General features: G+C 71.3%; 34 protein-coding genes. 12 read left to right on the top strand and 22 right to left on the bottom strand.

Annotation, left to right across the window (positions count from 1 at the left end; translation table 11 throughout):
• The coding region (locus ACFYTE_RS20765; RefSeq protein ID WP_388712190.1) for an SH3 domain-containing protein at positions 1–978 on the bottom strand (978 nt) is incomplete at its 3' end.
• 196 nt (positions 979–1174) lie between these two features.
• Positions 1175–1309 carry a hypothetical protein gene (locus ACFYTE_RS20760; protein ID WP_388712187.1) on the bottom strand — a complete coding sequence of 45 codons (135 nt, stop codon included), beginning with the start codon at positions 1307–1309 and terminating at the stop codon, positions 1175–1177.
• A gap of 250 nt (positions 1310–1559) precedes the next feature.
• On the opposite strand from ACFYTE_RS20760, the gene ACFYTE_RS20755 reads away from it, so the two are divergent.
• The 5 genes from ACFYTE_RS20755 (at position 1560) to ACFYTE_RS20735 (ending at position 8357) form a co-directional block, all read left to right on the top strand.
• Entirely contained in the window at positions 1560–3176 is a 1617-nt protein-coding gene (locus tag ACFYTE_RS20755) for an ABC transporter substrate-binding protein (RefSeq protein ID WP_388712295.1), read from the top strand.
• A gap of 4 nt (positions 3177–3180) precedes the next feature.
• Entirely contained in the window at positions 3181–4140 is a 960-nt protein-coding gene (locus ACFYTE_RS20750) for an ABC transporter permease (protein ID WP_388712184.1), read from the top strand.
• A complete protein-coding gene (locus ACFYTE_RS20745) occupies positions 4140–6116 on the top strand; it encodes a dipeptide/oligopeptide/nickel ABC transporter permease/ATP-binding protein (protein WP_388712181.1) in 1977 nt (658 codons plus the stop codon). The genes ACFYTE_RS20750 and ACFYTE_RS20745 overlap by 1 nt, the downstream gene beginning before the upstream one ends.
• Positions 6117–6390: 274 nt before the next feature.
• Positions 6391–7410 (top strand): oligopeptide/dipeptide ABC transporter ATP-binding protein, encoded by a 1020-nt coding sequence (locus tag ACFYTE_RS20740; protein ID WP_388712178.1) that lies wholly within the window; start codon positions 6391–6393, stop codon positions 7408–7410.
• Complete coding sequence (locus tag ACFYTE_RS20735; RefSeq protein WP_388712175.1) at positions 7407–8357, top strand: dihydrodipicolinate synthase family protein; 951 nt, start codon at positions 7407–7409, stop codon at positions 8355–8357. Before ACFYTE_RS20740 ends, ACFYTE_RS20735 begins: the two co-directional genes overlap by 4 nt.
• Positions 8358–8424: 67 nt before the next feature.
• On the opposite strand, the gene ACFYTE_RS20730 is transcribed toward ACFYTE_RS20735, so the two are convergent.
• The 3 genes from ACFYTE_RS20730 to leuA all read right to left on the bottom strand — a co-directional run bounded on the left by ACFYTE_RS20730 (position 8425) and on the right by leuA (position 12419).
• Entirely contained in the window at positions 8425–9603 is a 1179-nt protein-coding gene (locus ACFYTE_RS20730; protein ID WP_388712173.1) for an exo-alpha-sialidase, read from the bottom strand.
• A 180-nt stretch (positions 9604–9783) separates the two neighbouring features.
• Complete coding sequence (locus tag ACFYTE_RS20725; RefSeq protein ID WP_388712170.1) at positions 9784–10479, bottom strand: TerB family tellurite resistance protein; 696 nt, start codon at positions 10477–10479, stop codon at positions 9784–9786.
• A 218-nt stretch (positions 10480–10697) separates the two neighbouring features.
• On the bottom strand, positions 10698–12419 hold the full coding sequence (leuA, locus tag ACFYTE_RS20720) for a 2-isopropylmalate synthase (RefSeq protein ID WP_388712167.1): 1722 nt from the start codon (positions 12417–12419) through the stop codon (positions 10698–10700).
• Positions 12420–12756: 337 nt separating this feature from the next.
• On the opposite strand from leuA, the gene ACFYTE_RS20715 reads away from it, so the two are divergent.
• From ACFYTE_RS20715 to ACFYTE_RS20705, 3 genes are all read left to right on the top strand, one after another.
• Positions 12757–13827, top strand: a complete 1071-nt coding sequence (locus tag ACFYTE_RS20715) for a M4 family metallopeptidase (RefSeq protein WP_388712164.1) — start codon at positions 12757–12759, stop codon at positions 13825–13827.
• Positions 13828–13847: 20 nt separating this feature from the next.
• Positions 13848–14114: a protealysin inhibitor emfourin gene (locus ACFYTE_RS20710; RefSeq protein WP_388712161.1), complete on the top strand. Its 267-nt coding sequence runs from the start codon at positions 13848–13850 to the stop codon at positions 14112–14114.
• Positions 14115–14305: 191 nt separating this feature from the next.
• Positions 14306–15619, top strand: a complete 1314-nt coding sequence (locus ACFYTE_RS20705; RefSeq protein WP_388712157.1) for a GH1 family beta-glucosidase — start codon at positions 14306–14308, stop codon at positions 15617–15619.
• A gap of 19 nt (positions 15620–15638) precedes the next feature.
• On the opposite strand, the gene ACFYTE_RS20700 is transcribed toward ACFYTE_RS20705, so the two are convergent.
• Positions 15639–16313: a TetR/AcrR family transcriptional regulator gene (locus ACFYTE_RS20700; RefSeq protein WP_388712154.1), complete on the bottom strand. Its 675-nt coding sequence runs from the start codon at positions 16311–16313 to the stop codon at positions 15639–15641.
• 56 nt (positions 16314–16369) lie between these two features.
• On the opposite strand from ACFYTE_RS20700, the gene ACFYTE_RS20695 reads away from it, so the two are divergent.
• From ACFYTE_RS20695 to ACFYTE_RS20680, 4 genes are all read left to right on the top strand, one after another.
• Positions 16370–17092 (top strand): SGNH/GDSL hydrolase family protein, encoded by a 723-nt coding sequence (locus ACFYTE_RS20695; protein ID WP_388712151.1) that lies wholly within the window; start codon positions 16370–16372, stop codon positions 17090–17092.
• An 85-nt stretch (positions 17093–17177) separates the two neighbouring features.
• Positions 17178–21728 (top strand): DUF6531 domain-containing protein, encoded by a 4551-nt coding sequence (locus tag ACFYTE_RS20690; RefSeq protein WP_388712148.1) that lies wholly within the window; start codon positions 17178–17180, stop codon positions 21726–21728.
• A 2-nt stretch (positions 21729–21730) separates the two neighbouring features.
• Positions 21731–22285: a hypothetical protein gene (locus ACFYTE_RS20685; protein ID WP_388712145.1), complete on the top strand. Its 555-nt coding sequence runs from the start codon at positions 21731–21733 to the stop codon at positions 22283–22285.
• A gap of 38 nt (positions 22286–22323) precedes the next feature.
• Positions 22324–22656: a hypothetical protein gene (locus tag ACFYTE_RS20680; RefSeq protein WP_388712142.1), complete on the top strand. Its 333-nt coding sequence runs from the start codon at positions 22324–22326 to the stop codon at positions 22654–22656.
• Positions 22657–22683: 27 nt separating this feature from the next.
• Here ACFYTE_RS20680 and era read toward each other — a convergent pair whose 3' ends face one another.
• The 16 genes from era to ACFYTE_RS20600 form a co-directional block, all read right to left on the bottom strand.
• On the bottom strand, positions 22684–23637 hold the full coding sequence (gene era, locus ACFYTE_RS20675) for a GTPase Era (RefSeq protein ID WP_388712139.1): 954 nt from the start codon (positions 23635–23637) through the stop codon (positions 22684–22686).
• A gap of 90 nt (positions 23638–23727) precedes the next feature.
• The gene (locus ACFYTE_RS20670) at positions 23728–24738 is read right to left on the bottom strand and encodes a DUF916 domain-containing protein (protein WP_388712136.1); all 1011 of its coding nucleotides are present in this window, start codon (positions 24736–24738) and stop codon (positions 23728–23730) included.
• A gap of 90 nt (positions 24739–24828) precedes the next feature.
• On the bottom strand, positions 24829–26157 hold the full coding sequence (locus ACFYTE_RS20665; protein ID WP_388712133.1) for a beta-xylosidase: 1329 nt from the start codon (positions 26155–26157) through the stop codon (positions 24829–24831).
• Positions 26158–26311: 154 nt separating this feature from the next.
• A complete protein-coding gene (locus tag ACFYTE_RS20660; RefSeq protein ID WP_388712130.1) occupies positions 26312–26788 on the bottom strand; it encodes a hypothetical protein in 477 nt (158 codons plus the stop codon).
• Positions 26789–27202: 414 nt separating this feature from the next.
• Complete coding sequence (locus tag ACFYTE_RS20655) at positions 27203–27556, bottom strand: cytidine deaminase (protein WP_388712127.1); 354 nt, start codon at positions 27554–27556, stop codon at positions 27203–27205.
• Positions 27557–27610: 54 nt separating this feature from the next.
• A complete protein-coding gene (locus ACFYTE_RS20650) occupies positions 27611–27970 on the bottom strand; it encodes an MmcQ/YjbR family DNA-binding protein (RefSeq protein WP_388712124.1) in 360 nt (119 codons plus the stop codon).
• Positions 27967–29274: a hemolysin family protein gene (locus ACFYTE_RS20645; protein ID WP_388712121.1), complete on the bottom strand. Its 1308-nt coding sequence runs from the start codon at positions 29272–29274 to the stop codon at positions 27967–27969. Before ACFYTE_RS20645 ends, ACFYTE_RS20650 begins: the two co-directional genes overlap by 4 nt.
• A gap of 10 nt (positions 29275–29284) precedes the next feature.
• The gene (gene ybeY / locus ACFYTE_RS20640) at positions 29285–29782 is read right to left on the bottom strand and encodes an rRNA maturation RNase YbeY (RefSeq protein ID WP_388712118.1); all 498 of its coding nucleotides are present in this window, start codon (positions 29780–29782) and stop codon (positions 29285–29287) included.
• Positions 29783–29794: 12 nt separating this feature from the next.
• Positions 29795–31951: a PhoH family protein gene (locus ACFYTE_RS20635; protein ID WP_388712115.1), complete on the bottom strand. Its 2157-nt coding sequence runs from the start codon at positions 31949–31951 to the stop codon at positions 29795–29797.
• A 312-nt stretch (positions 31952–32263) separates the two neighbouring features.
• Complete coding sequence (locus ACFYTE_RS20630) at positions 32264–33388, bottom strand: carbohydrate kinase family protein (protein WP_388712292.1); 1125 nt, start codon at positions 33386–33388, stop codon at positions 32264–32266.
• Positions 33389–33998: 610 nt separating this feature from the next.
• Complete coding sequence (locus tag ACFYTE_RS20625) at positions 33999–35294, bottom strand: glucarate dehydratase family protein (RefSeq protein WP_388712112.1); 1296 nt, start codon at positions 35292–35294, stop codon at positions 33999–34001.
• Positions 35295–35511: 217 nt separating this feature from the next.
• Entirely contained in the window at positions 35512–36504 is a 993-nt protein-coding gene (locus tag ACFYTE_RS20620) for an adenosine deaminase (RefSeq protein WP_388712109.1), read from the bottom strand.
• Positions 36505–36524: 20 nt separating this feature from the next.
• The gene (locus tag ACFYTE_RS20615; RefSeq protein WP_388712106.1) at positions 36525–37430 is read right to left on the bottom strand and encodes a ribonuclease Z; all 906 of its coding nucleotides are present in this window, start codon (positions 37428–37430) and stop codon (positions 36525–36527) included.
• Between the two features lie 6 nt (positions 37431–37436).
• Positions 37437–37805 (bottom strand): histidine triad nucleotide-binding protein, encoded by a 369-nt coding sequence (locus tag ACFYTE_RS20610; protein ID WP_388712103.1) that lies wholly within the window; start codon positions 37803–37805, stop codon positions 37437–37439.
• A 224-nt stretch (positions 37806–38029) separates the two neighbouring features.
• Positions 38030–41200, bottom strand: coding sequence for a S41 family peptidase (locus tag ACFYTE_RS20605; RefSeq protein ID WP_388712289.1), 3171 nt, complete (start codon positions 41198–41200; stop codon positions 38030–38032).
• A 144-nt stretch (positions 41201–41344) separates the two neighbouring features.
• Positions 41345–41908 carry a hypothetical protein gene (locus ACFYTE_RS20600; RefSeq protein ID WP_388712101.1) on the bottom strand — a complete coding sequence of 188 codons (564 nt, stop codon included), beginning with the start codon at positions 41906–41908 and terminating at the stop codon, positions 41345–41347.
• Positions 41909–42213 lie beyond the last annotated feature (305 nt).

Below are 42213 nucleotides of genomic sequence, written 5' to 3'. Positions count from 1 at the left end.
CGGACCGGTCGGGCCCGTAGCGCCGTCCAGACCATTGGCACCCGTCGGACCCGTGGAACCGGTCGCACCCGTCGCACCGTTCAGACCGGCGGCACCCGTCGGACCGGTCGGGCCCGTAGCGCCGTCCAGACCATTGGCACCCGTCGGACCCGTGGAACCGGTCGCACCCGTCGCACCGTTCAGACCGGCGGCACCGGTGGCTCCGGTGGCACCGTTCAGACCAGCCGCCCCGGTGGGACCGGTGGCACCGTTCAGACCAGCGGCACCAGTGGGCCCCGTCACGCCATTCAAACCGGCGGCGCCTGTGGCACCAGTTGCACCGGTGGCACCATTCAAACCGGCGGCCCCGGTTGCACCGGTGGCACCATTTAGACCAGCGGCACCAGTGGGCCCCGTCGCACCGTTCAGACCAGCCGCCCCGGTGGGCCCCGTCGCACCGTTCAGACCAGCCGCCCCGGTTGCACCCGTCGCACCGTTCAGACCAGCGGCCCCCGTCGGACCCGTCACGCCGTTCAAACCGGCCGCACCGGTCGGACCGGTCGCGCCGTTCATGCCGTTCGCGCCGGTCGCGCCCGTGGGGCCGGTCGGACCGGTCTGGCCGTCGCAGTACGGGACGCCGGTCGCGGCGACCCAGCGGGCGGTCACCCAGCCGGGGCTGTCCGCCAGTCGGTACCAGACGGTGTTCCCGTCCACCGGAGTGCCCACGTCCCAGCACAGGATGCTGACGCTCGCCCCGAACGGGAACGAGCCCAGGACCGCCGAGTCGGTCGAGGGCTGCTGCCGGACGTTCACGCCCGTGTTCGCGGTCACCGTCCCCGTGACCGCGGCACGAAGACGCTGCTGATGTCTCTTCACCCCCGCTCCCTTGGCGAACCGCGCCGCCTGCGAGGCGGCGGCCTGGGCGTTCGCCCGGCCTTCCGCCGACTGCGCCTGTGCGGCGACGGGGCCGCACAGGCCCCAGGTAAGGCCGAGGCTCACGGCCCCGAGTGCCAGCGACGAGACGCCTCTGGCCTTGACAGCCCCATGCACCAAAACCCACCGTGCCTTTCCTGACGAAGTGTGAGGGATGAGGTGCGGACAGCAAACGTCACATTTCGTCAGAAACATAAGAAAACTTGGCCATAGTGACTCAAAAGCGGCATATCGATCGCCCGGGAAGCTCGCAAATAGTCAGCTAATAAGCCCACACGGAACCGCTCGCGCCGAGGAGCCGCGGCACGAGGGCGCTGCCGAGCGGGACGTACAGCAACTGGTGGAACCGGCGGCCCAGTTCGGGGCAGGGACGGCCGGCCGGGACCGCCGTCTCCATCCGGACATCCCCCCTCCCATCTCCCGGTGCCCCCAGCGTCAACTCCCGCCATTCGCTGCATCATTGGTGCTGCCTCCGGCGGCTACGCCATTCGTGTGCGATCCCTTGACCGACCCCACGGGCCCTCCTATGGTCACGCTGACCGGCCGGACGTAGGACGTCATATCTCCTCAGCCGTATCCCTCCACCCTCTTGCCACCTTCTTGGCGAACACCGTTCCGGACTCCTGGAGGAAACCGTGCGCGACGACATGCCCCACGAGGGGCCGGCACCGCACCGCCGGTCGTTCCTGAAGTACGGCGGCGCGCTGGGTGCGGCCGCCGCGCTGTTCCCGTCGCTCGCGGCCTGCTCGTCCGGGCCCGAGTCGACGAACGACACCGGCGGGGGCGGCCAGGACCGCACGCTGACCGCGGTGATCGGCTACGGCAACGACGGCAGCTGGGACCCGACGCAGACGGCGTCCGCGTTCTGCATGGCCGCCAACAACCACATCTACGAGGGCCTGCTGGACACCGACCCGATCTCCCGGGACCCGTACCCCGCGCTGGCCACCCGGGTGCCTGCCGATCCGAACGCCACCACGTGGCGGTTCACGCTGCGGCCGGGCGCCCGGTTCCACGACGGGAAGCCGGTGACGGCCGACGACGTGGTGTTCGTCTTCGACCGGATCCTGGACCCGGGCACCCAGACCCTCGCCAAGGGCTTCTTCGAGAGCTGGCTGGAGGAGGTCCGCGAGGTCGACGCGCGGAACGTCGAGCTGGTCCTCAAGTTCCCTTTCCCGGACGGGCTCTCCCGGCTCACCCTCGCCAAGATCATGCCGAGGCACGTCTTCTCGCGGCCCGGGGCGTGGGACGACGCGATCAGGGGGAAGGCGATCGGCTCGGGGCCGTACCGGCAGACCGCGCACCACCCGAAGTCGAACACCACCTTCGAGGCGTACGCCGGCTACAACGGTCCGCGCAGGCCCGCGTTCCGGAAGATGAACTGGCTGACCATCGTCGACGCCGCCCCGCGCGTGGCGAAGATCTCCGGAGTCGACGCCGGGGCGCAGATCGCCGACAACATCCCGTACGCCACCCTCTCCCGGCTGGAGCGGGGCGGGCTGAGCGTCGCGGGCGGGGCCGGGATGAACAACCTGTTCCTGATGTTCAACACCGCGCACAAGCCGTTCGACGACGTACGGGTCCGGCAGGCGCTGCACTACGCCATCGACACCCGGAAGATGGTCGAGGTCGCGCTGAAGGGGCACGGGAAGCCGTCGTCGTCCTTCCTCAACGAGGGCAACCCCTCCTACCGGCGGGCGAAGACGGTGTACGACCACGACCCGGCCAAGGCGAAGGCGCTGCTGACGGCGGCCGGGGTGCAGAACCTGAAGATCGACATCCTCGCGGTGAACGTCAGCTGGATCGTGGACTGTCTGCCGACCATCAAGGCGTCCTGGGACGCGATCGGCGTGGAGACGACGCTGTCCCCGCAGGAGACCACGGCCGTGTTCACCAAGCTGGACCAGAAGCAGGACTACCAGGTCGTCGCCGCCGCCTCGAACCCGAACCAGTTCGGCCTCGACGCCGACCTGATCATGCACTACAACTACGGGCCGGCCAACCTGTGGATGCGGTACGCCCGGTGGGCCGACGACCCGGTGGCCGGGCAGCTGTTCAAGGACATGGACCGGGCGACCCGGGAGCCGGACCCGGACCGGAAGACGGCGATGGTCCAGGACTACATCGATGTCGTCGCCGAGCAGGCCGTGCTCTATCCGGTCGTGCACAACGAGCTGATGACCGCCTGGGACCCGAAGCGGCTCACCGGCATAAGGGCACAGCCGTATCCCGGCATCAACCTCCTCCAGGCCAAGTGGGTCTGACGGCATGACGGCCGTCGTCCGCATCCTGCTGCACCGCATCGCGCTGCTGGTGCCGCTGCTGCTCGGCATCGTGCTCTTCGTGTTCCTGGTGATGCGGTTCTCCGACGTCGACCCGGCGTCCGCGTTCTTCCAGGGGGCCAACCCGACACCCGGGCAGCTGCACGACTTCCGGGAACGCAACGGACTGCTGGACCCGCTCCCGGTGCGCTACGTCCACTTCGTCGGCGACCTGCTCCACGGCGACCTGGGCACCAGCGCGCTGACCCGGACGCCGGTCGTCGACCAGGTCACCACCGCACTGCCGCTCACCCTCCAGCTGACCTTCCTCGGCCTCGGCCTCGCGGTGGTGCTGGCGCTGGCCGGCGGGGTCACGGCCGCGATCCACCGGGACCGGCTGCCCGACCAGATCATCCGGGTCCTCTCGCTGACCGGGGTCGCGGCGCCCGGGTTCTGGCTCGCGCTGCTGATGATCCAGTACCTGGCGGTGGACCGGGGCTGGTTCCCGACCGGCGGCTACGTCAACCCGGCGGACTCCCTCACCGGCTGGCTGCGCACGATGACGCTGCCCGCGGTCGCGCTGTCGCTGCCAGTGGCCGCGCAGCTCACCCGGATCGTGCGGACGGCCGTGGTGGAGGAACTGGACAAGGACTATGTGCGGACGGCGATCGGCAGCGGGCTGCCGCCCCGGGTGGTGGTCGGCCGGAACGTGCTGCGCAACGCCCTGGTCAACCCGCTGACCGTGCTCGGGCTGCGGGTCGGCTATCTGCTGGGCGGCGCGGTGGTCATCGAGACGATCTTCTCGCTGCCCGGCATGGGCAAGCTGATGATCGACGCGGTGCAGAACGGCGACCCGGCGGTGGTCCAGGGGGTGGTGCTGACGACGGCCGCCGGGTTCGTGGTGGTCAACCTGGTCATCGACGTCCTCTACCTGCTCGTCAACCCGCGACTGAGGGATGCGGCCTGATGCTCACGCGCAAGAGGCTCACCGAGCGGCTCGCCCGGCCCGGCGTCCGGCTGCGTGGCCCGCGCCGGCTGCCGGCCCTGTCGAAGGCGGCCGTCTGCTTCCTGGCCGTCGTCGTCCTCGCGGCCCTGCTGGCGCCGCTCCTCGCCCCCGACGACCCACTGGACCAGCGGGCACCGGTCGGCGGCACCGGGCATCCCTCCGCCGGGCACTGGATGGGCCAGGACAGCCTCGGCCGGGACATCCTGAGCCGGCTGATGTACGGCGCGCGCTGGTCCCTCGCCATCGGACTCGGCGCCACCGCGCTCGCCCTCGTCGTGGGCGCGCTGCTCGGGGCGCTCGCGGCCACCTCCCGCAAGGCGGTGGACGAGACGCTGATGCGCTGCCTCGACGTGGTGATGGCCTTTCCCGGCATCGCGCTGGCCGCGGTGCTCGTCGCCGTGTTCGGCGGTGGCATCCTGGTACTGATCTGCGCGATCGCGTTCCTGTTCACCCCGCCGGTGGCCCGGGTGGTGCGGGCGAACGTCCTCGATCAGTACGGCGAGGACTATGTGACGGCGGAACGGGTCATCGGTGCCCGCACGCCGCACATCGTCCTGCGGCACGTCGCCGTCAACTGCGCCGCCCCGGTGCTGGTGTTCTGCACCGTCCAGGTCGCCGAGGCGATCGTCTTCGAGGCGTCGCTGTCGTTCATCGGCGCGGGCGTGCGGCCGCCGGACCCGTCGTGGGGCAGCGTCATCGCGGACGGCAAGAACATGGTGCTGACCGGCGGCTGGTGGGCGACCGTCTTCCCCGGGCTGCTGATGCTGGTCACCGTGCTGTCCCTGAACGTCCTCGCCGAGGGCGTCTCGGACGCCTGGGCGGCTCCCCCGGCCCGGGAGGTGGACCTGCGGGGGCACGACGACCGGCTGGAGGCACCGGAGCCCGGCGGCGAGGTGCTGCCGCTGCCCGGACTGGCCGATGCCGCCCGGCGGTTGCGGGCCCGGGCGCGTCCGCTGCCCGACCCGGGCGGGCAGCCGGTGCTCGCGGTGGAGAACCTGGCCATCGGGTTCCCGGACCGGCACGGGGGTGTCGACGTGGTCAACGGGATCAGCTTCGACGTGCGGCCCGGCGAGATCCTGGGACTGGTCGGCGAGTCGGGCTGCGGCAAGTCGCTCACCGCGCTCGCGATCATGGGGTTGCCGCCCAGGGGTGCCCGGGTCGCCGGCCGGATCCGGTTCGACCGGCGGGAGCTGCTCGCCGAGCCGACGCGCGTCCGGCGCAGGCTGCTCGGCCACGAGATGGCGATGGTCTACCAGGACGCGCTGTCCTCGCTGAACCCGGCGATGACTATCCGCGCCCAGCTGAAGCAGCTGGTGCGGCGCGGCGGGCGGCACGGCGCCGCCGAGCTGCTGACCCTGGTCGGCCTCGACCCGGAGCGCACCCTGCGCAGCTACCCGCACGAACTCTCCGGCGGTCAGCGCCAGCGCGTCCTGATCGCCATGGCGCTGTCCCGTGATCCGAAGCTGATCGTCGCCGACGAGCCGACGACCGCGCTGGATGTGACCGTGCAGGCGCAGATCATGGAGCTGCTGCTGCGGCTGCGGGCGGAGCTGGGTTTCGCGCTGATCCTGGTCTCGCACGACCTGGCGCTGGTCGCGGACGTCACCGACCGGGTGGTGGTGATGTACGGCGGGCAGATCGTGGAGACCGGCGTGACCGCGGACCTGGTGGCGGCGCCGGCCCACCCCTACACGCGCGGGCTGCTGGGCAGCGTGCTGTCGCTGGAGTCGGCGGCCGAGCGGCTGACCCAGATCAGCGGGGTCGTCCCGGCACCGGCCGACTTCCCGGCGGGCTGCCGGTTCACGGACCGCTGCCCGCGGGCGAGCGGGCGGTGCCGGACGACGGCACCGGATCCGCGGGGCACGCCCACGCACACCGCCGCCTGCCACCACCCCGCCATCGACCTCGTCACGACCGAAAGCGAGGCGGTCACGTGAACGCGGCAAGCGCTCCGCTGGATGTGCCGCGCTCTGCCGTCGGTTGCCTGCGGCGCCGTCGTGGCTGGTCGCGGAGTTCCCCGCGCCCCTTCGGGGGACCTCGCCCGGCAGCGACCCCGCAACGCCGAACCACCACACCGAACCCCACCAAGCGCTCTGCCGTCGGTTGCCTGCGGCGCCGTCGTGGCTGGTCGCGCAGTTCCCCGCGCCCCTTCGGGGCACCTCGCCCGGCAGCGACCCGGCAACGCCGAACCACCGAAAGCGAAACGGTCACGTGAACCCACTCGTCGCACTGCACAACACCCACGTCATCCACCGAGCCCGCGCCGGCGGCCTCCTCACCCGCGACCGCGTCCACGCACTCACCGCAGCCGACCTCACCGTCGCCCCCGGCGAAACCGTCGGTGTGGTCGGCGAATCGGGCTGCGGCAAGTCGACGCTGGCGAAGGTCCTCGTGGGGGTGGCGCGGCCGACCTCGGGCACCGTGTCCTTCAAGGGCCGTGACCTGTGGTCCATGCCGGCCGCCGAACGCCGGGCCACGGTGGGCGCGAGCACCGGAATGGTGTTCCAGGACCCGTCGACCGCCCTGAACCGGCGGCTGCCGGTGCGGCGCATCCTGCGGGATCCGCTGGACGTGCACGCCCGCGGCTCCAGGGCCGGACGCGAGGAGCGGGTGCGCGAGCTGATGGCCCTGGTGGGTCTCCCCCGGGCCCTCGGCGACGCCCTGCCCGGCCAGCTCTCCGGCGGCCAGCGGCAGCGAGTCGCCATCGCCCGCGCGCTGGCCCTCGACCCGGACCTGGTGGTCGCCGACGAGCCGACGAGCGCGCTGGACGTGTCCGTACGCGCGCAGATCCTCAATCTGCTGCTGGACCTGCGGGAGCGGCTGGGTCTCGCGCTGGTCTTCGTCTCCCACGACATCCAGACGGTGCGGCGGATGAGCGACCGGGTGATCACCATGTACCTCGGCCGGATCGTCGAGGAGTGCCCGGCGGACCGGGTCACCGACCGGGCCCGGCACCCGTACACGCGGGCCCTGTTCTCCGCGACGCCCGGTCTGCTCGACCCGATCGACCCGATTCCGCTGGCCGGCCCGGTGCCGTCGGCGACCCGGCCGCCGAACGGCTGCCCGTTCCGTACCCGCTGCTGGCGGGCGGACGACCGCTGCGCGGCGGTCATGCCGGACTTTTCGGCCGCGTCGCACACGGCACATCGCTACCGTTGTCATCATCCTGTGGAGGAGGACCAGTCGACCCAAGACCTCGTGCGCCAGAGTCTTCCCAGGGAGCCGCCATGACCTTCCCCGCCCCGAACGGCCCGACCGGGGTGTCCGGTGTCGTACCGCCCGTGTGCACTCCCCTGACACCGCAGGGCGAGGTCGACGTCCCCTCGCTCCTCCGGCTCGTCGACCATCTGGTGGAGGCGGGCGTGCACGGCCTGTTCGTGCTCGGTTCGACCTCGGAGGCCGCGTACCTCACCGACCGGCAGCGGCGGCAGGTGGTGCAGGAGGTCACGGGGCATGTGGCGGGCCGGCTGCCCGTGCTGGCCGGGGCGATCGACATGACGACGCCCCGGGTGCTCGACCATGTCGCGGCGGTGACGGCGGCGGGCGCCGACGCGGTCGTCGTCACCGCACCGTTCTACGCCCGCACCCACCCCGCGGAGATCGCCCGCCACTTCCGGCTGGTCGCACAGCGCAGCACCGTTCCGGTCATCGCCTACGACATCCCGGTCGCCGTGCACTCCAAGCTGCCCGCAGGACTGGTGCTGGAGCTGGCCCGGGACGGGGTGCTGGCCGGGCTGAAGGACTCCAGCGGTGACCTGGGCGGCTTCCGCGAGGTCGTGACGGGCGCGCGGGGCCTGGCCGGCCGTGCGGGGTTCGCCGTGCTCACCGGTTCCGAGGTGGTCGTGGACGCGGCGCTCGCGCTGGGCGCCGACGGGGCCGTGCCCGGCCTGGCCAACGTCGACCCGCATGGCTACGTCCGCCTGTACCGGCTGTGCCGGGCCGGCGACTGGGCGGGCGCCCGAACCGAACAAGAGCGGCTGTGCGCCCTGTTCGGCATGGTCGGCGTCGGCGATCCGGCACGGATGGGCGGCGGTTCGTCGGCGATCGGCGCATTCAAGGCGGCCCTGCACCTGCGCGGAATCATCACGACGCCGACAACGGCGACCCCCCAGACCCCCCTGTCCCCATCAGAAACAGAACAGGTAGGCAAATACCTGGCAGCAGCAGGCCTGCTCTGAGAACACCCCGAACTCGGAGCGCGCCCCGGCCCCAACGCACCCGCAGCCGAAGAAACCCCGCCCACGCCTAGCGCAAGCGCACAGCACGGAACTCGATCCGGTCGTAAGCGGAAGCGGTCCCCGTCTCGTAGAGGACACCCACCGTGCCGGCGTCAAGCTGGACAAGGTCGGAGTACCCGGCCTTGTCCCGGGAAAGCGTCCGCGCCTTGGTGAAGGTCACCCCGAGATCCGTACTGCGCCACACGCCCATCACCGCGCGAGCGGTAGGCACGGACGGCGCGGAGAACAGCAGCGGGGCGTGCCGGCCGCGCAGTTGCAGGACGGATCCCTCGACAACGGGGACGTCGTTCAGGGTGCGCTGGACGGCGTAGGGCCGGTCGAGGCTCCCGCCGCCGTCGCTTGAGTAGCTGTCGAGGCGGTTGCCTGGGCTGCTGCCCTTCTGGTCACGGGAGCTGAAGTAGAGCCGCCCGTCGGGGAGTTGCGCGGCCGTCGACTCGTTCGAGTTGGTCCGGCCGTCGTAGGAGTCGTCGACGAAGCCCAGCCGCCAGGTGTGTCCGCCGTCGTCGCTGTAGAACGCGTGGCCGCCGTAGTACTTGGCCTCCTGGCCGGTGTCGGTGGATCCGGGCGGCGGGGCCGCGGAGTGGTTGGCGGGGACGACCAGCCGGCCCGCGTGCGGGCCGCGCGTCAGGGCCACGGCGTGGCCGGGCCCGGTGGCGTACCAGCGCCAGCCGGCCGGCTTCACATCGGCGGTGATCTCCTGAGGCGGCGAGAAGTGCCGGCCGTCGTCGTGGCTGCGCTGCACGAAGATGCGGCGGCCCTGCTCCGGGGTCACCTCGCCCCGTATGATCTGCGCCTCGGTGACGGCGCCGCTGTTGTACGAGGTGACCAGCACGATCGCGCCGGTGTCCGGGTCGACCACCGGGGCCGGGTTGCCCCGGGTGTCGCCGTGCCCCGCGGCGACCTCGGAGAGCGGTCCCCAGGTGCAGCCGCCGTCGGTGGAGCGGCGCACGACGACGTCGATGGCGCCGCTGTCGCCCACCCCGTCGTGCCGGCCCTCGGCGAATGCGAGCACGGTACCCGCGCGGGTCCTGACGGCGGCCGGGATGCGGTAGGTGTCGTAGCCGCCGCGGCCCGACACGTACGGCACGGAGGAGGCGCAGCCGGGGCCGGGTCTGGCGAGGGCGGGCGGGGTGGCCGCGGCGGCGAGCACCGCGGCGGCGAGGAGGATACGGCTCAGGAGAGTCATCGCCCTCATTATGGGATTCCGGCACTCCCTGCGGAGCCGATGTCCGGATGCGGTCCCCGGGCTTCCGGCGCGGCGGGCGGGGCGCGCCGCGCGGAAGGGCGGGTCCGGGGGTACTACGCCGGGTGACGGCGGGGCCGGGTTACGTCCCGGGGAGTAACCCGGGAAGGTGCTCCGAAGCCGTCACGAGGGCATGCGGGCCGCTGCCAGCAGGCGGGTCACATCGTCGGAGCAGATCGTCAGGGCCGCGCCGACGGTGGCGAGGACGTCGCGCTCGGCAGGGGTGTAGGGGCCGTCCGCGAGGGCGATGCGGGCCGCCTGGAGCAGGATGGTCTCCCGGCCGCCGGGGGCGAGGTGCGGGGCGAGCGGGTCCAGGGCCTCGTGCAGCTCTATCGCCAGGCCCGCGCCGGCCGGCTGCTCGAAGACCCGGCCGGTGTCCGCGGCCAGCGCCTCGACCAGCGCGCCGAGCTGGTCCTCGGTGCAGTCGGCGAACCCGGCGGCACGGACCGTGCTGGCGGCGGCGGCCAGGGATGTCCGGGCGCAGGAGCCGCCCGCGGCCAGCACCGCGAGGGCGACGGTGTGCACGGCGTCGCGGAGCATCGCGGAGAAACGCGAGGTGGTCGGGTGGTCCAGCACGTCGGTGCCGTAGTGGTGGCGGCAGGCCGCGCACTCGACGACGGGTCCCGTGGTGCCGCGTGGCAGGACGGGCACGCCGAGGAGGGTGAAGCGGCGGCGGCCGGTGAGCCGCTGGTAGTTGCGGTCGCCCCCGCACCCGGGGCAGAAGAACTCGCCGTCCCCGACGGGTGTCCATGCGGTGCGGGTGCCCATGATGCGGGCAAGCCTGGTGGCACGGCCGAATCGTCCCCGTACTGGCAGCACGTCGCACCTCCGTAACTCCCCCACTGCCTCAAGGGCGTGGGCGGTGCCCCCACGCGGCCCCATCGCCGCGTGTGCGTGATGTTAGCCACATCGGCGATGCGGAGTCAGTACCCCGTACGAGACCCTTCCGTTATCTGCGCGTCAAAGTGGCCGGTAAACGACGTGCGCCCGGCCGTTGCATACAACGGCCGGGCGCAGGAAATCGCCGGTCAGCGGCGTCAGCGGGCCGCTCGGTTCACGGCGGAGACGACGGCCTTCAGCGACGCACGCGTCGTGTTCGCGTCGATTCCGATTCCCCACAGGACCTTGTCGTCGATCGCGCACTCGATGTACGAGGCGGCCTGCGCGGAGGCGCCCTCGCTCATCGTGTGCTCCTGGTAGTCGAGCAGGCGTACGTCGACGCCGATGGAGTGCAGCGCGTCGAAGAAGGCCGAGATCGGACCGTTGCCGGAGCCGGTCAGCACGGTGTCCTCGCCGTCGACCGTGGCCTCCACGGTGAGCGTGTCCACGCCGTCCGTGTCGGTGGTGGACTGGCCGGTCCTGACCTGGATACGGCCCCAGGGGTTCTCCGGGTTGGGCAGGTACTCGTCGCGGAAGGTGGCCCAGATCTCACCCGGGGTGACCTCGCCGCCCTCGGCGTCCGTCTTCGCCTGGATGATCTTCGAGAACTCGATCTGCATCCGGCGCGGCAGGTCCAGCTTGTGGTCGTTCTTCAGGACGTAGGCGATGCCGCCCTTGCCGGACTGCGAGTTGACGCGGATGACCGCCTCGTAGGAGCGGCCGACGTCCTTGGGGTCGATGGGCAGGTACGGCACGGCCCACTCGATGTCGTCGACGGTGACGCCCTTGGCCTTCGCATCGGCCGCCATGGCGTCGAAGCCCTTCTTGATGGCGTCCTGGTGGGAGCCGGAGAAGGACGTGTAGACCAGGTCGCCCACGTACGGGTGGCGCGGGTGGACCTCCATCTGGTTGCAGTACTCCCACGTGCGACGGATCTCGTCGATGTCGGAGAAGTCGATCTGCGGGTCGACGCCCTGCGAGAACAGGTTCATGCCCAGGGTGACCAGGTCGACGTTGCCGGTGCGCTCCCCCTGCCCGAACAGGCAGCCCTCGATGCGGTCGGCGCCGGCCATCAGCGCCAGCTCGGCGGCGGCGACGGCGGTGCCGCGGTCGTTGTGCGGGTGGACGGACAGGCAGACGTGCTCGCGGCGGGACAGGTTGCGGTGCATCCACTCGAAGCGGTCCGCGTGCGTCGACGGGGTCGAACGCTCCACCGTGGCGGGCAGGTTGAGGATGATCTCGCGGCCGGGGCCGGGCTGCCAGACGTCCATGACCGCCTCGCAGACCTCCAGCGCGAAGTCCAGCTCGGTGTCGGTGAAGATCTCCGGGCTGTACTGGTAGCCGAACTCCGTCTCGGGGCCGAGCAGCTTCTCGGCGTACTCCACCACCAGGCGGGTGCCGTCGACGGCGATCTGCTTGATGTCGTCCTTGGAGCCGCGGAAGACGACCCGGCGGAAGACCGGGGCGGTGGCGTTGTAGAGGTGGACGGTGGCGCGCCTCGCGCCCTTCAGGGACTCCACGGTCCGCTCGATCAGGTCCTCGCGGGCCTGGGTCAGCACGGAGATCGTGACGTCGTCCGGGATCGCGCCCTCTTCCTCGATGATCGAACGCACGAAGTCGAAGTCGGTCTGGCCGGAGGCGGGGAAACCGACCTCGATCTCCTTGTAGCCCATCTTGACCAGCTGGTCGAACATGCGGCGCTTGCGCTCGGGCGACATCGGGTCGATCAGTGCCTGGTTGCCGTCCCGCAGGTCGGTGGAGAGCCAGCGCGGGGCGACGGTGATCCGCTGGTCGGGCCAGGTCCGTTCGGGGATGTCTACCTGCTCGTACCGGCCGTACTTGTGGATCGGCATGGAACTGGGCTGCTGGCGGTTGGCCATGATGGCGTGGGCTCCTCGAAGATGTCCGGTTGTGTCCGGTGTCCGGAAGGACGGCCGACGACGCAACGCCAAGCTCCGCGGGGAGGGAGTCGGCCTCGACTACAGGCCCTCGCCGCGGCAGCTAAGGAGAAGCAGCCCGAAACGCATGATGCTCCGCAGCCTAGCCGAGCCGCGCCGGATGCGCGGGCCCGTATCAGTATGCGGGACCCGGCGAATAAACGGGACAAAACGTTCGCCATACCACTGTGCGTGAGCAACCCGGACCTCTTGTCACGGTATTTCCCTCATCACGGTTGCCGGTAGTGACATTTTGGTCACTCAGTGCAATGGTGCGGTCATGACGACGAACGGGGGCTTCGAGCCCGTCTTCTGCACCATCGTCCCGCCGCACGTCCTCGACCGGCTGGCGCAGCACGAGGACTCCACGCTGTCCGGCCCGGCCCGCCGGACCCTGGAGCGCGACGCCTACGAGCGCACCCACCGCCGGCTGACCACGGTCATCGGGGCACCGGCCGTCGCCCCGCCCGCGGGCGCCGCAGCCGACCGTCCGCAGCGCACCGTCTACGACGCCGAGCACCGGCAGGACCTGCCCGGCACGAAGGTCCGCGAGGAGGGCTCCGAACCCGGCGCCGACGCCACCGTCAACCGCGCCTACGCGGGCCTTGGCGCCACCTTCGAGCTGTATCTCAAGGCGTACGGCCGCGACTCGATCGACGGCTCCGGCCTGCCCCTGGACGCCACCGTGCACTTCGACGAGGGCTACGACAACGCCTTCTGGAACGGCGAGCAGATGGTGTTCGGCGACGGGGACGGCGAGGTCTTCCTCGACTTCACCATCCCGGTGGACGTCATCGGCCACGAGTTGACCCACGGCGTCACCCAGCACACCGCGAACCTCACCTACTTCGGCCAGCCCGGCGCGCTCAACGAGTCCCTCTCCGACGTGTTCGGCTCGCTGATCAAGCAGTACACGCTGGGACAGACCGCCGCCGAGGCGGACTGGCTGATCGGCGCCGGGCTGCTCGCGCCGCGGGTCACCGGCACTGCGCTGCGCTCGATGAAGGCCCCGGGCACGGCGTACGACGACGACGTCCTCGGCAAGGACCCGCAGCCCGCGACCATGGCCGGCTATGTGAAGACCGGCCGCGACAACGGCGGCGTGCACATCAACTCCGGCATCCCCAACCATGCGTTCTACCTGCTGGCCACCGCGCTCGGCGGGCCCGCCTGGGAACGGGCCGGACAGATCTGGTACGACGTGCTGACCGGCGGCGAACTGCCCTCCCAGGCCGGCTTCGAGGACTTCGCGAAGCTGACGGTCGCGGCGGCCCGGGCCCGCTATCGCGAGGGCGAGGAACACCAGGCCGTGACGAAGGCGTGGCAGCAGGTCGGGGTGCGGACGGCCTAGGTCCGTACTACACAGGGACCATGCGGATTCAGGTGAGGCGCACGGGCGGGTTCGCGGGCATCGAGCGGCGCGCCGAGGTGAACACCTCGGGGCGGCCCGACGCGCCCGAGTGGCGGTCCCTGGCCGAGCGGGCGGTCGCCGCCGGCCGGGACGTGCCGCCGGCCGGCGTGCCGGACGGCTTCCACTACGAGATCACGGTGGACGGGAGGACGGTCTATGCCACGGATCCGTATCTGACGGAGGAGCAGCGGGTGTTGATCTCGCGGGTTCTCAAAGAAGGAGCGTGAGCGCTCCGCTGGGTCAGCCGGAGGTCGGGCCGTCGTTGTCTGCGGGTGCGTTGGGGGCGGGGGTGCGGGGTGGCTCGGGTCGGTGGTTGTCTGCGGGTGCGTTGTGGTTGGTCGCGCAGTTCCCCGCGCCCCTAACGGGGCTTCTGATGGGGCGTTGACTTTTGTTACTGGGGGTAAGGATGATCCCGCTCATGGTGAGTGATGTGAGCGATCCGATGCCTCGGTTTCCGGGTGGGTTTTTGTGGGGGGTGGCTACCTCGGCGCATCAGGTCGAGGGGGCCGTGGATGCGCGGGAGCGCTCCGTGTGGGATGTGTTCACGGACGAGCCGGGGAGGGTGAAGGACGGCTCCACGGCGGCGGTGGCCTGCGACCACTTCCACCGCTACCGCGAGGACGTGGCGCTGCTGTCCGGCCTGGGCGTGGACGCGTACCGCTTCTCGGTCTCCTGGCCGCGGGTCGACTCCCCCGGCGGCCTGGACTTCTACGACCGCCTCGTGGACGAGCTGTGCGCGGCCGGCGTACGCCCCGTCCCGACCCTCTTCCACTGGGACCTGCCCGCCCGTCTTGACTGGCTGGACCGGGACACCGCGCACCGCTTCGCCGCGTACGTGTCGACGGTAGCCGCCCGGCTCGGCGACCGCGTCACCAAATGGATCACTCTCAACGAGCCCGCCGAACACACCTTGCTGGGCCACGCGTTGGGCACCCACGCCCCCGGCAGACGCCTCCTCTTCGACGCCCTGCCGGTCGCCCACCACCAACTCCTCGCGCACGGCCTCGCGGTACGGGCGCTGCGCGCGGCCGGCGCCGCCGACATCGGCATCGCCAACTCCCACGGCCCGACCTGGCCGGCCTCCGCCGCGCCGGAGGACACCGCGGCGGCCGAGTTCTACGACGTCCTGCTGAACCGCCTGTTCGCCGATCCCCTGCTTCTCGGCCAATACCCGGAGGGCATCGCGGAGTTGATGCCGGGCGACGTCGAGACCGATCTCCAGGTCATCGCCGAGCCGCTCGACTGGTACGGCGTCAACTACTACGCCCCGACCCGGGTGGGCGCCCCGCAGCAGACGGAGTCCGAGTTCGGCGGGGTGTCGATCCCGGCCGAACTCCCCTTCTCTCTCAGGGAGATCGAGGGACACCCGGTGACGGACTTCGGCTGGCCGGTCGTCCCGGAGGGCCTGACCGAGCTGCTGACCGCCTTCCAAGGCCGGTACGGCGACCGGCTCCCGCCGGTGGTGATCACCGAGAACGGCTGCTCGTACGAGGGCATCGACGACCACGAGCGGATCGCCTACCTGGACGGCCACATCAGGGCGCTGCACCGGGCGATCGAAGCGGGCGTGGACGTGTGCGGCTACTTCGTCTGGTCGCTGCTGGACAACTTCGAGTGGGCCGAGGGCTACGCCCGCCGCTTCGGTCTGGTCCACGTCGACCATGCGACGCAGCGCCGGACCCCGAAGGCGTCGTACGACTGGTTCCGGGACGTGCTGCGGGCCCAGAGATGACCCGGCGCGGCGCCGGCGGTCACCCGGCGAGCCCCGACCGTACGGACGCCGCGGCCCGCGCGGGCTCGTCCCCGGCGGCGACGGCGAAGTCCCGCAGCAGGCCGGCGAGGACGTCGTCCGGACCGTAGCGGCCCAGGATGTAACCGGCGCGGGTGAGGTGGGCGAGCCCGTGCATCTGCGCGAACAGCTGGCGTACGAGGAGATCGGCGTCCGCGTCGGTGTGGAACCGGCCGGCGCCGGCGCACCGGCGGATGGCGTCGCGCGGGAAACGCAGCAGGGCGACGCCCATGGACCGGTCCGCCTCGCTGAGTTCGAAGCCGGCGAGCGCCGAGCCGCCGAACAGCACGGCGTACACGTGGGGTTCGGCGCGGGCGAAGTCCTGGTAGGCGCGGCAGAGTCCGGCCAGTTCACGGACGGGGTCGGCGTCGGGTGCGACGGCGGGCGGTACCTCGCGCACCCGGGCGAGGAACCGGTCGACGCCCTCCTTCATGACCTCGCGCACCAGTTCCGGCATGGACCCGAAGTGGGTGTACACGGCCATGGTGGAGGCGCCGACGGCCCGGACGAGCCGCCGTGCGCTGAGCGCGCCGGGTCCTTCCTCGGCGAGGACGCGGGCGGCCTCGTCGAGCAGGCGGCGGCGGAGGGTGGGGCCGCCGCGGTCGGGTTCCGCCGGATCCGGGTTCTGGGTTGACACGAGCCGAGCATAACGCTGTTATAGACATAACAGCGTTATGGACGGGGGTTCGGCGCATGCGCAGGACGGGCACGCGAACGCGACCGGTACGGCTGCCGGAGGCGGCGGGGGACGAGACGGGGACCACGGAGGGCGCGGAGCCCGCGCTGCGGCTCGCGGTGCTCGGGGACTCGGTGGCGGCGGGCGTGGGCGCGCCGAACCACCGGGACGCGCTCACCGGCCAGACGGCACAGGCCCTGACGGCGATGACCGGCCGGGCGGTGTCCTGGCGGGTGACGGCGAAGGCGGGCGCGACGCTCTCGGGGGTGCGGCGCGGTCTGCTGTCGGGTCTGACCGACCCGACGACCCGTTGGCGCCCGCATCTGGTCCTGGTGGTGGCCGGCACCAACGACGCGCTGCGGCTGCGCCGGCCGGGCGCGTTCCGCCGGGACGCCGAGTCCCTGATCCGCGACGTGCGCCTGCGGCTCGGCGAGGACGTCCCGCTGGTCTTCGCGGGCCTCCCGAGGATCGACGGCCTGGCCGCCCTGCCGCGCCGGCGGCGCCTGCCGATGTCGCTCTACGTCCGTGCGCTGGACCACAAACTGAAGACGGCGGCCACGAGGGGAGTCGCCGTCTTCTATCTTCCCTCCGGGGGCCCGCCGGACCTCCCCGGCGACTGGCTGGCCGCCGACCGGTTCCACCCGTCCCCGGCGGGCTACCGCGCCTGGGGCCGGGTCCTCGCCTCCCGCCTGGCCACGCTCACGGAGACGGCCTGCCCGCCGCCCACGGCAGACGCCTGAACGGCGCCGTCCGCGGGCCGGGCATCAAGTACCTTGGCCACGGCATCAGCGCGACAAGTGCTGCTCACGTGACGGGGGTTGCGGGATGGTGGGGCATCGGCCCGCGGACTGGCATCCGCTGGACCTTGACAAGGACCCGACACCGGGGGACCCGCAGCGGGTGCGTTCCCTGGCCAGACAGCTGCACGACTTCGCCGACGATGTGTCCGACGCGCTGCGTCTGGTCAAGGGCATGGCCGGCGAGGACACCCTGCTGGAGTGGGCGGGCAAGTCGGCCGAAGCCTTCAAGGAGCAGTTCGGGGACGTCCCGAAGGACCTGAAGAAGCTGACGACGTCGTACGCGATGTGCGGCGACGCCCTCGCCGGCTTCTGGCCGAAGCTGGAGCGCGCCCAGGCACTCGCGGACCGGGCACTGGCCAGGGCGAAGGAGGCGCAGTCCGACCTGTCCTCCGCCAAGTCCCGCCTCGCATCGGCCGATTCCTGGGTGACCCGGGCCGGCAAGGAAGCCGACACGTACAAGGACGACCCGACCGGCAGCAGATCGGGGGCCGACAAGCCGGACGAGGCGAAGGTGCGGGCCGCGGCCCGGGACGTGCAGAACGCCAAGTCGGCGCACGCCACGGCGCAGTCGGAGGTGACCACCGCGCAGAACGCGCTGGACGCGGCGAAGAAGATGGCCCAGGACGCGCGGACGATGCGGGACGAGGCGGCGCGCGAGGCGAAGTCGAAGATCGACGAGGCGTCGGACGCGGGGATCCAGAACCGGTCGTGGTGGGAGGACATCGGCCACTGGTTCGAGAACAACTGGGACACCATCGTCGCGGTCTGCAAGGTCGTCGTCGCAGTCGTCGGCATCATCGCGATGATCATCGGCGGGCCGATCCTCGGCGCGATCGTCCTGATCGCGGCCCTCGTCGTCCTCGCCGACACCCTCTACAAGTACTCACAGGGCAAGGCATCCCTGTGGGACGTCGCCTTCGCCGCCCTGGACTGCATACCCGGCGCCAAGGGCATCACCAGCTTCGGCAAACTCGCCAAGGGCCTCAAAACCCTGGGCAAGGGCGGGCTGAAGGGCATGGCGCTGAGCATGCGCGGGCTGGCCAAGAACGCCAGGACGGCCCTGGCCGACGGCGCCAAGGGCGCCTACAACCGCGTCAAAAGCGTCGTGCGCTCCAAAGGAAGCGACCCAGTGGACATGGCCACAGGGGCGATGTACCTACCGCAGAACGACATAGAGCTGCCCGGTCTGCTGCCGTTGACCTTCACTCGCCGAGTGGCGTCCGATTACCGTTGCGGCTGGTGGTTCGGGCCTACCTGGGCATCCACCGTCGACCAGCGTCTGGAGGTCGACGCGGAGAGCATCGTCTTCGTCACCGAGGACGGACTGCTGCTTGATTATCCCCATCCGACCGGGTCGCAGGTGCCGCTCATGTCGCGCTCCGGTCCTCGCATGCCGTTGGCCCGCCTGGAAGACGGCCGCTACCGCGTCGACGATCCGCTCACCGGTCTCGTACGCCACTTCGCCCGGCCCGTAGGGGGCATCGCCCTGCTGACACGGATCACCGACCGCAATGGGCACACGATCACCTTCGACCACGACGAACACGGCACGCCGCTGGCCATCCGCCACTCTGCCGGCTATCACCTCACGATCACCACCGACGAGGGGCGGGTCACCGCCCTGAGCCTGGCCGGTGCGGGGGACGACGGTGCCGACATCGTCATCAAACGGTACGGCTACACGGACGGCAACCTCACCGAGACGATCAACTCCTCCAGCCTGCCTCTGCGCTTCACCTACGACGAGCGGCTGCGCGTCACGTCCTGGACGGACACGAACGACAGCCGCTACACGTACACCTACGACGGCCAGGACCGCTGCATCGCCGAGGGCGGTGAAGCAGGCCACATCGCCATCACGCTCGACTACGACGGCACCGACCCCGCGTGGCCCGACTGCCGTATCACGACACTGGCCACCGCGGACGGCCCGACCACACGCTTCGTGATCAATGAGAACAGCCAGGTCATCGCCGAAATCGATCCTCTCGGTGGCGTGCTGCGCACTGCCTACGACCGACACCACCACGTCATGTCACGCACCGACGAACTCGGTCACACCATCGAGTACGTGAACGATGAATTCGGCCGCCCCCTCTCTGTCAGATATCCGGACGGAAGCCGAACCACGGTGGCGTACAACGAGTTGGGCCTGCCAACAGAGACCGTGACGCAGAACGGCGGCACGTGGAACCGCACGTACGACGAACGAGGCAACGGTCTCACCCTCACCGATCCGACGGGGGCGACCAGCCGCTTTCGCTACGACGAGCAGGGACGTCTGACCGAGTTCGTAGATCCCCTCGGTCGTACGACACGCCTCGTCTGCGACGCTGCGGGTCTTGCCGCCGAGTTGATCGATCCGCTCGGTGGCCGCACGGTCGTCGAGCGTGACGGATTCGGCCGAACGGTCTCCGAGACCGGACCGTTGGGCGAGGTCACCCGGTGGCGGTGGAACACCGAGGGCGAGCTGCTGAGCGTCGCCCACCCGGACGGGGCCACCGAGTGGTGGACGTACGACGGGGAAGGCAACTGTCTCAGCCGCACAGACGCGACCGGCGCCGTGACCCAATTCGAGTACACGCACTTCGACCTGCTCAGCGCCCGCACCGATCCGGGAGGGACGCGGCACCGGTTCGAGCACGACGCATCGCTCCGGCTGACGAGGGTGATCAACGGCGCCGGGCGTGCATGGGACTACACCTACGACGCGGCCGGGCGCCTGATCGAGGAGTCGGACTTCGACGGTCGTTGCGTTCGCTATGAACACGACCCGACGGGACGGCTCATCACACGGACGAATCCCGTCGGCCAGGTCGTCCGGCACACTCGCGACGTGATGGGGCGCCTGGTGCAAACCGATGCCGACGGCGAGGTCACGGACTACACCTACGACCCGGCAGGTCGGCTCGTGGGCGCCGTATGGCGAGGTGGCCATTTGTCCCGCACCTACGACCGTGCGGGGCAGCTGACCTCGGAGACGGTCGACGGGCGCACGCTGCGGCTCACCTACGACGCCGCCGGTCAGCTGCTCGGGCGACGGACCCCCTCCGGTGCCGACACCGTCTACTCCTATGACCTGGCCGGCCGACGGAACGCGTTGACCACAGACGGGCGGAACATCGCCTTCGCGCATGACGCGGCGGGCCGGGAGACGAACCGCGCCTGGAACAGCATGCTGCACCTGGCGCTGTCGTGGAACTCCGTGGATCGGCTGCTCACCCAACGGCTCACCGGCCCGAACGGCACGGTGCTGTGGCCGCAGGAGTACACGTGGCGGTCAGACGGCGCACTGCTCGCGGACGGAGAGCGGCGCTACGCACTCGACCCCGTCGGCAGGGTCGTCCACGTAGACGCATCCGATTGGACGGAGTCGTACGCCTACGACGACTCAGGCAACCAGACCGAGGCTCTCTGGCCCGAAACACACGTCGGCGCGGACACCGCCGGGCGTCGCGAGTACAAGGGAAGTCGTCTCGTCACGGCGGGACACGCGCGCTACGAACACGACGCGAGCGGGCGTCTCACGGTACGGCGGCGCACCCGGCTCTCCCGTAAGCCCGACGTATGGCGGTACACGTGGGACGCCCAGGACCGGCTGACCGAGGTCATCGTTCCCGACGGGACCGCATGGCGCTACACCTATGATCCGCTCGGGCGCCGCGTCGCGAAGCAGCACCTGGCCACTGACGGGCACGTACTGGAGGAGACCCGGTTCAGCTGGCACGAGGGAATCCTGGTCGAACAGTCCACCACGCTGGCGGACCATCCGGTGGAGCAGACCATGACGTGGGAGTTCGACGAGAGCGGGATGGAACCGCTGGCGCAGACGGAGCGCTACGCGAACCCCGCCGCCATGTCCCAGGAGGAAGTCGACATCCGCTTCTACGCCATCGTCACCGATTCGATCGGAACTCCGACCGCGCTGCTCGGTGAACAGGGCACTGTTGTCTGGCGCCGGACCGCGACCCTGTGGGGCTCGACCACATGGAACGATGACGCCTTGGCCTACACACCGTTGCGCTTCCCGGGTCAGTACCACGACGTGGAGACGGGGCATCACTACAATCTGCATCGCCACTACGACCCCGATACGGGGCGGTACCTCAGCCCTGACCCCCTGGGACTGAGCGCAGCGCCGAACCCGGACACGTATGTTCACGATCCCCTGACGTGGCTGGATCCCTACGGCCTTTCACCGTACAAGCCGATCCGGGTGAGGGCGGGGCAGCAGGTGAAGAAGGGCACTCCGTTCGAGATGAGTCCGCCGGAGCGGGAGTTCGTGGAAAAACTCCTTGAGAAGCGCACGAATATGCGTGTCTACCGAACGCACGGCAAACAGGCCGAGGGCGACTTTGTCATCGTGGACATGACCGACAAGAGGAATCGTGTCGGATGGGTCGTCGACCACAAGATGAACGCCGACAAGGTCACCAAGGGCAACCAGTTCACCAACGCCGCCCGCGCTGCGGAGGCCGTCGGGATCAGTGGCGGTAGGTTTGAGATCGCCACGGGTGACACCGAGAAGCTGCTGGACATCTTGAGCCGCGGTCGCGGTGAATGGGGCAGGAGTTAACCGTGATCGTACTCCCCAAACTACTCAACGAGCTGCTCGATCAGGTCGACCGGAACCGCGCGGCACATCTGGCGCTGGACTTCGCGCAGCATGTTCTCGGCACCCTCCAGGAGCGGATCGAGGAACCCGTACAGGACGCGTGCCGTGAGTATCTCGCGGCCGCCCACGAAGCGATCGATCTCGGCGGGGCGAGCCCTCGGTTGCTCAAGGCCCACGAGCTGCTCTACCGGACCGCCGAGCGGTGGGAGGGCAACCGGCACCTTCTGGCCCTGGGAGCCGGACTCGTGATGCAGGCCGTGCGGGTGGGCTGTCAGCGAATGATGGAGGAGGCCCGTGCTCACATGCTGCGCAGCTCCCTGATCACCGTTCAGGACATCGCACGCGAGAGCCAGACGGAGATCGGCCGCTGGTACGCCGAGCAGATCCCGGATGAGGGCGAGGACCGGCGGCAGGCCGCGCGCAAGGCCCGCTGGGAGGAAACCCGATGGCAGATCCAGCACGTCATCGCCACCGAACCCGCTCCGCGCAAGTCCAGGACGGACCGGTCGAGCCAATGATGAGCAGCCGTGGACAAACGAGTAGGACCTCCCACAGCATGACCGCGGAATTCGTCATGGATCTCGATGACGGCATGACCGAGTACTTTCGAGAGATCGCGGACGAGATGGTGTCGCGCTTCGGCATCTCTCGTGCGGAGGCCGTTGCCAGGATCAACGAGCGATACCGCGATGCGGAGATCTCCGCCTACCCCGACCTCATGTGCCATGAGTTCCCGGAGTTCTGGTCCTACGGCCTGTACTACTACCCGGACGCGTCCGGACGCCTCCCCACGGGTGACGAGGACGACGACGTGGGCTACGACTTCGCGCGTCTTCGGGTGCGGCCCGCGCCGGCGAAGGGCTCGCCCTTCTGGACACTTGAGGAATGAGCCGGGCCCCCGCGACGGATTCCCCGGTCAGAAGCCGAGCTTGCGCAGCTGCTTCGGGTCGCGCTGCCAGTCCTTCGCCACCTTCACATGCAGGTCCAGGAACACCGGCGTACCCAGCAGCGCCTCGATCTGCTTGCGGGACTTGATGCCGACGTCCTTCAGACGCTTGCCCTTCGGGCCGATGACAATGCCCTTCTGGCTGGAGCGTTCGATGTAGAGGTTGGCGTGGATGTCCAGCAGCGGCCGGTCCGCGGGACGGTCCTCACGCGGCAGCATCTCCTCGACGACCACGGCGATGGAGTGCGGCAACTCGTCCCGGACCCCCTCCAACGCGGCCTCCCGGATCAGCTCGGCCACCATGACCTGCTCGGGCTCGTCCGTGAGGTCGCCCTCGGGATAGAGCGCGGGGCCCTCGGGCAGCATCGGGATCAGCAGGTCGGCGAGGAGTTCCACCTGCTTGTCGCCGACCGCCGACACCGGGACGATCTCCGCCCACTCGATGCCCAGCTCCTTGCCCAGCACATCGACGGCGATCAGCTGCTCGGCGAGTGCCTTGGGGTCCACCAGGTCGGTCTTGGTGACGACGGCGACCTTCGGCGTCTTCTTGATCCCAGCCAGCTCCTTGGCGATGAAGCGATCGCCGGGACCGATCTTCTGGTTCGCCGGCAGGCAGAAGCCGATCACGTCCACCTCGGCCCAGGTGGTGCGCACCACGTCGTTCAGCCGCTCGCCCAGCAGGGTCCGCGGCTTGTGCAGGCCCGGGGTGTCGACCAGGATCAGCTGGGCTTCGGGGCGGTGCACGATGCCCCGCACCGTGTGCCGGGTGGTCTGCGGCCGGTTCGAGGTGATCGCCACCTTCTGCCCGACCAGCGCGTTCGTGAGGGTGGACTTGCCCGCGTTGGGGCGGCCCACGAAGCAGGCGAAGCCGGCACGGTGTACGGCCTCGGCCGGCTGCTCGGATGACTGGGTACGAACGCTCATGCCGCCCATTGTCCCTGATCCCGAACCCAGCCCCGTACCGCCCGCGACGGGCCCCGGAGCCGGTCCGGGTAACGGTGGGTACCCGAGGTGTCACCCTGTGCGGTGCGGCTCGGTCGGGGCCGGGTGTGACGGCCGCGACGGGCCTGCGCGCACGGACGGGCGGTGCGCGCGGTTCCGGCGTGCCCGGACCAGCAGGGTCACGCCGGCGGCTGCCACGGCGGCGGCCACCGCCACCACCAGCCAGGGAAGCGCCAGGAACGCGGCGCTCGCCGACTGTCGCGTACCGGTGGCATGCGCGGTCAACGTGACCTTCCCCCAGTCGAGTTGGGGCGCGTTCCGCCATGGCGCGGTGAGCCGGACCCGCTGTCCGGGCAGCAGCTCCGCGGGGAGCCCGGTCAGGTCGCGGGCCAGCAGCGTACGGCCGAACAGCCCTCGTACCCCGAGTTCCACCTGCGGATCGAGGGTGACCTTGCCGGTGTTGTGCAGGGTGTAGGAGATGACCGCGGTGCTGTCGCCGAGGCCGGGAACGAGCGGCTGATGGTGGCTGATGCGGACGCGCTCGACGGCCAGCGCGGGCAGCGCGGGCCCGCTCACCCGCAGATAGACCCGGGCGCCGACGGCCCGGCGCACGCCGAGCGCGACCGCACCGGCGCCGGGTTCGATCCGCTCCTCGATCGCCACGAGCGCGCCCGGGTGGTCGCCCGGCTCGGCGTCGGCGGGCACCCGCAGCGTGAAGGGCACCGTGACGGTGCCGTGACCGGGAACGGTGATCCGGGACCTCGCGGGCCGCGCCCACGCGCCGACCCCCCGCATCCGCTCGCCGGGCGACCGCACGGCGAAGCCGCCGTCCCGTGCGGTGTTGTAGGCGTCGGCCGCGTACAGCCGGAAGGTGCGGGGCTCGGCGGTCTTGTTGGCGACGACCACCTTGTCCGCGATGCGCTGACCGGGGTCGGCAAAGAGAGGGAAGTACGGCCGTGCGGCGACGCGTGAGGAGACGGGGTGGACGGACCAGCTGCCGTTGTCGGCGGCCCGCGCGGGCGTGGCCGCGAGGCCGGGGAGCAGCCAGCACAGGGTCAGCAGGAGGGCGTACGGCTTGCGCATGGGTGCGGACCCCCCGGGGCGTAGGTCGTGGCGGTCGGGCGGGTGCGGCCCCCGTGCGGGCGGGCGCCCGGCCGCCGGAGTCGGGCACGGTCAGGTGAGGGTGAGCGTGAGGACGCCGGAGTAGCCGCCCGGAGGCGTGAACGCCGGTACGTCAAGGGACAGTCCGGCGTCGACGGTGAACTCACCGCCGGTCAGCGTCCCGTCCGGGGCCTGGGCCAGCGTGGCCCCCGAAGCGCCCACCGGGCCGGCCGAACCGGCCCCACAGGTGCTCGGGCTGCCCGCCTTCGTCGCGCAGGCGGGATGCCAGCTCAGCTTCCCTGCGTCGATCCGGCCGCCGGGGCCGGTGAAGTCGGTGACCTTGCCGGTCAGGGACCAGCCGGCGGGCCCGCCGCGGAAGTCCTTGACGGTCACCGTCCGCAGCTCGCCCGTGGCGGCGCCGCCCTGGCCGAAGTCGACCGCCGACAGCGCCACGGAGTCCCCGGCCTGGGACATGGACAGGGTGCCCGCCTTGACGGTGGTGGTCAGTTTCTGGCTGCCGTCGGGGACGGGCGTGGTGTCGTTGACGACGTAGGCCGCGGGTCCGGCCCCCAGGTCGGCGCTCCACGCGCTGCCCTCGTAGGCCACGATCCCGGTCGTGGCCGGGTCGTTGACGACGAGGGAACCGCTGAAGGACCCCCGGGCGTCGGCGGTCGCGGTCGCCGTGTCCGCGGTTTGTGCGGCCCCGGACCGCCCGGCCAGGGTGACGCGCGCGCCCGGCGTGAAGTCGCTGCCGCTCACGGTGACCCGGTCACCCGGGTTCCCCGATGCCGAACTCAGGGAGATGGCACGGGTGTTGGTGGGGGTTCCGGAGGTCGCCGTGATGGTCTGGGACACCGGGGCGGGCGGGTTGGTGACCGTGCAGGGGGTGTCCAGTTCGAGGATGTAGCTGGTGTGGATGTTGTAGTCGCCGGGCGCGAGGGTGATCGCACCGGGCGTGGTGACGGTGAACGTCCCGGTCATGGAGAACGACGGGAAGGCGCCCCTCCCCGGCACCGGGGGGTTCTTCTTCGGCCCCGCCACCGTGATGCTGCCGCTCTGCGCGCCGCCGAGGGCGACCTTCCCGGTCGGGGTCATGATGTCGGCCGGCAGCGCGAGGTCGGTGGGGTTGCCCGCGGCGGCCGTGACCACGGTGTAGGTCACGGTGACGGTGTCGCCGACCTCGGGACTGGCGTTGTCCACCGAGATGTTCGCGGTGGTGGTGCCGTCGATGGGCGGCAGGCCCGCGATCGCGGGCGGGATGCAGTGGGTGGCGAAGTCCACGTTGCCGCCCGTGGCGCCGGCCGGGCAGGCCAGGGCGCCGCCCGCGGTGACCGCGAGCGCGGTCGCGCCGAGCAGGGACGCCCAGCGCCACCGGGCGGATCTTCGGAGTGTCGAACCCATGGGCCCCCTCCTGAGGGTTGCGGGCGCAGCGGCTCGGCTGCGCCGACAGGGGGCCATTGATGTGGAGGCCGCGTGAGAAGTCAATGGAGATGCGGCAGGAAAACTGACGAAGCATCAGCTCTCCTGCCGCGGCCGTGCGTCGGGCGTCTCTCTGTCAGTCGAACACGAACGGGCCCGGCGACTGGTTGCCGGTCGCCGTACAGGTGATGGTGATGCCGAAGACCGTCATCTGCAGCGAGCCGCCGTGCGCCTCCAGGCTGTCGCCGGAGGCCACGGTGCCGCTGAGCGGGCCGACGGTGACCGGGTCACCGGCGGCCATGGCGGGGTTCTTCTTGCCGCTGAAGACGGTGCTGCCGCCGCCCGCCTTGACCATCGTGAGCTTGGACGTGATCGAGTCCGCCGACAGCGCCAGTGGTGCGGTGACCGCGGTGGACTTGAGGGTCAAGGTGGCCGAGGTGCCGTTCTGGGTGGCGGTGAGCGTGGCCGCGCCGCCGCCGAAGGCTCCGCAGTCGGCGGTGATCGTCGCCGACTGCGGGGTGACGGCCAGGGCGGCGGGCGCGAAGGCCAGCCCGGTGACCGCGAGGGCCCCGACCGCCAGTGCCGCACCGGTTGCTGTTCGCTTGCCTCTCATGGGGATCCGGCTCCCTTCCCGTTGTCTGGGAATGCCATGTGGGGATGGATGGGAGGTACGCCCCGACGGACACCCCCGACCGGGTGGGTGCGGACACCCTGCCGGGGGCTGGAACTGACGGCCCGTCGGAACTCGCGTGTCCATTGACACGCGAGGGCCCGACACCGGCAAGATGAATTTCCGGCCTATTCACCAGGCCACGAACCGCACCCCCCAAGGGGCGCGAGGAACTGCGCGACCAGCCACGACGCAGCCGCAGCAAACCACGGCAGATGGTCGGCAACCCGCGGCAAGGCTCAACCGGCAAACAGGCTCAACCAGACCGCGCCCCGAAAGGGGCGCGAGGAACTGCGCGACCAGCCACGACGCAGCCGCAGCGAACCACGGCCCACGGTCGGCAACCCGCGGCGAGACTCAGTCCGCAGACAGCGTCTGCCGGACCGCGCCGTCGGACCCGGCCACCAGTACCGGGGTACCGGTGCCACCGAGGTCCCGTACGGCGGCCAGGTCCTCGGCGGGCACGCCCCCCGCGTCGGTCACCACGGCCGCCGCCTCCAGGGACTTCGCCCCGGACGCCACCGCCATCGCCACGGCGGTCCGCAGCGCGCTGAGCCGCAGGGAGTCGAGTGCGACGGTCCCGGCGACATAGGTGCGCCCGGTCTCGTCCCGTACCGCCGCGCCCTCGGGCACGCCGTTGCGGGCCCGTGCGGAACGGGCCAGGGTGACGATCTTGCGGTCCTCGGGGTCGAGCCCGTTGCTGTCGGTCATGCCCCGAGCATACGAAGCCCCGCACGCCCGGTCGTCCCCGGGCGGCGGGCGGCGTCAGGGGCGGTCGAGGCGGAGCCGTTCGGCGCGCGGCAGCCCCGCGACGACCAGGTCGTACGAGTCCTCGATCAGCTCTTGGACCAGACGGTCCGGGAGTTCCCCGTCGACCGTGACGGTGTTCCAGTGCCGCTTGTTCATGTGCCAGCCCGGGACGATCAGGCCGGGATGCTCGCCGCGCAGCCGCGCCGCGTCCTCCGGATCGCACTTGAGGTTCACCGTCAGCGGCGTGGCACCCAGGTTGGTCAGCGCGAACAGCTTGCCCAGCACCTTGAAGACCGAGGTCTCCGGGTTGAACGGGAAGTCCTCCACGCTCGCGTTGAAGGACAGGCAGAACTCACGCAGTTCCTTGGGCGTCACTCGGCCTCCTTCTCGACGGGCGCCCCGACCGCGGCGACCGGCTCCACCAGCACGGTCACGATCTTGTTCCGGCGGCCGGCCGCGGCCTCCGCCGTCAGCCGCAGTTCCCGGCCGTCCGGCAGCTCCACGACCGATGTGGCACCCGCGATCGGCACCCGGCCCAGCGCCTTCGCGAGCAGCCCGCCGACCGTCTCCACATCCTCGTCGTCGTACTCCTCCAGCCCGTACAGCTCGCCGAGGTCGGTGATGTCGAGGCGGGCGGTGACCCGGTAGCGGTCGTCGCCCAGCTCCTCCACGGGCGGCAGCTCACGGTCGTACTCGTCGGTGATCTCCCCGACGATCTCCTCCAGGATGTCCTCGATGGTGACGATGCCGGCCGTGCCGCCGTACTCGTCGATGACGACCGCGACATGGTTGCGTTCCTTCTGCATCTCGCGCAGCAGGTCCCCCGCGTTCTTCGTGTCGGGCACGAACACGGCGGGCCGCATGGCCGTCGACACCACGTCGTTCTCGGCGTCGCGGCTGATGTGCGTCTTGCGGACCAGGTCCTTCAGATACACGATCCCGACGATGTCGTCCTCGCTCTCCCCGGTGACCGGGATACGCGAGAAACCGGACCTGAGGGCCAGGGTCAGGGCCTGGCGGATCGTCTTGTAGCGCTCGATGACGATCAGGTCGGTCCGCGGGACCATGACCTCCCGCACCAGGGTGTCGCCCAGTTCGAAGACGGAGTGCACCATGCGGCGCTCCTCGTCCTCGATGAGCGACTCCTGCTCGGCGAGGTCGACCAGTGCGCGCAGCTCCGCCTCGGAGGCGAACGGTCCGCGGCGGAAGCCCTTGCCGGGGGTGAGGGCGTTGCCGATGAGGATGAGCAGTGACGGGATCGGGCCCATCACCCGGGCCAGCGGCACCAGCACATACGCCGCCGCGGTGGCCGTGTTGAGGGGGTGCTGCCGGCCGATGGTGCGCGGCGAGACGCCGACGGCGACGTACGACACGAGGACCATGACGGCCATTGCGATGAGCAGCGCCTCGGCGGTGGAACCGGGGAACTCCTCCAGGCAGGCGTAGGTGACCAGCGCCGCCGCGGCCATCTCGCAGGCGACACGGACCAGCAGCGCGACGTTGAGGTAGCGGGTGGGGTCGGCGGCGACCTGGGCCAGCTTGGCGCCGCCGCGGCGGCCGGACTTCACGGCCTCCTCGGCGCGGAAGCTGGAGACACGCGCGAGACCCGCCTCCGCGCAGGCGGCGAGCCAGGCGACGACGATCAGCGCGATCGCGCCGAGGACGATCTGCGGACTCATGCGGACCCGCTTACGAGACCGTGGGCGCCGGGGACGGGCCGGCCAGGCCCTTCTCCGCGCGCCAGCCGTCCACGATGGCCGCTTGCAGGCCGAACATCTCGGCCCGCTCGTCGGCCTCCTCATGGTCGTAGCCGAGTAGATGCAGCACCCCGTGGACGGTGAGCAGCTGAAGCTCCTCGTCCATGGAGTGCTGCGTCGGGGCCTCGGCCCCCTGCTTCGCGGCGACCTCCGGGCACAGCACGATGTCACCGAGGAGCCCCTGTGGTGGCTCCTCGTCGTCCTTGGCGGGCGGCCGCAGCTCGTCCATCGGGAAGGACATGACATCGGTCGGGCCCGTGAGGTCCATCCATTGGATGTGCAGCTGCTCCATGGCGTCGGCGTCCACGACGATCACCGAGAGTTCGGAGAGCGGGTGGATGCGCATCCGCGCGAGCGCGTAGCGGGCGATGTCGAGGATCGCCTGCTCGTCTACCTCGGTGCCGGATTCGTTGTTGACGTCGATCGACATGCTCGTGCTGGTCTACTTCCCCTTGTGCGCGTGACCGGCCTTGCCGCGGGCGCCCTTGTGGGTGCCGTTCTCGGTGCCGTGGCTGCTGTCGTACTTCTCGTACGCGTCGACGATACGGCCCACCAGCTTGTGCCGTACCACATCGCGGGAGGACAGCCGGGAGAAGTGGACGTCCTCCACGCCGTCCAGGATGTCCTGCACCTGACGCAGACCGGACTTGGTGCCGTCCGGCAGGTCGACCTGGGTCACATCGCCCGTGATCACGATCTTCGAGTCGAAGCCGAGCCGGGTGAGGAACATCTTCATCTGTTCGGGGCTGGTGTTCTGAGCCTCGTCCAGAATGATGAAGGCGTCATTGAGCGTGTTGTGGGTCAGCAGGTAGTCCGTCGTGACGTAGAGGGAGTCCTCGGCGGCCACCTGAATACAGACGGTCTCCTCCCGGCCCGCGGGCTCGATGCTGTCGATGAACCGCATCGGCCGTCCGCCGCCCCCGGCCGCGTGGTACTCGTCACGCTTGCGGGCGAGGCGGAAGGGTTCGATGCCCTGAGGGAGGCGGATATCGACGACGTGGGCGTCGCGGCGGTGGGCGACGTCCCGGCCGTTCGCGTGACCGGGCGTACGGCCCTCGGCGGCCCTGCGACGGGTGTACGCGACACCGCCCAGCGACTGGACCAGCGCGACCACGTCGTCACGGAGCAGGATCGACGTCGTCGCGTACTGAATGCGGCAGGTGCCGTCCTTCTGCGTGACCGGGCCACCGTCGGAGTCCAACAGACCTTGCAGGACCGCCAGCCGTACGTCGGCGGAGTTGAGAAGGTAGTCGTCCGGGACGAACTTGTTGTGCGACCTGGAGCCCGACAGGTCCGGCGCACGCAGGATCCGCGTCACCGGATTCTCCAGTGTCACCACGTCACCAGGCGACTTCACCCTGTTCAGGGCGTAGTCGGGTCCACCGCGATGACGCACTACGACGCCTGGGAGCGCGCTCTCCAGCGCGACCGCGAGTTCCGGGTCCTCTGCGGCGAATGACGGAGTGGTGGAGCCCGTCAGACAACCGTCGCCCAGCAGCAGGCCGAGGGCGTACGGGTCCATCGGCACGTCGCGCTCCGGCAGACAGACCGGTTCGGTGAGCAGAGGCAGCTCGTACCGGCGCGCATGGGCCGCGCGCAGGTTCCCGATCATCTCCTGGGTCTCCAGGACCCGCCACGCCTTGTTGCGACGCTTGTCGTCGCGCGTCCTGACTGTCCACAGGTGCTCACCGCAGCACAGGGTCCAGGAACCGTCCTGGGCCGTGACGCGGTAGATGTCCCGCTCGCCCTGCGGATAGACACCGAGTACCGGGGTCGGCTCGCCGTTCGAGCCGATCACCAGATCACCGACCTGGAGGTCGCCGATGGGACGCCAGCCATCCGGTGTCAGTACGTTCGTGAAGAGTGGCTGGCTCCTGCCCCGCATATAGGCCAGGGGCGCGACCTCGATCGTGCCGCTGGCCATCAGCTTGGGGATGGAGTCCGGGTCGATCATGTCGTGCAGGGCGTCGTAGAGCGGGCGCAGGTAGGGGTCGATCTTCTCGTAGAGCGTGCCCGGCAGGAAGCCCAGGCGCTCGCCTGCCTCGACCGCGGGGCGGGTCAGGATGATGCGGTTGACCTGCTTGGACTGGAGGGCCTGGACCGCCTTGGCCATGGCGAGGTAGGTCTTGCCGGTGCCGGCGGGGCCGATGCCGAAGACGATCGTGTGCTTGTCGATCGCGTCGACGTACCGCTTCTGGTTGAGCGTCTTGGGGCGGATCGTGCGGCCACGCGAGGACAGGATGTTCTGCGTCAGCACCTGGGCCGGGGTCTCCTGGCCGTCGCTCTCCCCGTTCTCGCTCGCCTTGAGCATGGCGATCGAGCGTTCCACTGCGTCCTCCGTCATCGGCTGCCCGGTGCGGAGCACCAGCATCATCTCATCGAACACGCGCTGGATGAGGGCGACTTCACCGGGGTCGCCGACCGCGCTGATCTCGTTGCCCCGGACGTGGATGTCGGCCGCCGGGAAGGCCTTCTCGATCACGCGCAGGAGAGAGTCGCCGGAACCCAGTACGGTGACCATCGGGTGCTGGGCGGGGACCGTGAACTGTGCTCTCGCCTGCTCCTGCGCGGGGGTGCGAGCTGTGGGTGTCTGAGTCATGGGCCGGCGCTTAAGGCCTGCGGTTCCTCCTCTTCACGGCCGCGTAGCTGAGGGCGGCCTCGCGCTTCCAAGAGTACGACGGTGCACCGACAACGCCGTAGGCCTTTTCGCCCACCCACCACAAACCGCCCCCCGCACCCACCCCGCCCCGGCTCCCCCGGACCGCCCTCGCCCCGAGGCCCCGGGATGCCCGCAGGCGTACCCCCGAACGGGTGACCGACCCGGGCCTCGCCCGGCAACGCCAGGGAGCACAACAGAGGCCCCGGGACAGCCGGTGCGTCGCCGGAGGCGGTGGCGGGGGTGCGGTGGGTGTCAGGCTGAGCGGCGGAAGCCGATGGTGGGGACTGCCCGGCGGAGGGGCCACGAACGTGCGGGCTCCTTGGGTACCAGGCGCTCCAGGAACGCGTACCGCCGCAGCGCGGTCGGGTCCTGGCCGTCGACCGACTGCACCCTGCGCCACCACGACCCGATCTCCGACCAGCCGGGTGCCGACAAGGACCCGCCGAACTCCTGGACGGACAGCGCGGCGGTGAGCCCCGCGAAGGCCAGCCGGTCCGCCAGCGGCCAGCCGGCCAGGGTGCCGGTGACGAAGCCGGCCACGAAGACGTCGCCTGCGCCCGTTGGATCAAGGGCCTCCACGGCGATCGCGGGGACCTCCGCGGTCTCCTCGGTCCGCCGGTCCACCGCGTAGGCGCCCTCCGCACCGAGCGTGACCACCGCCACCGGTACGCGTTCGGTCAGCGCGTGCGCCGCCGACCGGGGGCAGCGGGCGCCGGTGTAGCGCATCGCCTCCTCGGCGTTCGGCAGGAACGCCTCGCAGTGCTCCAGATCGGCAAGACCGGACAGGTCCCAGGCGCCCGTGTCGTCCCAGCCGACGTCCGCGAAGATGCGGGTGCCCTCGCGGGCGGCCTGGGCGATCCAGGGGGCGGGCGCGCCGGGCGTCAGGGACGCGACCGCGGCACGCGCGCGTGGCGGGCAGTCCGGTGCGGGTTCCTCGGGGGGCGGTTCGTGCCCGTGGGAGACCATCGTGCGCTCGTCGTCGTACGCCATCGAGACGGTCACCGGGGAGTGCCAGCCGGGTACCGTGCGCGACGCGGACAGGTCGATGCCCTCGCCCCGGGCGAGGGCATCCCAGCAGTACTCGCCGTAATGGTCGTCGCCGAAGGCCGCGGCGAGGGAGGTGCGCAGGCCGAGCCGGGCCAGTGCCGTGGCCATGTTGGCGACCCCGCCGGGACTCGACCCCATGCCGCGGGCCCAGGACTCCGTCCCGCGCACGGGGGCCGCGTCGAGCCCGGTGAAGATGATGTCCAGGAAGACGGTGCCCGTCAGGTAGACGTCCCAGGGCGGGTCCCCGGTGGTGCGCAGGACGGCCAGCGGGTCGACGCTGACCTGCCCGTGCTGGGGCTGGGTGAGGTGCTCCGGTTCCTCTCCGGCAATCGTGTGAGACGCGGTCACGGTGCGCTCCCTGACGTGGTGCGGGTCAGGCCAGTGTGCACCCTGCGCTCCGCTGGGGGCCGTGACCGGGCGCGGGGGGTGATGTGGTCGGATGGCTGCGACTGCGTCGTGGCTGGGCGCGGTGGACGACGTAGTCGGTTGGCTGCGACTGCGTTGTGGCTGGGCGCGCAGTTCCCCGCGCCCCCTGCGGGGCGATGCCGTGCGCGGGGTCAGTCTGCGGGCGGGGTCGGGCGCGGGGGCCCAGCGGTATCGGTCGGGTGCGGCGGCGTCGTGGCTGGGCGCGCCGTTCCCCGCGCCCCCCTGCGGGGCGATGCCCGTCGCGGGGGCCAGCGCTATCGGTCGGCTACCGCAGCGTCGTGGCTGGGCGCGCCGTTCCCCGCGCCCCCCTGCGGGGCGATGCCCGTCGCGGGGGCCAGCGCTATCGGTCGGCTACCGCAGCGTCGTGGCTGGGCGCGCCGTTCCCCGCGCCCCCCTGCGGGGCGATGCCCGTCGCGGGGGCCAGCGTTATCGGTCGGGTGCGGGGGCGTCGTGGCTGGGTGCGCCGTTCTCCGCGACCCTTGCGGGGCGATGCCCGTCGTGGGGGGAGGGGGGGTCACCAGCGGGGGACGGTGGGGGTGGCCCACTGGGGGTCGGCGGCGCGCATCGCTGCCGCGTCGTCGCGCTCCCTGAGCGTGCCGTCGTCGGCGGTCCAGCGGCGGTGCAGGAACTCCAGCCGGTCGCGGTCGAGTTCGACGCCGAGGCCGGGCGCGTCCGAGACGGCGAGCTTGCCGCCGGTGAAGGTGAGGCGTTCGGTGAGGACGTCCTCCGACTGCCAGGGGTAGTGGGAGTCGCAGGCGTGGTGGAGGTTGGGGACGGTGGCCGCCACCTGGGTCATGGCCGTCAGGCTGATCCCCAGGTGGGTGTTGGAGTGCATGGAGACGCCGACGCCGAAGGTGCGGCAGACGGCGGCCAGTTGCTGGGTGTTGCGCAGCCCGCCCCAGTAGTGGTGGTCGGAGAGCACCACCTGGACGGCACCCGTGGTGAAGGCTTCCCGGATCTCGGCGAAGGTCGTCACGCACATGTTGGTGGCCAGCGGAACCTGGGTTCCGGCGGCGACCTCGGCCATCGCGGGCGTGCCGAGGGCGGGGTCCTCCAGGTATTCGAGGACGTCGGCGAGTTCCTTCGCCACGTTCAGCGAGGTCGCCACGGACCAGGCGCCGTTGGGGTCGAGCCGCAGCGGGTGCCCGGGAAAGGCACGGGCCAGCGCGCGGACGGCGGCCGTCTCCTCGTCGGGCGGGAAGACGCCGCCCTTCAGCTTGAAGGAGGTGAAGCCGTACCGCTCCTTGAACAGGCGCGCCTGCTCGACGATCCCGGCCGGATCCAGGGCGGCGCCCCAGTCGTCCCGTTCACCGGCCACGCCCTCGGGGTGGTCGGCCCACTTGTAGAAGAGGTACGCGCTGTACTCGACGGCGTCGCGCACCTTGCCGCCGAGCAGCGCGTGCACGGGCAGGCCGAGCGCCTTGCCGAGGGCGTCGAGGCAGGCGACCTCGAAGCCGGAGACGACGGACAGCCGCAGCTTGTCGGCGGTCTGCACGCCGCGCAGCCCGCCCACGTCTACGGCGTCGCTGACCCGGGAGGAGTCCACGGCAACCTCGTCGGCGACCGTGAACAGACCATTGAGGTCGGACACCTGACGTCCCATCAGCCGCTCGGCGAACGGCCGGGCCAGCTCCAGGTACTTGGTGTCCCCGTACGTCTCGCCGATGCCCGTGACGCCGTCCGCGGTCACCACCTCGATGATCAGACGGGGCGTGTAGGGCTGGTGGACGCCCTGCGTGTTCAGCAGCGGCGGGTCAGCGACCAGGATCGGGGTCAGCCGTACGTCGGTGATGGTCAGGTCACGGGTCACAGGGTGGCTCCCACGAGGTCGAGTCCGGTGGTCAGCAGGGCCTTCAGGGCGTCGAGTCGTCCGTGGACGGCTCCGCATCCTGTCTCCCCATGTAGATGACATCCATGTATGAGGACAGAGGTTATGGAGACGAACCACGGGCGTCAACGGGCCGGAGCCGGAGCCGGTGCCGGTGCCGGTGAGCAGGGCGTGGATGCCGATTGAGAAGTGGCCGCCGCTACTCGAAGGTGTACGCGTCCACCTCCGCCAAGTACCTCGCGCGGCGCTCCTCGTCGTCCTCCAGGAACGACGCCACGAAGGAGTTGCGGGCCAGCTCGCGCAGCCGGTCCTCGGTCAGGTCCAGCGCCTCGCGCACCGCGTCGAAGGTGTCGCCGACGTAGCCGCCGAAGTAGGCCGGATCATCGGAGTTGACCGTGCACATCAGCCCGGCGTCCAGCATCGCGGGCAGCGGGTGCTCGGTCAGGACGTCCACCGCGCGCAGCCGCACGTTCGACAGCGGGCACACGGTCAGCGGGATGCGCTCCCGCACCAGCCGTTCGACCAGCGCCGCGTCCTCCAGGCAGCGCAGCCCGTGGTCGACGCGTTCGACGCCCAGCACGTCCAGCGCCTCGGCGATGTACTCCGGCGGCCCCTCCTCGCCTGCGTGCGCCACCCGTCGCAGCCCGAGCGCCGCGGCGGCCTCGTACACCTCGCGGAACTTCACCGGCGGATGCCCGGCCTCGGCCGAGTCCAGGCCGACGCCGGTGATCCGGTCGAGGTGCGGCCGGGCCGCCTCCAGGGTGCGCAGCGCCGACTCGGCGGACTCGTCCCGCAGGAAGCACATGATCAGCCGGGTGGAGACGCCGTGGTTCTCCTCACTGCTGCCGAGCGCACGCCACAGCCCCTCGACGACCGTGTCCATCTCCACTCCCCGGGCGAGGTGCGCCTGCGGGTCGAAGAAGACCTCCGCGTGCCGCACGCCCTGGGCGGCGGCGCGGGCCAGATAGGCGTCGGCGAGGTCCGCGAAGTCCCGCTCGGTGCGCAGGACGGCCATGAGTTCGTAGTACAGGTCGAGGAAGGACTGGAGGTCCTCGAACCGGTACGCCGCACGCAGTTCCTCGGTGTCCGCGTACGAGAGCTTCACGCCGTTGCGCTCGGCCAGCCGGAACGCCAGCTCCGGCTCCAAGGTGCCTTCGATGTGGAGGTGCAGTTCTGCTTTGGGGATGGGCATCAAAGCATCGTACGGGCGTTTCACCTGCGCTTCGGAACCGGCACTCTCAGTAGGTCGTGCGCCACCGTCAGCTCACCCTCGAAGCCCGCGGCCCGCGCCTGCCGCTCGAACTCCTCCGGACCCGGGTAGCGCTGGCTGAAGTGGGTGAGCACCAGGTGCCGCACGCCGGCGTCCTGGGCCGCGCGGGCGGCCTGACCGGCGGTCAGATGCCCGTACTCGGCGGCCAGTCCGGCGTCCTCGTCCAGGAAAGTGGACTCGATGACGAGCAGATCGCAGCCCTCGGCGAGCGCATGCACCCCGTCGCACAGCCGGGTGTCCATGACGAACGCGAAGCGCTGTCCGCGCCGCGTCTCGCTGACCTCGTCGAGCGACACACCCCGCAGCACGCCCTCGCGCTGCAACCGCCCGACGTCCGGCCCGGCGATGCCGTGCGCGGCCAGCCGCTCCGGCAGCATGCGGCGCCCGTCGGGCTCGACCAGGCGGTAGCCGTACGACTCGACCGGGTGCGACAGCCTGCGCGCCTCCAGGGTGTAGGCGGGGGGCACCGCGAGGGTGCCGTCGCGGTCCACGGGCGCCTCGGTGAGCGCGACCGTCTCGCGGTAGGCGGTGGCGTACCGCAGCCGGTCGAAGAAGCGCTGTCCTGAGCGCGGGTAGTGGGCGGTGACCTGGTGCGGCACCCGGTCCAGGTTGATCCGCTGGATCACGCCGGCCAGGCCGAGCGAGTGGTCACCGTGGAAGTGTGTGACGCAGATCCGGTTCAGGTCGTGGGCGGCGACCCCGGCCCGCAGCATCTGGCGCTGGGTGCCCTCGCCGGGGTCGAACAGGATCCCCTCCCCGTCCCAGCGCAGCAGGTAGCCGTTGTGGTTGCGGTGCCGGGTGGGAACCTGGCTGGCGGTGCCGAGCACCACCAGTTCACGGACGGACATGGCGCCCTATCCGGGGGGCCACTGCAAGCCGCGACCGCCGAGGATGTGCGCGTGGGCGTGCCAGACGGTCTGTCCGGCGCCGCTGCCGGTGTTGAAGACGATGCGGTAGCTCTCCAGCTTGTCCTCGTCGGCGACGGCCTGGGCCTCGCGCAGCAGGTCCGCGGCGAGCGACGGCGCGGCGGTGGCCAGCACGGCCGCGTCGCGGTAGTGCGCCTTGGGGATCACCAGGACGTGGGTGGGCGCCTGGGGGTTGATGTCCCGGAAGGCGACCGTGGTCGTGGTCTCCCGGACGATCGTCGCCGGGATCTGTCCCGCGACGATCTTGCAGAACAGGCAGTCGTCCCGCGGCGCGCCGTCCGCTTGCTCCCCTGCCATGTGTGCCTCCTGACGCCGGATGATCCCGTACGGCTGAATGGTAGCGAGCCCGACCGACTCAAACCCGCGGCCGTGGCTCGCCAGCCCCCCGAAGGAACGCGGAGAACGGCGCAACCAACCACAACGCCACCGCACCCAAAAGACGACAGAAGCCCCCCAAGGGGCGCGGAGAACGGCGCAACCAACCACAACGCCACCGCACGACCCCCGGCGACGCCAGTAGGTCACGGCAGGGTCGGTGGAATTTTGGCAGGGCTCGACTCCAGTGCGGCCAAGGCCAGGGCCACCGCCTCGTCCAGTTGGGGGTCGCGGCCGGCCGCCCAGTCCTGGGGACGCTGCACCACCTCCACGTCCGGGTCCACCCCGTGGTTCTCCACGCCCCACTCGTGACCCTCCAGCCAGAACGCGTACTTGGGCTGGGTGATCCGGGTGCCGTCGACCAGGTGGTAGCGGTTGTCGATGCCGATGACGCCGCCCCAGGTGCGGGTGCCGACCACCGGCCCGATACCGAGCGCCTTGATCGCGGCGTTGACGATGTCGCCGTCGGAGCCGGAGAACTCGTTGGCGACGGCCACCACGGGCCCGCGGGGCGCGTCCAGCGGGTAGCTGACCGGCCGCATGCCGCGCGGCACGTCCCAGCCGATGACCCGCCGGGCCAGCTTCTCCACGACGAGTTGCGAGGTGTGCCCGCCCCGGTTCTCCCGTACGTCCACGACCAGCCCCTCGCGGGCCACCTCGATCCGCAGGTCGCGGTGGATCTGCGCCCAGCCCGGCGCCTGCATGTCCGGCACGTGCAGATAGCCGAGCCGGCCGCCGGAGCGCTCGTGGACGTACGCCCGCCGGTCGGCGACCCAGGCGTGGTAGCGCAGCGGCTCCTCGTCGTCGAGCGGGACGACGACGGTGTGCCGCAGGTCGCCGCCGCCGGCCGGCGAGACGGTCAGCTCGACCGGCTGCCCGGCCGTGCCGACGAGCAGCGGGCCGGGACCGGCCACCGGGTCGACCGACCGGCCGCCGACCGCGACGATCGTGTCCCCGGCGCGCACCGCGGCGCCGGGCGCGGCCAGCGGGGAGCGGGCGCGGGGGTCGGAGGTCTCCGCGGGCAGGATCCGGTCGATACGCCAACTGCCGTCCGGATGACGGGAGATGTCGGCGCCGAGCAGCCCCTGGCGGGCGCCGGAGCCGTAGCCGCCGCGGGGTATCACATAGGCGTGCGAGGCGCCGAGTTCGCCCTGCACCTCCCACAGCAGGTCGACCAGGTCGTCGTGGGTGGCGACCCGGGCGAGGACGGGACGGTAGCGGTCGAGGACGCCGACCCAGTCGACCCCGCCCAGATCGGGCCGCCAGAACTGGTCGCGCATGATCCGGCCGGCCTCGTCGTACATCTGCCGCCACTCGGCGACCGGGTCCACGGTCTGCCGGACCCGGGCGAGGTCGACGGTGAGGCTGGTGTCGCCGTCGTCGTCATGGGCGGCCCGCCGGTCGCTGGGCACCACCCTCAGGCGCTCGTCGGTGCGCAGCAGGACGCGTTTGCCGTCGCCGCTGACCTCGAAGTGGTCGGCGTCGACGGCCAGGTGCTCGATGCGCTGCTGCACGAGGTCGTAGCGCTCCAGCTCGGTCTTGGGGTCGGGGTCGTCGGGCGTGGCCCGGGACGCGCCGAGGACGCCGCGCACCGGATGGCGCAGCCACAGCACGCCGTCCTTCGCGGCGCGCAGGTTGGAGTAGCGGGCGGCCTCGACCGGGAACGGGACGATCCGGTCGGCCAGGCCCTCCAGGTCGATACGGGTCGCGGGGGTGCCCTCGCTGTCGGGGGTCTCGTCCCGGTCGGGGGTCTCGAACGGCCGCCCGTGCCGCTGCGGTCCGAACGGGGACGGCGTGGTCGCGGCCAGCGTGATCAGGTGCGGGCGGTCGCCGACCACGAAGGCCAGGTCGAGGACGTGCTCGTCGTACACCGGGTCGAAGGACCGGTTCGACAGGAAGGCGAGGTGCTTGCCGTCGAGGGTGAAGGCGGGCGCGTAGTCCTGGAAGCGCAGCGGGGTCGCCTCGGTGACCGACAGGTCGGTGGTGTGGGCGAGCCGGAGCTGGCACAGCGGGTCCGGGCCGGGGTGCGACCAGGCGAGCCAGGCCGAGTCGGGCGAGAAGGCCAGCCCGGACACGTCGCCGTCCGCGCTGCGGTCGACCTCGCGGACCTCGCCGGTCTCCCGTTCGACGAGCAGCAGCCGCCCGTCGTGCGCGGCGACGGCGGCCCGGCTGCCGTCGGGCGCCATGGCCAGCTCCAGGACCCGGCCCAGTTGTCCCGCGGCGAGCCGCCGGGGCACGGCGCCGGGCACGGTGCCGGTCGCGGGGGCGAACTCCAGGGCGTCCTCGCCCTCGGCGTCGGTCACCCACACCACCCACTCCTCGCCGTCCGCGCGGAAGGTGCGCGGCAGCCGGGCCCGCACGCCGGACTGCGCGGCGAGGGCGCGGGCGGGGCCGGAGCGGTGGGTGACCCAGTGGACGCCGCCGCGCACGCAGACCGCGCTGCCGCGCGCGGTGTGGTCGGGGGACGCGGCCCCGAACCAGCGGGCCGCGTTCAGCGGGTAGGGCTGGAGGTCCAGGCCCGGACCGCCAAGACGTAGGTCGAGGCGCCGCGGCTCCGCGCCGTCCAGGTCGTCGAGGAGCCACAGTTCGCCGGCGCTGGAGTAGACGACCCGGCTGCCGTCGGAGGCGGCGTGCCGGGCATAGAAGCCGTCGATCGGGGTGTGCCGGCGCAGTTCGGAACCGTCGGCGAGGGAGGAGTACAGCGCTCCGGTGCCCTCGTGGTCGGAGAGGAAGGCGATCCGGTCCCCCACCCACATCGGGTACTCGATGTTGCCGTCCAACTCCTCGTGCAGCCGGACGAACTCCCCGGCGCCCTGCGCGCCGCCCGCCGCGTCGGGGGCGTTCCTGTCGATCCACAACTTGCCCGCCGTACCGCCCCGGTAGCGCTTCCACCAGGCGGCCTCCCGGCCCATCGCCGCGGACAGCAGCACAGTGCACGGCCCGAACGCCACGTCGCCGACGGGCCCGTACGGCAGGGTGGTCGCCGGTCCGCCGTCGAGCGGGACCGCCCGTGCCCAGCTGCGGCGCAGGCTGGGCTGGCCGTGCGTGCTGAGCGCGAGGACCCGGCCGTCCGGGGTCCAGCCGCGCACCTGGGTGCGCCAACTCCCCCAGTACGTCAGGCGCCGCGCGGGACCGCCGTCGACCGGGGCGAGATGCACCTCGGGGGCGCCGTCGCGGGTGGAGGTCCAGGCGACGGCGGTGCCGTCGGGCGAGATGCGCGGCTGGGTCACCGGCACGTTGTCCGCGCTGAGCCGCCAGGCCCGGCCGCCGTCCAGAGGGGCGAGCCAGACGTCGTCCTCGGCGGTGAAGGCGACCAGATCGCCGCGCAGATGGGGAAATCGCAGATACGAAGAGGCTCGGGGGAGGCCGGCCGAACCCGCCGCGCTCACCGCGCCCGTCGATGTGGACTCAGTCACCCGATCACCCTATGCAGCGCAGGCCGCGGATGGACCCGGTTCGGATCACTTGCCCGCGACGGGACGGCAGGAGGGGTCGGTCTGGCACCACAGGGTGCGGGTCACGGTCACCGTGACGGTGGGGGCGGGCCGCGGGCCGCTCGGGGGCCGGTGGGTGGCGGGCGGGGTGTACGCCGGGCCGGGGGTGGCGTTGCAGTCGCCCAGGCCATTGACGTGGAACCGCTCCTTGCCGTCCACCGTGGCGACCAGGTCGCCGCGCACGCAGGCGCCGTCGACGGCCTTGGTGATACGGCCCTTGACGGTGATGTCCTTCCCGTCCTCGGTGCGTCCCCGGCAGTCGACGGAGATGATCGTGCTCGCGGTGGACGAAGGTGACCGCCCGGTCGCCGTGCCGCCGTTGCCGCCGGTGCAGCTGAGCCAGCTCACGTCGACGTGCTGTCCTTCGAGCCGGGCCGTCGCGGTCCTGTCGGTGGTGTACGCCACGGTCGCGGTGTTCAGGCCGCCCGGCTCGCAGGCCACCGCACCGCCCACGGCCAGCACCGCGAGGCCCGCCACGGCCGTCACCCGCGCCCCGCGCGGCCGGGGCCGAATCCACCTGAATACCCCCATGGAGGGCAGAGTGCCACCGACGTGGGCACGGCGGTAGGCCACAAACGGCCAGTCACCTGTTCGTGTGAGCCGACCCGGGAGAGACCCCCGCCCCACCAACCAGCACCCGCCGCAACCCCGCCACGGTTCACCGAGCCCGACCCGGAAAGGGCCCGACGACCGTCAGACCCAGCGACCGGCGCAACCCGCCCGGGAGACAGCCGACGGAGCGTCGAGCAGCGCCCGATGCGGCCCGGCGACCGTTCGTGGGAGCCCGACCCGGGAAAAGCCGACGGCCGTCACGACCACCATCCACCGCAGCCCAG

The organism is Streptomyces sp. NPDC004629 (assembly GCF_042873595.1).
Taxonomy (GTDB): Bacteria; Actinomycetota; Actinomycetes; order Streptomycetales; family Streptomycetaceae; genus Streptomyces.
The sequence above is the reverse complement of the archived record's forward strand: the minus strand, read 5'-3'. Positions and strand labels throughout refer to the sequence as shown.

What these genes read in the sequence shown, in the direction of transcription:
- ACFYTE_RS20735 (WP_388712175.1), top strand. Translation starts at nt 7,407, where the DNA reads ATGACCTTCCCCGCCCCGAACGGCCCGACCGGGGTGTCCGGTGTCGTA.
- ACFYTE_RS20660 (WP_388712130.1), bottom strand. Translation starts at nt 26,788, where the DNA reads ATGAGAGGCAAGCGAACAGCAACCGGTGCGGCACTGGCGGTCGGGGCC.
- ACFYTE_RS20670 (WP_388712136.1), bottom strand. Translation starts at nt 24,738, where the DNA reads ATGCGCAAGCCGTACGCCCTCCTGCTGACCCTGTGCTGGCTGCTCCCC.
- ACFYTE_RS20705 (WP_388712157.1), top strand. Translation starts at nt 14,306, where the DNA reads ATGGTGAGTGATGTGAGCGATCCGATGCCTCGGTTTCCGGGTGGGTTT.
- ACFYTE_RS20600 (WP_388712101.1), bottom strand. Translation starts at nt 41,908, where the DNA reads ATGGGGGTATTCAGGTGGATTCGGCCCCGGCCGCGCGGGGCGCGGGTG.
- ACFYTE_RS20730 (WP_388712173.1), bottom strand. Translation starts at nt 9,603, where the DNA reads ATGACTCTCCTGAGCCGTATCCTCCTCGCCGCCGCGGTGCTCGCCGCC.
- ACFYTE_RS20620 (WP_388712109.1), bottom strand. Translation starts at nt 36,504, where the DNA reads ATGCCCATCCCCAAAGCAGAACTGCACCTCCACATCGAAGGCACCTTG.
- ACFYTE_RS20745 (WP_388712181.1), top strand. Translation starts at nt 4,140, where the DNA reads ATGCTCACGCGCAAGAGGCTCACCGAGCGGCTCGCCCGGCCCGGCGTC.
- ACFYTE_RS20655 (WP_388712127.1), bottom strand. Translation starts at nt 27,556, where the DNA reads ATGACCGACAGCAACGGGCTCGACCCCGAGGACCGCAAGATCGTCACC.
- ACFYTE_RS20680 (WP_388712142.1), top strand. Translation starts at nt 22,324, where the DNA reads ATGACCGCGGAATTCGTCATGGATCTCGATGACGGCATGACCGAGTAC.
- ACFYTE_RS20665 (WP_388712133.1), bottom strand. Translation starts at nt 26,157, where the DNA reads ATGGGTTCGACACTCCGAAGATCCGCCCGGTGGCGCTGGGCGTCCCTG.
- ACFYTE_RS20635 (WP_388712115.1), bottom strand. Translation starts at nt 31,951, where the DNA reads ATGACTCAGACACCCACAGCTCGCACCCCCGCGCAGGAGCAGGCGAGA.
- ACFYTE_RS20610 (WP_388712103.1), bottom strand. Translation starts at nt 37,805, where the DNA reads ATGGCAGGGGAGCAAGCGGACGGCGCGCCGCGGGACGACTGCCTGTTC.
- ACFYTE_RS20645 (WP_388712121.1), bottom strand. Translation starts at nt 29,274, where the DNA reads ATGAGTCCGCAGATCGTCCTCGGCGCGATCGCGCTGATCGTCGTCGCC.
- ACFYTE_RS20615 (WP_388712106.1), bottom strand. Translation starts at nt 37,430, where the DNA reads ATGTCCGTCCGTGAACTGGTGGTGCTCGGCACCGCCAGCCAGGTTCCC.
- ACFYTE_RS20710 (WP_388712161.1), top strand. Translation starts at nt 13,848, where the DNA reads ATGCGGATTCAGGTGAGGCGCACGGGCGGGTTCGCGGGCATCGAGCGG.
- ACFYTE_RS20760 (WP_388712187.1), bottom strand. Translation starts at nt 1,309, where the DNA reads ATGGAGACGGCGGTCCCGGCCGGCCGTCCCTGCCCCGAACTGGGCCGC.
- leuA (WP_388712167.1), bottom strand. Translation starts at nt 12,419, where the DNA reads ATGGCCAACCGCCAGCAGCCCAGTTCCATGCCGATCCACAAGTACGGC.
- ACFYTE_RS20755 (WP_388712295.1), top strand. Translation starts at nt 1,560, where the DNA reads ATGCCCCACGAGGGGCCGGCACCGCACCGCCGGTCGTTCCTGAAGTAC.
- ACFYTE_RS20715 (WP_388712164.1), top strand. Translation starts at nt 12,757, where the DNA reads ATGACGACGAACGGGGGCTTCGAGCCCGTCTTCTGCACCATCGTCCCG.
- era (WP_388712139.1), bottom strand. Translation starts at nt 23,637, where the DNA reads ATGAGCGTTCGTACCCAGTCATCCGAGCAGCCGGCCGAGGCCGTACAC.
- ybeY (WP_388712118.1), bottom strand. Translation starts at nt 29,782, where the DNA reads ATGTCGATCGACGTCAACAACGAATCCGGCACCGAGGTAGACGAGCAG.
- ACFYTE_RS20690 (WP_388712148.1), top strand. Translation starts at nt 17,178, where the DNA reads ATGGTGGGGCATCGGCCCGCGGACTGGCATCCGCTGGACCTTGACAAG.
- ACFYTE_RS20750 (WP_388712184.1), top strand. Translation starts at nt 3,181, where the DNA reads ATGACGGCCGTCGTCCGCATCCTGCTGCACCGCATCGCGCTGCTGGTG.
- ACFYTE_RS20695 (WP_388712151.1), top strand. Translation starts at nt 16,370, where the DNA reads ATGCGCAGGACGGGCACGCGAACGCGACCGGTACGGCTGCCGGAGGCG.